Origin of the sequence: Photobacterium sp. WH77 (genome assembly GCF_022014395.1) — a bacterium.
Taxonomy (GTDB): Bacteria; Pseudomonadota; Gammaproteobacteria; order Enterobacterales; family Vibrionaceae; genus Photobacterium; species Photobacterium arenosum.
Genome location: NZ_JAKLTE010000024.1, coordinates 1 through 57,671, shown reverse-complemented (window position 1 = coordinate 57,671; position 57,671 = coordinate 1). Strand labels below are relative to the sequence as shown.

The 57,671-nt window shown below is 53.0% G+C and carries 54 protein-coding genes and 1 riboswitch (1 of these 55 running past the window's edge); of the genes, 38 read left to right on the top strand and 16 right to left on the bottom strand.

Translation table 11 applies throughout. The features are described 5' to 3' along the window. The 3 genes from fadB to acuI all read left to right on the top strand — a co-directional run. On the top strand, nucleotides 1-472 hold the end of the coding sequence (gene fadB / locus L6J37_RS18875; protein ID WP_192017666.1) for a fatty acid oxidation complex subunit alpha FadB. 1,691 nt of this gene lie to the left of the window's left edge; the window shows 472 of its 2,163 coding nt (coding positions 1,692-2,163); its start codon lies beyond the left edge, outside the window; it ends in the stop codon at nucleotides 470-472. 17 nt (nucleotides 473-489) lie between these two features. Further along, complete coding sequence (gene fadA / locus L6J37_RS18870; RefSeq protein WP_192017665.1) at nucleotides 490-1,659, top strand: acetyl-CoA C-acyltransferase FadA; 1,170 nt, start codon at nucleotides 490-492, stop codon at nucleotides 1,657-1,659. A gap of 149 nt (nucleotides 1,660-1,808) precedes the next feature. Further along, nucleotides 1,809-2,792 carry an acrylyl-CoA reductase (NADPH) gene (gene acuI / locus L6J37_RS18865; protein ID WP_237796201.1) on the top strand — a complete coding sequence of 328 codons (984 nt, stop codon included), beginning with the start codon at nucleotides 1,809-1,811 and terminating at the stop codon, nucleotides 2,790-2,792. 127 nt (nucleotides 2,793-2,919) lie between these two features. On the opposite strand, the gene L6J37_RS18860 is transcribed toward acuI, so the two are convergent. Then, on the bottom strand, nucleotides 2,920-3,102 hold the full coding sequence (locus tag L6J37_RS18860; RefSeq protein ID WP_027251764.1) for a hypothetical protein: 183 nt from the start codon (nucleotides 3,100-3,102) through the stop codon (nucleotides 2,920-2,922). 136 nt (nucleotides 3,103-3,238) lie between these two features. On the opposite strand from L6J37_RS18860, the gene tusA reads away from it, so the two are divergent. Continuing rightward, nucleotides 3,239-3,487: a sulfurtransferase TusA gene (tusA, locus tag L6J37_RS18855; protein ID WP_192017663.1), complete on the top strand. Its 249-nt coding sequence runs from the start codon at nucleotides 3,239-3,241 to the stop codon at nucleotides 3,485-3,487. Nucleotides 3,488-3,584: 97 nt separating this feature from the next. On the opposite strand, the gene L6J37_RS18850 is transcribed toward tusA, so the two are convergent. Both L6J37_RS18850 and L6J37_RS18845 read right to left on the bottom strand, forming a co-directional pair. Then, nucleotides 3,585-4,142, bottom strand: a complete 558-nt coding sequence (locus L6J37_RS18850; RefSeq protein WP_218386744.1) for a TMEM165/GDT1 family protein — start codon at nucleotides 4,140-4,142, stop codon at nucleotides 3,585-3,587. 42 nt (nucleotides 4,143-4,184) lie between these two features. Then, a riboswitch (yybP-ykoY riboswitch) is annotated at nucleotides 4,185-4,333 on the bottom strand. Between the two features lie 94 nt (nucleotides 4,334-4,427). Next, nucleotides 4,428-5,120 carry an OmpA family protein gene (locus L6J37_RS18845; protein WP_192017661.1) on the bottom strand — a complete coding sequence of 231 codons (693 nt, stop codon included), beginning with the start codon at nucleotides 5,118-5,120 and terminating at the stop codon, nucleotides 4,428-4,430. Between the two features lie 276 nt (nucleotides 5,121-5,396). On the opposite strand from L6J37_RS18845, the gene glyQ reads away from it, so the two are divergent. Then, nucleotides 5,397-6,308: a glycine--tRNA ligase subunit alpha gene (glyQ, locus tag L6J37_RS18840; RefSeq protein ID WP_237796200.1), complete on the top strand. Its 912-nt coding sequence runs from the start codon at nucleotides 5,397-5,399 to the stop codon at nucleotides 6,306-6,308. Between the two features lie 9 nt (nucleotides 6,309-6,317). After that, a complete protein-coding gene (glyS, locus tag L6J37_RS18835; RefSeq protein ID WP_192017660.1) occupies nucleotides 6,318-8,390 on the top strand; it encodes a glycine--tRNA ligase subunit beta in 2,073 nt (690 codons plus the stop codon). A 191-nt stretch (nucleotides 8,391-8,581) separates the two neighbouring features. Here glyS and L6J37_RS18830 read toward each other — a convergent pair whose 3' ends face one another. Then, nucleotides 8,582-9,862 (bottom strand): DUF1835 domain-containing protein, encoded by a 1,281-nt coding sequence (locus L6J37_RS18830; RefSeq protein WP_237796199.1) that lies wholly within the window; start codon nucleotides 9,860-9,862, stop codon nucleotides 8,582-8,584. A 466-nt stretch (nucleotides 9,863-10,328) separates the two neighbouring features. On the opposite strand from L6J37_RS18830, the gene L6J37_RS18825 reads away from it, so the two are divergent. Next, nucleotides 10,329-11,579 carry a valine--pyruvate transaminase gene (locus L6J37_RS18825; RefSeq protein ID WP_237796198.1) on the top strand — a complete coding sequence of 417 codons (1,251 nt, stop codon included), beginning with the start codon at nucleotides 10,329-10,331 and terminating at the stop codon, nucleotides 11,577-11,579. 99 nt (nucleotides 11,580-11,678) lie between these two features. Here the strand turns inward: L6J37_RS18825 and L6J37_RS18820 are convergent, their stop codons facing one another. From L6J37_RS18820 to L6J37_RS18810, 3 genes are all read right to left on the bottom strand, one after another. Then, nucleotides 11,679-12,284 carry a GNAT family N-acetyltransferase gene (locus L6J37_RS18820; protein WP_330872809.1) on the bottom strand — a complete coding sequence of 202 codons (606 nt, stop codon included), beginning with the start codon at nucleotides 12,282-12,284 and terminating at the stop codon, nucleotides 11,679-11,681. Between the two features lie 203 nt (nucleotides 12,285-12,487). Beyond that, nucleotides 12,488-12,961 (bottom strand): small heat shock chaperone IbpA, encoded by a 474-nt coding sequence (gene ibpA / locus L6J37_RS18815; protein WP_192017657.1) that lies wholly within the window; start codon nucleotides 12,959-12,961, stop codon nucleotides 12,488-12,490. Nucleotides 12,962-13,183: 222 nt separating this feature from the next. After that, entirely contained in the window at nucleotides 13,184-14,209 is a 1,026-nt protein-coding gene (locus L6J37_RS18810; protein WP_237796197.1) for an AraC family transcriptional regulator, read from the bottom strand. Nucleotides 14,210-14,443: 234 nt separating this feature from the next. On the opposite strand from L6J37_RS18810, the gene L6J37_RS18805 reads away from it, so the two are divergent. Continuing rightward, nucleotides 14,444-16,102, top strand: coding sequence for an acyl-CoA dehydrogenase family protein (locus L6J37_RS18805; protein WP_237796196.1), 1,659 nt, complete (start codon nucleotides 14,444-14,446; stop codon nucleotides 16,100-16,102). Between the two features lie 76 nt (nucleotides 16,103-16,178). Further along, nucleotides 16,179-17,747, top strand: coding sequence for an AMP-binding protein (locus L6J37_RS18800; RefSeq protein ID WP_237796195.1), 1,569 nt, complete (start codon nucleotides 16,179-16,181; stop codon nucleotides 17,745-17,747). Nucleotides 17,748-17,842: 95 nt separating this feature from the next. Here L6J37_RS18800 and gyrB read toward each other — a convergent pair whose 3' ends face one another. The 4 genes from gyrB to dnaA are packed head-to-tail and all read right to left on the bottom strand — an operon-like array spanning nucleotide 17,843 to nucleotide 23,853. Continuing rightward, nucleotides 17,843-20,254 (bottom strand): DNA topoisomerase (ATP-hydrolyzing) subunit B, encoded by a 2,412-nt coding sequence (gene gyrB, locus L6J37_RS18795; protein WP_192017653.1) that lies wholly within the window; start codon nucleotides 20,252-20,254, stop codon nucleotides 17,843-17,845. A gap of 19 nt (nucleotides 20,255-20,273) precedes the next feature. Then, entirely contained in the window at nucleotides 20,274-21,365 is a 1,092-nt protein-coding gene (gene recF, locus L6J37_RS18790) for a DNA replication/repair protein RecF (RefSeq protein ID WP_237796193.1), read from the bottom strand. Nucleotides 21,366-21,368: 3 nt separating this feature from the next. After that, a complete protein-coding gene (gene dnaN / locus L6J37_RS18785; RefSeq protein ID WP_192017651.1) occupies nucleotides 21,369-22,469 on the bottom strand; it encodes a DNA polymerase III subunit beta in 1,101 nt (366 codons plus the stop codon). 1 nt (nucleotide 22,470) lies between these two features. Then, nucleotides 22,471-23,853 (bottom strand): chromosomal replication initiator protein DnaA, encoded by a 1,383-nt coding sequence (gene dnaA / locus L6J37_RS18780; RefSeq protein ID WP_192017650.1) that lies wholly within the window; start codon nucleotides 23,851-23,853, stop codon nucleotides 22,471-22,473. A gap of 411 nt (nucleotides 23,854-24,264) precedes the next feature. On the opposite strand from dnaA, the gene L6J37_RS18775 reads away from it, so the two are divergent. The 26 genes from L6J37_RS18775 to L6J37_RS18650 all read left to right on the top strand — a co-directional run bounded on the left by L6J37_RS18775 (nucleotide 24,265) and on the right by L6J37_RS18650 (nucleotide 48,327). Beyond that, a complete protein-coding gene (locus tag L6J37_RS18775) occupies nucleotides 24,265-25,020 on the top strand; it encodes an amino acid ABC transporter substrate-binding protein (protein ID WP_192017649.1) in 756 nt (251 codons plus the stop codon). Nucleotides 25,021-25,143: 123 nt separating this feature from the next. Further along, the gene (locus tag L6J37_RS18770) at nucleotides 25,144-25,815 is read left to right on the top strand and encodes an amino acid ABC transporter permease (RefSeq protein WP_218386731.1); all 672 of its coding nucleotides are present in this window, start codon (nucleotides 25,144-25,146) and stop codon (nucleotides 25,813-25,815) included. Beyond that, nucleotides 25,812-26,549, top strand: coding sequence for an amino acid ABC transporter ATP-binding protein (locus tag L6J37_RS18765; protein ID WP_192017647.1), 738 nt, complete (start codon nucleotides 25,812-25,814; stop codon nucleotides 26,547-26,549). The genes L6J37_RS18770 and L6J37_RS18765 overlap by 4 nt, the downstream gene beginning before the upstream one ends. A 235-nt stretch (nucleotides 26,550-26,784) precedes the next feature. Then, on the top strand, nucleotides 26,785-26,919 hold the full coding sequence (gene rpmH, locus L6J37_RS18760; protein ID WP_075762025.1) for a 50S ribosomal protein L34: 135 nt from the start codon (nucleotides 26,785-26,787) through the stop codon (nucleotides 26,917-26,919). A 14-nt stretch (nucleotides 26,920-26,933) separates the two neighbouring features. Further along, nucleotides 26,934-27,290: a ribonuclease P protein component gene (gene rnpA / locus L6J37_RS18755; RefSeq protein WP_027251744.1), complete on the top strand. Its 357-nt coding sequence runs from the start codon at nucleotides 26,934-26,936 to the stop codon at nucleotides 27,288-27,290. After that, nucleotides 27,257-27,514, top strand: a complete 258-nt coding sequence (gene yidD, locus L6J37_RS18750) for a membrane protein insertion efficiency factor YidD (RefSeq protein WP_081669217.1) — start codon at nucleotides 27,257-27,259, stop codon at nucleotides 27,512-27,514. The genes rnpA and yidD overlap by 34 nt, the downstream gene beginning before the upstream one ends. A 2-nt stretch (nucleotides 27,515-27,516) precedes the next feature. Next, complete coding sequence (yidC, locus tag L6J37_RS18745; protein ID WP_192017646.1) at nucleotides 27,517-29,136, top strand: membrane protein insertase YidC; 1,620 nt, start codon at nucleotides 27,517-27,519, stop codon at nucleotides 29,134-29,136. 130 nt (nucleotides 29,137-29,266) lie between these two features. After that, complete coding sequence (gene mnmE, locus L6J37_RS18740) at nucleotides 29,267-30,634, top strand: tRNA uridine-5-carboxymethylaminomethyl(34) synthesis GTPase MnmE (RefSeq protein WP_218386754.1); 1,368 nt, start codon at nucleotides 29,267-29,269, stop codon at nucleotides 30,632-30,634. A gap of 395 nt (nucleotides 30,635-31,029) precedes the next feature. After that, entirely contained in the window at nucleotides 31,030-31,470 is a 441-nt protein-coding gene (mioC, locus tag L6J37_RS18735; protein WP_192017645.1) for an FMN-binding protein MioC, read from the top strand. A 432-nt stretch (nucleotides 31,471-31,902) separates the two neighbouring features. Beyond that, nucleotides 31,903-33,807 carry a tRNA uridine-5-carboxymethylaminomethyl(34) synthesis enzyme MnmG gene (gene mnmG, locus L6J37_RS18730; RefSeq protein ID WP_192017644.1) on the top strand — a complete coding sequence of 635 codons (1,905 nt, stop codon included), beginning with the start codon at nucleotides 31,903-31,905 and terminating at the stop codon, nucleotides 33,805-33,807. Further along, nucleotides 33,804-34,427: a 16S rRNA (guanine(527)-N(7))-methyltransferase RsmG gene (gene rsmG, locus L6J37_RS18725; RefSeq protein ID WP_120513851.1), complete on the top strand. Its 624-nt coding sequence runs from the start codon at nucleotides 33,804-33,806 to the stop codon at nucleotides 34,425-34,427. Before mnmG ends, rsmG begins: the two co-directional genes overlap by 4 nt. 17 nt (nucleotides 34,428-34,444) lie before the next feature. Continuing rightward, the gene (locus L6J37_RS18720) at nucleotides 34,445-35,239 is read left to right on the top strand and encodes a ParA family protein (RefSeq protein WP_027251738.1); all 795 of its coding nucleotides are present in this window, start codon (nucleotides 34,445-34,447) and stop codon (nucleotides 35,237-35,239) included. Between the two features lie 12 nt (nucleotides 35,240-35,251). Next, nucleotides 35,252-36,148 carry a ParB/RepB/Spo0J family partition protein gene (locus L6J37_RS18715; protein WP_192017643.1) on the top strand — a complete coding sequence of 299 codons (897 nt, stop codon included), beginning with the start codon at nucleotides 35,252-35,254 and terminating at the stop codon, nucleotides 36,146-36,148. Nucleotides 36,149-36,325: 177 nt separating this feature from the next. Then, entirely contained in the window at nucleotides 36,326-36,715 is a 390-nt protein-coding gene (locus tag L6J37_RS18710; RefSeq protein WP_027251736.1) for a F0F1 ATP synthase subunit I, read from the top strand. A gap of 8 nt (nucleotides 36,716-36,723) precedes the next feature. After that, nucleotides 36,724-37,530, top strand: coding sequence for a F0F1 ATP synthase subunit A (gene atpB, locus L6J37_RS18705; RefSeq protein ID WP_192017642.1), 807 nt, complete (start codon nucleotides 36,724-36,726; stop codon nucleotides 37,528-37,530). A 65-nt stretch (nucleotides 37,531-37,595) separates the two neighbouring features. Beyond that, nucleotides 37,596-37,853 carry a F0F1 ATP synthase subunit C gene (gene atpE, locus L6J37_RS18700; protein ID WP_005302247.1) on the top strand — a complete coding sequence of 86 codons (258 nt, stop codon included), beginning with the start codon at nucleotides 37,596-37,598 and terminating at the stop codon, nucleotides 37,851-37,853. Between the two features lie 49 nt (nucleotides 37,854-37,902). Next, nucleotides 37,903-38,373, top strand: coding sequence for a F0F1 ATP synthase subunit B (gene atpF, locus L6J37_RS18695; protein WP_192017641.1), 471 nt, complete (start codon nucleotides 37,903-37,905; stop codon nucleotides 38,371-38,373). A 17-nt stretch (nucleotides 38,374-38,390) separates the two neighbouring features. After that, entirely contained in the window at nucleotides 38,391-38,924 is a 534-nt protein-coding gene (gene atpH / locus L6J37_RS18690) for a F0F1 ATP synthase subunit delta (protein WP_192017640.1), read from the top strand. 16 nt (nucleotides 38,925-38,940) lie between these two features. Continuing rightward, on the top strand, nucleotides 38,941-40,482 hold the full coding sequence (gene atpA, locus L6J37_RS18685) for a F0F1 ATP synthase subunit alpha (protein WP_027251732.1): 1,542 nt from the start codon (nucleotides 38,941-38,943) through the stop codon (nucleotides 40,480-40,482). Nucleotides 40,483-40,526: 44 nt separating this feature from the next. After that, a complete protein-coding gene (atpG, locus tag L6J37_RS18680; protein ID WP_192017639.1) occupies nucleotides 40,527-41,393 on the top strand; it encodes a F0F1 ATP synthase subunit gamma in 867 nt (288 codons plus the stop codon). A 32-nt stretch (nucleotides 41,394-41,425) separates the two neighbouring features. Then, entirely contained in the window at nucleotides 41,426-42,832 is a 1,407-nt protein-coding gene (gene atpD, locus L6J37_RS18675) for a F0F1 ATP synthase subunit beta (protein ID WP_218386726.1), read from the top strand. Nucleotides 42,833-42,849: 17 nt separating this feature from the next. Beyond that, nucleotides 42,850-43,272, top strand: coding sequence for a F0F1 ATP synthase subunit epsilon (locus L6J37_RS18670; RefSeq protein ID WP_192017637.1), 423 nt, complete (start codon nucleotides 42,850-42,852; stop codon nucleotides 43,270-43,272). A gap of 224 nt (nucleotides 43,273-43,496) precedes the next feature. Next, nucleotides 43,497-44,858: a bifunctional UDP-N-acetylglucosamine diphosphorylase/glucosamine-1-phosphate N-acetyltransferase GlmU gene (gene glmU, locus L6J37_RS18665; RefSeq protein ID WP_218386724.1), complete on the top strand. Its 1,362-nt coding sequence runs from the start codon at nucleotides 43,497-43,499 to the stop codon at nucleotides 44,856-44,858. Nucleotides 44,859-45,026: 168 nt separating this feature from the next. Then, on the top strand, nucleotides 45,027-45,800 hold the full coding sequence (locus tag L6J37_RS18660; RefSeq protein WP_192017635.1) for a DeoR/GlpR family DNA-binding transcription regulator: 774 nt from the start codon (nucleotides 45,027-45,029) through the stop codon (nucleotides 45,798-45,800). Between the two features lie 27 nt (nucleotides 45,801-45,827). Further along, nucleotides 45,828-47,660, top strand: a complete 1,833-nt coding sequence (glmS, locus tag L6J37_RS18655; protein WP_192017634.1) for a glutamine--fructose-6-phosphate transaminase (isomerizing) — start codon at nucleotides 45,828-45,830, stop codon at nucleotides 47,658-47,660. 286 nt (nucleotides 47,661-47,946) lie between these two features. Then, a complete protein-coding gene (locus tag L6J37_RS18650; protein WP_027251725.1) occupies nucleotides 47,947-48,327 on the top strand; it encodes a helix-turn-helix transcriptional regulator in 381 nt (126 codons plus the stop codon). A 108-nt stretch (nucleotides 48,328-48,435) separates the two neighbouring features. Here the strand turns inward: L6J37_RS18650 and ilvA are convergent, their stop codons facing one another. From ilvA to ilvG, 5 genes are all read right to left on the bottom strand, one after another. Beyond that, a complete protein-coding gene (gene ilvA, locus L6J37_RS18645) occupies nucleotides 48,436-49,989 on the bottom strand; it encodes a threonine ammonia-lyase, biosynthetic (protein ID WP_218386752.1) in 1,554 nt (517 codons plus the stop codon). 5 nt (nucleotides 49,990-49,994) lie between these two features. Then, the gene (gene ilvD / locus L6J37_RS18640) at nucleotides 49,995-51,836 is read right to left on the bottom strand and encodes a dihydroxy-acid dehydratase (RefSeq protein WP_218386720.1); all 1,842 of its coding nucleotides are present in this window, start codon (nucleotides 51,834-51,836) and stop codon (nucleotides 49,995-49,997) included. A gap of 78 nt (nucleotides 51,837-51,914) precedes the next feature. Then, nucleotides 51,915-52,847, bottom strand: a complete 933-nt coding sequence (locus L6J37_RS18635) for a branched-chain amino acid transaminase (RefSeq protein ID WP_120513865.1) — start codon at nucleotides 52,845-52,847, stop codon at nucleotides 51,915-51,917. Nucleotides 52,848-52,862: 15 nt separating this feature from the next. Then, nucleotides 52,863-53,123, bottom strand: a complete 261-nt coding sequence (ilvM, locus tag L6J37_RS18630; RefSeq protein ID WP_027251721.1) for an acetolactate synthase 2 small subunit — start codon at nucleotides 53,121-53,123, stop codon at nucleotides 52,863-52,865. Continuing rightward, the gene (ilvG, locus tag L6J37_RS18625) at nucleotides 53,120-54,769 is read right to left on the bottom strand and encodes an acetolactate synthase 2 catalytic subunit (protein WP_237796202.1); all 1,650 of its coding nucleotides are present in this window, start codon (nucleotides 54,767-54,769) and stop codon (nucleotides 53,120-53,122) included. The genes ilvM and ilvG overlap by 4 nt, the downstream gene beginning before the upstream one ends. Before the next feature lie 413 nt (nucleotides 54,770-55,182). Here ilvG and L6J37_RS18620 point away from each other — a divergent pair, with 413 nt between their 5' ends. The 3 genes from L6J37_RS18620 (at nucleotide 55,183) to L6J37_RS18610 (ending at nucleotide 57,655) form a co-directional block, all read left to right on the top strand. After that, nucleotides 55,183-56,709: a YifB family Mg chelatase-like AAA ATPase gene (locus L6J37_RS18620; RefSeq protein WP_218386717.1), complete on the top strand. Its 1,527-nt coding sequence runs from the start codon at nucleotides 55,183-55,185 to the stop codon at nucleotides 56,707-56,709. 95 nt (nucleotides 56,710-56,804) lie between these two features. Further along, a complete protein-coding gene (locus tag L6J37_RS21450) occupies nucleotides 56,805-57,299 on the top strand; it encodes a DUF2059 domain-containing protein (protein WP_237796190.1) in 495 nt (164 codons plus the stop codon). A gap of 44 nt (nucleotides 57,300-57,343) precedes the next feature. Next, nucleotides 57,344-57,655, top strand: coding sequence for a hypothetical protein (locus L6J37_RS18610; RefSeq protein ID WP_237796188.1), 312 nt, complete (start codon nucleotides 57,344-57,346; stop codon nucleotides 57,653-57,655). Nucleotides 57,656-57,671: the final 16 nt, after the last annotated feature.

The window sequence follows — 57,671 nt, the reverse complement described above, 5'->3', positions numbered from 1 at the left end:
GGGTAAAGACTACAAAGATGCGGTCGACGTGATGTTCGAAAGCCAGCGTCTGGGCCAGAAAAACAGCAAAGGCTTCTATACCTACTCTGTCGATAGAAAAGGCAAGCCGAAGAAAGATCTGGCGCCAGAAGTGGCTGAGCTGCTGGCTCCTGTTGTCAGCCGTGCCGCTGATTTCAGTGATGAAGACATCATCGCCCGTACCATGGTTCCTATGATTAACGAAGTAGTGCGTTGTCTGGAAGAAGGCATTATCGCCACACCGGCAGAAGCGGATATGGCGCTGGTCTACGGCCTGGGCTTCCCTCCATTCCGCGGCGGGGTGTTCCGTTACCTGGATTCAATCGGCCTGGCGAACTATGTCGCAATGGCAGAAAAATTCGCGCATCTGGGTGCTGTTTACGAAGTCCCTGCCGGTCTTCGTGACAAAGCCGCTAAAGGCGAAAGCTATTACAACGCACCAGTAAACGCTTAAGGACGAGGAACACACACATGAATAACGTCGTAATTGTTGATTGCATCCGTACCCCTATGGGGCGTTCAAAAGCTGGTGCTTTCCGTAACAAACGTGCTGAAGATTTGTCAGCACACCTGATGAAAGGTCTGCTGGAGCGTAACCCTCAGGTTGACCCAACGGCCATTGAAGATATCTACTGGGGCTGTGTCCAGCAGACTCTGGAGCAAGGCTTCAACGTTGCCCGTAACGCAGCACTGCTGGCAGGTATCCCGCACACTGTAGGCGCCACCACCATTAACCGCCTGTGCGGTTCTTCTATGGACGCACTGCACAGCGCCACCCGTGCCATCATGGTGGGTGATGCCGAGATCTGCTTGGTCGGCGGTGTGGAACACATGGGTCACGTGCCGATGAACCATGGTGTGGATTTCCACCCTGGTCTGTCAAAATCTGTGGCTCAGGCTGCCGGTATGATGGGCCTGACGGCTGAAATGCTGGGCCGTATGCACGGCATCAGCCGTGAACAACAGGATGCATTTGCTGCACGCTCTCACCAGCGCGCCTATGCCGCTACCGTTGAAGGCCGCTTCAAAAATGAAATTCTGCCCACCGAAGGTCATGACGAGAACGGCATACTGAAAGTATTCGACTTTGATGAAGTGATTCGTCCTGAAACCACAGTTGAAGGTCTGGCAGGTCTGCGTCCTGTTTTCGACCCGGCTAACGGCACAGTGACAGCCGGTACTTCATCTGCCCTGTCTGACGGTGCTTCAGCTATGCTGATCATGAGCGAAAGCAAAGCCAAAGAATTGGGGCTGCGTATTCGTGCCCGTATCAAGTCGATGGCGGTAGCCGGTTGTGATCCATCTATCATGGGTTACGGCCCGGTGCCGGCGTCGAAGAAAGCGCTGAAACGTGCCGGCCTGACTATCGATGATATCGGCATGATCGAGCTGAACGAAGCCTTTGCTGCTCAGTCTCTGCCATGCGCCAAAGACCTGGGTCTGCTGGATGCGATGGATGAAAAAGTGAACCTCAACGGCGGTGCCATTGCACTGGGTCACCCTCTGGGCTGTTCCGGTACACGTATCTCAACCACACTGATCAACCTGATGGAACATCAGAATGTGAAATACGGCCTGGCGACCATGTGTATCGGTCTGGGTCAGGGTATTGCGACCATCTTTGAGCGCGTCGACGACTAATCCGTTATCACAACACCGATTAAGCCCGCACCTGTCGCGGGCTTTTTTATATCGATAATCAGACAAAAAGTTGTTTTATGTTCAGATATGAGACACTCTGACTCATTACAATCACAAACAGACGCTTATTCCCAGCACGGAGAACCGTAATGTTTAAGGCACTGATCCTCAACCAGCAAGATAACACCACCCAAGCTCATGTTGGTGATATTGACAGCAGCCAGCTGCCAGATGGCGATGTCACTGTGGCTGTCGACTATTCCTCGCTCAATTACAAAGATGGCCTAGCTATCACAGGCGCTGGCAAAATTATCCGCCAATTCCCCATGGTGCCGGGTATCGACTTTGCAGGTACTGTCATCACCTCCAGTGATAACCGCTACCAGGCGGGCGATCCTGTGGTACTGACCGGCTGGGGCGTCGGTGAAAACCACTGGGGCGGCATGGCTCAGCAGGCCCGTGTGAAAGCCGACTGGCTGGTTCCCCTCCCGGCAGGTTTAAACCCCGAACAGGCAATGGTTATCGGTACAGCCGGATTAACCGCTATGCTCTGTATTCAGGCGCTGGAAGATGCGGGTATCACGCCTGAGTCTGGCGAGATTCTGGTCACCGGTGCCAGCGGTGGTGTCGGCTCTGTCGCGATAACGCTCCTGGCTAAGCTGGGTTATCGCATCGCCGCTGTCACCGGTCGCGCTTCGCAAAATGGCGATCTGCTCAAACAACTGGGGGCGACTTCCATTCTTGATCGCAGTGAACTGGAAGAAGCGGCCAAACCGCTGGAGAAGCAGCGCTGGGCGGGTGCAGTCGACACTGTGGGCAGCAAAGTCCTGGCCAAAGTACTGACCCAAATGGATTATAACGGTGCGGTTGCGGCCTGCGGATTGGCTGGCGGATTTGATTTACCAACCACAGTGATGCCTTTCATCCTGCGCAATGTACGGCTGTTAGGGGTCGATTCTGTGTATTGCCCATATGAAAAACGCCAGCAGGCATGGCAGCGTCTGAGCGAATTGCTGCCGGATAGTTTTTATCAGCAAGCAGGACAACCCATTTCGCTGGAACAAGTACCGGAATATGCCCAAGCCATTATTAAGGGTCAGGTCACCGGGCGTACACTCGTAAAACTGTCCTGATAAACCATCTCTCATCACCCGGTCTGCCACACGGGCCGGGTGATTTTTTCTGTACCCCGGATAAAAAAAATCCCGCTATAAAAGCGGGGAAGCCCAAGAAAACTGGGGAGTGTAGTAGATGTGAAAGTTAGCTTTCCTCTTCTTCAAGCTCAGGAGAATGAGAGAGCTCGAGCCAGAGTCCGATCGCCGCGGCCACTAAGCCTGCCAGCGAAAAGAGAGTTAAGTCATTTGCATTGCGCAGTACAATAGAGCAGAAAGCGATAAAGCACAGCACACAGTAAATAGTCAGTCTATCCATCTGAGTAATCATCTCCACCTCCCGCGATGACAAATTGGTTAACAAGTTGTTAACTAAGTTACACATAATTGTTACCTTTGCCAACCCCCGGTTGATTGTTTATTATCCGTGAGTATGATCTGGCTCTCATTTACGATATGGCTTCACTATGATCACGAAATTTGAATCCGCCACTCACAATCTGGAAGCACAAGGACTGCGTTGTCCGGAACCTGTCATGATGGTGCGTAAAACTATTCGCAGGATGGCAGATGGCGACACACTATTAGTGCTGGCCGATGACCCATCCACAACCAGAGACATCCCCAGCTTTTGCCGGTTTATGGACCATACGCTGCTGGCGGCGGAAACAGACTCACTGCCATACCGCTTCCTGATCCGCAAAGGCAAGTCATAGCAACAAGCTACAAAAATAAGTAAGGCAGCCTAACGCTGCCTTATGACAATCTCATTAATCGCAGGCATAAGACGCCCGCTCCCTGCTTCGAACCGGATTACAGGCCAAAGGCGGCACCCAGCGCCAGTACAGCAAACAGTACAGCAGTGACTTTGCGGATTAACCCTAATGGCATTTTGTCAGCTGACAGCTTACCGATCAGTACTACAGGCACATTTGCCAGTAGCATACCAATAGTGGTGCCCAGCACGACCAGCATCAGGCCGTCATGGTATTTTGCCCCGAGCATGGTGGTTGCCACCTGGGTTTTATCACCGATTTCCGCCACAAAAAAGGCAATGAAGCTGGCAATAAACGGGCCGCGGTTTGAAATGGTTTCATCGTCATCCAGTTTATCCGGGATCAGAATCCAACCCGCCATCACCACAAAACTCACTACCAGCACCCATTTTAAAATCTCAGGCGATAAGTAATCAGCAACGACCACGCCCAACCAGGCCGCTAAAGCATGGTTGGCCAGAGTCGCCAGGAAAATGGCCAGAATGATAGGAACAGGCTTACGGTACCGACTGGCCAGTAACAATGACAGCAATTGGGTTTTGTCCCCAATCTCAGCCAGGGCGACCGTGGTAATAGAAACAGCTAAAATGCTCACGACATGCTCATTGGGGCGAGGATTATAATTTTAACCAAAGACAAACTGACACGCCCCACCCCGGTTCATGTCGATTTGCCTATGGTCTCGCCAAACTGACCGGAGTAATGGTCAGTCACAATCACCATGAAGATTTTGCTTCAATTATGTTGATGATTGTGCCGTCAGAACGGCAGGCTACTCCCCAAAGGAGCTGGCATGATAGCCAGAATGGCACCCGGAATCAAGTGACGAAAAAGGGAAGCCAATCTTCCCTTCCTTCCTGAACTCATGCTGTTGGTGTGATTAAGACGCGGTCGGGCTTAAGACAATTTCCACCCGGCGGTTCTGAGCACGCCCCTGATCGCTGCCATTGGAAGCTACCGGATGAGCTTCACCCATACCTTTCGCCAGAACACGCTGCGCCGCTACGCCCGTACGAACCAGATAGTTGCTGACTTCACTGGCACGGACCTGAGACAAGCGCAGGTTGTAAGATTCAGACCCTGTACTGTCAGTAAAACCGTAAACATTCAGCTGTGTTTTATCGTACTCCTTCACCACCAAAGCCACGTTTTGCAGTGCATTCATCGCCTGCTGGCTCAGGTTAGACTGGTCGACACCGAAAGTGATCGAGTTTGGCATGTTCAGCACAATCTGATCGCCTTCACGCGTCACACTGATACCGGTTGATTCCAGTTGCTGACGCAGTTTTGCTTCCTGCACATCCATGTAATAGCCGACACCTCCGCCCAGCGCCGCGCCAGAAGCTGCGCCGATCAGCGCCCCTTTACCTCGATCGCTTTTACTCGAAGAGGCCACACCGATAGCCGCGCCAGCAACGGCACCTATCAGAGCACCACTGGTTGATTTTGCTGTCTGATCTTCACGCGTGTAGGGATTAACTGTGGTACAGCCCGTAGCTACCATAGTAGTAACACCGGCCAAAAGGATAGCGCGTACCCACTTACGTGACATTGTTGAATGATGTTGTTGCATGTTCTTTCCCCGATAAATTGTAAGTTTGCCGAACGGAACGCCCGTTTCCGCTAGCATTATCCTGCTGCATTGTAGTCAAGTAGAGACTGCAGATATCAAAAACCTGTCAATTTTTTTACCTTGTTTCTGCTTATAGCGGAAGCCTGATGACAAAAATTTACATTCGATACTGTTATGCGCAAAAAACGTGCGCTGCCCCTACTCCCTCAAGGCGACCCAAGGTATACTGGATTGTTATCTTTTCTACTTATATCAACGGATCTCGCGAAGCTGACAATGCAAAAATACGACATCAAGACCTTTCAGGGCATGATTCTGGCGCTTCAGGATTACTGGGGCCAGCAAGGTTGTACTATCGTGCAGCCGCTGGATATGGAAGTGGGTGCCGGTACCTCGCATCCAATGACCTGCCTGCGTGCACTGGGCCCAGAGCCTATTGCGGCCGCCTATGTGCAGCCATCACGCCGCCCGACCGACGGCCGCTACGGTGAAAACCCTAACCGTCTGCAGCACTATTACCAGTTTCAGGTGATCATCAAACCATCGCCAGACAACATTCAGGAACTTTACCTGGGCTCGCTGGAAGCGCTGGGCGTAGACACGCAGGTGCATGATATCCGCTTCGTGGAAGACAACTGGGAAAACCCGACGCTGGGTGCCTGGGGTCTGGGTTGGGAAGTATGGCTGAATGGTATGGAAGTCACCCAGTTCACCTACTTCCAGCAAGTCGGCGGCCTGGAATGTAAACCAGTAACCGGTGAAATTACTTACGGTATCGAGCGTCTGGCCATGTACATTCAGGATGTCGATTCTGTTTATGACCTGGTATGGACCGACGGACCTTTAGGAAAAGTGACCTACGGTGATATTTTCCACCAGAACGAAGTAGAACAATCGACCTACAACTTTGAATACGCTGATGTCGACTTCCTGTTTACCTTCTTTGATCAATGCGAGAAAGAGTGTAAGTCACTGCTTGAACTGGAACAGCCTCTCCCGCTGCCGGCTTACGAGCGTATTCTGAAAGCTGGCCATGCCTTCAACCTGCTGGATGCCCGTAAAGCGATCTCGGTGACTGAGCGTCAGCGATATATCCTGCGCATCCGTAACCTGACCAAGCAAGTGGCTGAAGCCTACTATGCCTCTCGTGAAGCACTTGGCTTCCCGATGTGTAAAAAAGACAAGTAAGGATCACGCATGGCTGACAAGAATTTTCTGATTGAACTGGGTACGGAAGAGCTGCCACCAAAAGCCTTGCGCACCCTGGCAGAAGCCTTTGCCGAAAACTTTACGGCGGAACTGAACGCGGCTGAATTAGCCTTTGACCATATCAAATGGTACGCCGCACCACGCCGGCTGGCTCTGAAAGTCACCGCACTGGCAGAAGGCCAGGCTGATAAGGTGGTCGAGAAGCGCGGTCCTGCGATCAGCGTTGCTTTCGATGCTGACGGTAACCCGACCAAAGCCGCTCAGGGCTGGGCGCGCGGTAACGGCATTACTGTCGAGCAGGCTGAACGCCTGCAGACAGACAAAGGCGAATGGTTACTGTACAAAGAAGCCGTCAAAGGCAAAGCCGCAACCGAACTGCTGTGCGAACTGGCAGCGGCGGCACTGGCAAAACTGCCTATCCCGAAACCTATGCGCTGGGGCGATAAAGAGACACAATTTATCCGCCCGGTAAAAACTCTGGTCATGCTACTTAATGACGAGCTGATCCCCGGCACGATTCTGGGTGTGGAATCAGCGCGTACCATTCGTGGCCACCGTTTTATGGGTGAAGCAGAGTTCAGCATTGAACATGCAGATCAGTACCCTGCTATCCTGGAAGAGCGCGGTAAAGTGATCGCTGACTACGACACCCGTAAAGCGCATATCATTGCCGGTGCCAAAGAAGCCGCCATTGCCGTTGGCGGCACCGCCGATCTGGAAGACGAGCTGGTAGAAGAAGTCACCTCTCTGGTCGAGTGGCCGGTTGTTCTGACCGCCTCTTTTGAAGAAGAATTCCTGAACGTTCCGGCAGAAGCCCTGGTGTACACCATGAAAGGTGACCAGAAGTACTTCCCTGTCTATGACGCGGCAGGCAAGCTGCTGCCGAAATTTATCTTCGTCACTAACATAGTGTCGAAAGAGCCGCGCCACATTATCGAGGGGAACGAGAAAGTCGTCCGCCCTCGTCTGGCAGATGCTGAATTCTTCTTTAACACCGACCGTAAGCGCCCGCTGGTTGATCGCCTGCACGAGCTGGACAGCGTGCTGTTCCAGAAACAGCTGGGCAGCCTGCGTGACAAAACAGATCGTATTACCGCGATGTCCGGTTACATCGCTCAGCAAATTGGTGCTGATATAGAGCACGCAGAGCGTGCTGGCCTGCTGTCAAAATGCGATCTGATGACATCCATGGTCTTCGAGTTTACCGATACTCAGGGCGTAATGGGCATGCACTATGCGCGGCTTGACGGTGAGCACGAAGATGTTGCAGTGGCGCTCAACGAGCAATACATGCCACGTTTTGCCGGCGACAGCCTGCCGGGCTCCGATGTCGCAGCGGCGGTTGCACTGGCTGACAAAATGGACACCCTGGTAGGTATCTTCGGTATCGGCCAGCACCCTAAAGGTGCCAACGACCCATTCGCGCTGCGCCGAGCTGCTCTGGGTGCCCTGCGCATCATGGTAGAAAAAGGCTATCAGCTGGATCTGGTCGATATGATTGCCAAAGCCAAAGCGCTGTTTGGCCATAAGCTGACGAACCATAACGTAGAAGCCGATGTGATTGATTTCATGCTGGGCCGCTTCCGTGCCTGGTATCAGGATGAAGGCCACACGGTTGATGTGATTCAGGCCGTTTTGGCCCGTCGCCCGACCTCACCGGCTGACTTTGATAAGCGCGTTAAAGCGGTCAGCCATTTCCGCTCTCTGGACGCGGCGGAATCACTGGCTGCGGCCAATAAGCGTGTCGGCAATATCCTGGCGAAATTTGATGGTGAGTTACCTGCGGCAATCGACAGCCAGTTACTGGTTGAAGAAGCCGAAAAAGCTCTGGCGAAAAACGTGGAAGCAGTTACCGCTAAACTGACCCCTGTTTTTGCTGCCGGTGATTATCAGCAAGCCCTTTCAGAGCTGGCTACCCTGCGCGATTCAGTCGATGCCTTCTTCGACAACGTGATGGTAATGGCTGATGACCAAGCCCTGAAAGTGAACCGGCTGACAATGCTCAACCAGCTACGTAATCAGTTCCTAAAAGTGGCAGATATTTCACTGCTCCAGAACTGATAGCCATTAATGAGCGTCACAGGCTCTCTAGTCTGATCACAAAGCCCGCACCAGCGGGCTTTCTTTTACCTGCTTGTCCCGTCTTGTCAGGTCCTACTAGCTGCCAGCCAGAATCAGACACCTGACAGCCGGCTCGCTGCCACAGAGTGTTTCACGTGAAACGCCCAAGCCATACTGTCTGCTTTACCCGGCTAACCTTGAACCAGATGCAATGAAGACAGCGATGCATGATCCCAGGTCCAATGTTGTTCGGGGCTGACTCTAATTCCCCCAACCCAGTAAGCACTACACACGATCTTGCGCTGCTGTGACAGGCATAAGCTTCCCTGCTCAGTCAGACTGACAATCTGCTCCTGCCACGAAGCAGAACCGGGTGATGATTCAAGACAGATTAAAGGCTGACTGACTTGCAGCAACGGCTTGAGCAATACCCAGAACATCAGATCGCCCAAAAAGGGTAACGGCTCAAGCGCTTGATAGCCACGAAACAGATCGGCAACCGTCATCTTGCCCGATGCCGACAACACAGACAGTGCCAACGACTGAGTCAGGCTTAAGCCGGATTGCTGATGCGGCAGCTCCTGCAAATGACGGTGTATCACCTGCGCCATGTTTTCGAACTGGCTCAGCCAGGAGGCATTGAGCAAAGCAAGCAGCGCCGCAGGATCAGGGGAACAGAACCCCTGCCACAGTACTCTTGCTCTCTCCAAGGTAATGGCATCCACAGGCCGTCTGTGCTGCCAGAGCGATCTCAACCCTTCAGCGGGTAACTGGCCCAGCCCGATAAAACGGCTATTACCCGGAAAATGATTCACTTCTATGATCTCAAGCTGACGGCCAGCCACACCCGGCAGTGTCGCAACATGCGTCAGCAGACGTATCAGCATAAGTTGATCGTAATTATCGTGCTCGACCCAGAATACCAGCCGGTGATAATCAGGTTTTGCGAGCTGCGCTAGCTTGTCCGCCGTCTCAGTCAGGATGTCATCCGTCGTGCGCGGATCGCCGATTTCACTCAGTAAAGACTGCCGGATGTATTCAGCGCGTTCCCGTTCGAAATCGGGCGCTGAGCAAAGCGGCCCCATGCAGTAGGGATCAATAAATGGCAAGAAGTCACCATGAAAGCCCGCCAGCTCTAAGCGCTGTGCAATATCATGGCCGCAGCGAATGTGTAATGTGGTGAGATCCCTATCCAGCGCTTCACTACCCTGCGCCATTTGCTGTTTGTGATGCTCAAGCATTTCAGCATGGTGTTTCAAGCGGCTCCAGCTGGGTAGCCCACACTCCCTGGCCATCACGAATTGGATATCTGCCAGTTTAATATTGTCCGGATTGAGCTGTGCCTGTTTCGGATGTAGCTGCTTAACAGATTGCAAGGCATGGTGATCGCCGCGGCGTATGGCTTTCAGGCGATGCTTAGCCTGGGATTTGAGGTAGTTCAGGTTAAACGAAAATGCATTGTCTGAATTCATGATTTCCCCATTCTCTTTAGCTCCTGTGCTCGCCTGACAGAAGAGAAGGCAGAAATACGTTGTCGGCTGTGTTACAAAAGCCAGTGACCCTGGATACTATCCTTTCCGCGAGCAGGAGGCGCAGGCAGCGCCATTCAAGATTACAACACCCGGCCCATTATGCAAGCACCAACCGCGGGATCAACACACCTAAATATTCAGCATCGCACTCATCACTCACGACTCATCACCCTCCCATCTCGCACCATTGAGGGCCGTGTCGCCACCACAACGGTTCACCGGATAGCTTCATCTAAACTTAAAGTGACACGCCTGATTTACAACTGTGTTTCACGTGGAACATATGATGAACACTATGTGGGACTGCAGTGACTAAAGCCACTTTCACTGTATGTATCATTGTTGTATGTTGTCTGGCTCACCCACAAAAAAATCACAACAAGACACACACTGAGGTCGAAGCAAGATGGAGTTTTCTACATTCGGTAACAAGTTTGCCCGCTACTCAGGCATTACCCAATTAATGGATGATTTGAATGATGGCCTGCGTAATCCGGAAGCCATCATGCTAGGTGGCGGTAACCCGGCACAGATACCGGCTATGGTGGAGTACTTTACCCAGCTCAATAACAGTTTGAACCAAAGCGGCGAGCTGACAGCAGCCATGACAAACTATGATGGGCCGCAAGGGAAAAACACCTTTATTAATGCGCTGGCTGCCCTGCTGAGTGAACGTTACGGCTGGGATATCAGCAGCAAAAACATCAGCCTGACCAACGGTAGCCAAAGCGCCTTCTTCAGTTTGTTCAACCTGCTGGCTGGTGAATTTCCCGATGGCCGCCGCAAGAAAATCCTGCTACCGCTTGCGCCAGAATATATCGGCTACGGGGATGCCGGCGTCAGCCCGGATATGTTTATCTCTTATAGGCCGGAGATTAGCTTACTGGATAACGGCCAGTTCAAGTACAACGTCGATTTCAACGCCCTGACCCTAGATGACAGTGTGGGCGCTATCTGCGCGTCGCGGCCAACCAACCCGACCGGCAATGTCCTGACCGACGAAGAAATTCGTCATTTGGATCAGCTCGCTCAGCAGCACAACATCCCGTTAATCATAGATAATGCTTATGGCATGCCGTTCCCTGACATCATTTTTGAAGACGTCACTCCCTTTTGGAACCGCAACACTATCCTGTGCATGAGCCTCTCTAAACTGGGGTTACCCGGCGTGCGTTGCGGCATCGTTATTGCCAGTGAAGAGATCACCACAGCGCTGGCCAACATGAACGGTGTGCTCAGCCTGGCGCCGGGCAGTGTCGGCCCTGCAATTGCCAACAAGATGATTGAGCAAGGCGACTTATTGCGTTTGAGTGAAACTGTCATCAAACCTTACTATCACAAAAAATCGCAGCAGGCGGTGCAATGGCTGCAACAAGCCATTCCAGACCCGCGTTTTCGGATCCACAAACCGGAAGGTGCCATGTTCCTTTGGTTGTGGTTTAAAGAGCTGCCAATCACCACCATGGAACTGTACCGACGCCTGAAAGCACGAGGGGTACTGATAGTGCCCGGTGAATATTTTTTCATTGGTTTGGAACAAGACTGGCAACACGGCCATGAATGTTTGCGCATGAACTATGTGCAGGAAGATGAAAAGATGCAGCGCGGCATTGCTATCATTGCCGAAGAAATCGCAAAAGCCTATCAGCAAGGCTAACAGTGTCACTGAACCCAGCGTTGAAAGACAATTCACAGGGCATTCACTGCCCTGTTTGTTCATCTGAACCCAGACAGAGTCGTCTGCAAGCAGCACAATTTATGTCACAGATACAGGTGGCTCAGAGGGTTGTTTTGTATACGGATGGTAAACCATGGTGACAAACTGAGAATCTTCAGTGATCTTTTCAAACCCGAACCGCCGATATAAACCGCTCACTGGATTGCCTTGTAAATACATTAAGCAACAAGGTCGATGTGCTTTGTCAGACCAGGCAATCACTGCCCGTAGCACCGCACTGCCAATCCCCCGTCCCTGCCATTGCGGTAAAAGAAAGAAACGGCTGAAATAACTTTGAGGGAGATCGCGACTGTCTTGTTCGGTATTCGAATGACATTCGGGCGCAATCATTTCCAGTAACACACTGCCAATCGGAGTTCCGTCCATCAGAATCAACAAGGGTTTACAATCCTGCCACTCAGACAGATGCAGTTGGTACTGTAAGGTTTCATCCCATCCAAAGATCTGAGTGACAGCCTCTCGTTCTGCGGCTTTCTTTAATTTGAAAACAAAACGTTCATGGTGGTCTGCAGCCGTAACGAGGGACAATCCGTCAGGTGTATTCGCTGGCAACAACGGCTGCAGGCAGGCTGCACTGACACGCTGACGTTTCGGGTTTAATTGTGGTTTGGTTTCCTTACCCACACTTTTCTTCCTTCAAAATAGATCACAGCTTGAAGAGGATAATCCTAACCAAAGCGTCAATGAAGTATTGTTTCACGTGAAACCTTCATCATGAGATAGCACCTGTGTTTCACGTGAAACATAGCCTGCTTCTCATCAGGTTGGCTCACATATAAAAAAGGCCAGCCCACAGGCTGACCTTCCATACAGTACTTTCACAAGTCTTATTCAGCGGAATGACTCACCACCGAGTCTTCTTGCCCCAACAGACGTTGTCCGTTAATCGCAATGCGACGCGGTTTCTCTTCTTCTGGGACTTCCCGTTCCAGTTCGATGTGCAGCAAACCGTTTTCCATCGAGGCACCCACCACTTTTACGTGATCCGCTAACTGGAACTTGCGCTCGAAATCGCGCTCAGCAATGCCCTGATACAGATAATGACGCTGTTCCTGGTTGTTGTCGGCATCAGCACGTTTACCCGTCACAATCAGGCGGTTTTGATGCTGACTGATGTCCATCTGGGCTTCAGAAAAACCGGCCACCGCCATGGTAATACGGTAGTGGTTTTCATCCTGCTGCTCTATGTTGTATGGAGGATATCCGCCATTGCTGTTATTGAGGTTTTGCTCCATCTGGTTGAACAGACGGTCGAAACCAATGGCAGAACGGTACAGAGGAGTAAAATCTAAGGTACGCATAATCACTATCCTTCTATGAAGCAATACTATTACGAAAGTCAGTCATGAAGCGGGTTTTCCTCGTGGACAAACCTGTGAAGGCCCAGTGTCTGGCACCTCCTGCTTCACCAATAGATATAAGGGCATCTGAATTGGCTTCAAGGGAGAATTGAAAAAAAATTGTCGGGGCCGGTTCACAACGACAGCTCGCCCCTAGACAAGGACAAGGAAGATGACAAGGTGTCAGGCCAGCAACTGACGACGGTATTCGCCCGGTGCCTGCCCTGTCCAGCGCTTGAACGCGCGGTGAAAATTGGCATCGCTGGCAAAGCCCACCAAATAGCCAATTTCACTTAAGGAGAAATCCTGCCGGCGCATATAGTTAAGCGCCAAGGTTTTGCGGCTGTGTTCCAGTATCTGCGTATAGCTGGTGCCAAGCTCGCTGAGTTTACGCTGCAAATTACGCACACTCATCCCTAACGCAGCAGCCACTTGGGTTTGGCTCGGTGCGCCCAGTGAGAGCCGTTCAAGAATTTTGCACTTCACCTGGTGCACCAGATCGTGGCGATCGATACGAGCCAGAAATTCGTTGAGGATCTTTTCATGGCCTGTCCTTATCGTCGGGTTGCCACTGAGCAATGGCTGCCTGGCGGCACCACTGTCAAACGCCAGCAAATTACGCGCCTGACCAAAGCTGACCGGGCACTGGAAGAATGCGGTCAGGTAGTGCCCTTGATCTGCCGGCGGAGAAAACTGGAACGTGACATAAGCCGGTTTCAAATCGGCATCAACCACATCACGCGCAAAACTGACCACCATCGCCATAAAAGCTTCCAGCTCCTGGCGGCGCATCAGCACAGACTGTTCTTCATTCCTGGCCACCAAAGCGACATCCAGTACCAGAGTATCCGGGTTCTCGATTAATTGAAGATTACTGATGTCACAGACCACACTGTTGTAGGCGACAAGCTGCAACAGCGCCTCCTCCAGCGTATCCGCCGACATCATGGCGTAGCCCAGAATATGAAAAACACCGGGATGAAAATACCGTGCAATCTGAACAGTAAAATCCTGCTCGGGTAAAAAACGATTACAATAATCTATCAGTGCCGACAATTTACGGATTGAGACCCGCACTTCCTGGTTCTGCAGTTCACGGATGTCGAGACCGCACTCGTGCAGGGCCTGCTCCATATCCAGTCCGTAATGTTGCATCGCTTTCGCGATGGGGATCATCCAACTGCTCAGGGTCGAGTAATAGCCTTCCATCAATACTGCCCCGCTCTAATGCGGTTTGCCTCCCAGAAATGTCATCACAGCTGCCGATTGCGCAGATCAACAATAAATTGGCGTGAACAGACATAGCCAAACATGGCTGCTCGTATAAAGTCCATGTTAAGGCGATGTTAATAGCATTGACGGGGAATGTCGAATGCCATGCTCGCCAAACCCATAGCAGATCAACAGGACACTCTGAACCCTTCTAACCAAAGAGAGCCGAATATGGAACCTTTCAACCCAGCCACCAGCCAGGATACTCACACAGTAGTGAACCAGCCAAAACCCTTAGAACACTACAATACATATGACTCTGACAGCATATTGAAATATTGGGTAGCCCGGTTTTCCGGGGACTGGGCAAACAGCCGATTGTCGAGTTTTGGTCATCATATTGGCCATGAATTGCAGGAAGCCGGTTTTCTGGCCAATAAACATTTACCGGAATTTCAGCCCCATAACCGCTTCGGGTACCGGGTTGATCAGGTCGATTACCATCCGGCTTACCACCAGCTCATGGCGCACGCGATCGAAAACGGCCATACCAGCCTGCCGTGGACACAGCCCAAAGCCGGTGCCCACGTTGCCCGGGCGGCACTGGCCTTTATGCACAACCAGGCCGATCCCGGCTCCGGCTGCCCGCTGACCATGACCTTTGCCTGTGTGCCAGCCCTGCAGCACCAGCCTGACGTTGCAGCACTCTGGCTGCCGAAAATCACAGCCACTGTGTATGACGGCACTAACAAGCCCTATTTCGACAAAGCCGGGGTCACCATAGGCATGGCGATGACAGAAAAACAGGGCGGCTCGGATGTCCGGGCGAACAGCACACGGGCAACCCCGGTCGCTGACGCCGGGCCGGGTAAACTCTACAGCCTGGTCGGTCACAAATGGTTCTGCTCCGCACCTATGTGCGATGCATTTCTGGTCCTGGCCAAAACCGGCGAGACACTGTCCTGCTTTCTGGTGCCACGCTGGCGCGAAGACGGCAGTAAAAACCCGATGCAAATTCAACGCTTGAAAAACAAGCTGGGCAATAAATCCAATGCCAGCTCTGAAATCGAGTTTCGCGGCGCGCACGGTTGGCTGCTTGGCGAGGAAGGCCGCGGTATCCGTACCATCATAGACATGGTTGCCCTCACCCGCTTCGACTGCATGATAGGCTCCAGTGCACTGATGGCCCAGGCCGCCAAAGAAGCGATCTGGCATACCTCAGGCCGCAGCGTCTTCGGCCGCAATCTTCATGACCAGCCATTGATGATCAATGTGCTGGCTGATCTGGCACTGGAAGCAGAAGCGGCACTGGCGATCACCATGCGCATTGCTCATGCGCTGGATAACAGCAAGGACAACACACAAGCAGCCCTGATCCGCAGTGCAACGGCCATCGGTAAATACTGGATCTGCAAGCGGGCGATTCAGCATACCGCCGAGGCCATGGAGTGTATTGGCGGCGTGGGCTATGTCGAAGAGAACATTGCCAGCCGGCTGTATCGCGAAGCGCCGGTCAATTCGATCTGGGAAGGCTCAGGCAATGTGCAGTGCCTCGACCTGCTGCGCGTGCTGCAGCGTGAACCCGATACCTTCAGCGCCCTGTTTGCCGAATTTGACCAGGCACAAGGTAAGCACCCGCTGTTCGACCGCAAGCTGGCACAACTGAAAGCCGAATTTGCCAGCACGGAAAACATTGAGCTCCGTGCCCGGCAAATGATGGAGCAGCTGGCGCTGATCTGGCAGGCCGCGACTCTGTTCAGCTATGGCGAACCTCACATTGCCGAGGCCTTCACCCAGGCGCGCTTATCCGATCATTATTTCCAGTTCGGCACTCTGCCGGCAGACATTGATGCCAAATCCATCGTGGAACGGGCACTGGCCAAAATCTGAACCACCCACCCTATAACAATAAGCCTCCGTCAAGACGCGGAGGCACCCCCTGAACGGAACAAGAAGAGAGCACATCATGGATGCATACCAATACCTGAACAGCTTTACCAACCTGGCGGATTTTCTGGAAGACGGTTTTGCCCGCTATACAGATAACCCGGCCTTTAACTGTCTGGGGCAGACCCTGACCTACAGCGATATTGAGCAGCGCTCGCGGCATCTGGCGCAGTGGCTGCAGCACCAGAGCGGGCTGCAGGCCGGTGATCGCATTGCCATTCAGCTGCCTAACATTATTCAGTATCCGATTGCCGCCTATGCCGCGATCCGCGCCGGACTGGTAGTGGTTAATACCAACCCGCTCTACACGCCCAGGGAAATGCAGCACCAGTTCAGTGATGCCGGTGTGAAAGCACTGATTATTCTGGAAGATTTATTACCCAAGTATGAAGCCATCCGCGAGCAGGTTCCGGTGGAAAACGTCCTGGTGACCGCAGCAACAGATCTGCTGACAAACAGTGCCGAGGCAGGTCATCAGTACATTGCCTTTAACACAGCGATCGCCAGCGGCAAAGAACAAGCTGCCCTGCGCCCGAATACGGCCGGCACGGATGACATTGCCGTGCTGCAATACACAGGGGGCACAACCGGGGTGGCTAAAGGGGCTTGCCTGAGCCATGGCAACATTCTGGCCAATGCCGCGCAGATGAGTCACCGCATTCTGCAAAAAGGGACCCCGGGCGAGGAAAGTTTTATCTGTCCGCTGCCGCTCTACCACATCTATGCCTTTACGGTGAACATGATGGGACTATTCTATCTGGGCGCGCAAAACGTGCTGATCCCGAACCCGAGGGACATAGAAGGCTTCATCAACACCCTGCAAACGAATCGCTTCAGCGGTTTTGCCGGTATCAACACCCTGTTTGTCGGCTTATGCCAGCACCCGGAATTCAGAAAACTGGATTTCAGCTCCCTGAAAATTACCTTTTCCGGCGGCGCAGCCCTGACAGGCAAAGCGTTCGAGCTGTGGCAATCCATCACTGGCTGCACCATCACCGAGGGCTGGGGGCTGACAGAAACCTCGCCGGTATCGACACTCAACAACTTCGACTGCGAACAAATCAACAGTGTCGGAGTGCCGCTGATTAACACTGTGGTTGAAGTCTGGGACGAGAATAACCGGCCGCTGCCTCAGGGCGAAGTGGGCGAACTGGTGATCAAAGGCCCGCAGGTTATGCAGGGTTACTGGCAGCGTCCGGATGAAACCGCCAAAGTGCTGGTAGACGGTTTCGTCAAAACCGGCGACCTGGGTTTCATTGCGCCAGATGGTTACATCAAGATAGTCGATAGACTCAAAGACATGATCATAGTGTCCGGCTTTAATGTATACCCAAACGAGATTGAAGAAGTGCTGTGTCGCCATGAACACATTGTCGAAGCGGCTGTGGTGGGTGAAGCGGATGAGAAAACCGGCGAAGCGGTGCACGCGCACATCACCACTTCCGCCCGGTTAGACCAAGCCGACATCATCGCCTTCTGCCGCGAACACCTGACGGGCTACAAGGTGCCCAAACATGTTTCCGTTCATCAGGAATTACCCAAATCCACTGTCGGTAAAATTCTGCGCCGTGAACTGCGCACGGCCTGATTAAGGGGATAACCAGCATAAAAAAACGCCGCTCGGTGATGAGCGGCGTTCTTATATCAGTACACGGTTATTATCAGCAACTGACGGCGGACTGGTTACACGTCCAGGTTCGCATTCAGGGCATTCTCTTCAATGAACTGGCGACGCGGTTCGACGTGATCGCCCATCAGAGTAGTGAACAGCTCATCAGCTGCGACTGCATCATTGATAGTGACCTGCATCATGCGACGCGAATTCGGATCCATGGTGGTTTCCCACAGCTGATCCGGGTTCATCTCACCCAGTCCTTTGTAACGCTGACGGCTCAGACCACGGGTCGAGTCTTTAATCAGCCACTCAAGCGCTGTCTTAAAGCTGTCAACCGGCTGCTTACGCTCTCCGCGCTGGACATAGGCTGTCTCTTCCAGCAGATCGCACAGTGCTTCAGACAAGTCAGCCAGCTTAGCGTACTCTTTCGAGTGCAGCAGATCGTAGCTCAGCGGATACTGGTAGTCGACACCGTGGGTACGCACAACAATCTTAGGCAGCCAGGCGTTATGTTCCGGGTCCTGGAACACTTCATAACCGTAGTGGCTTTCACCGGTTTGCTTGCTGTTCAGGGCGTCAACCACCCCTTTGACCCAGGCTTCCACCTGCGACTGATCCGCCAGTTTGTCTTCACCCAGACGCGGCTGGTAAGTCAGCTCATTGAGCAGCAATGTCGGGTAACGACGGCTCATCCGCTCGATCAGTTTCACCGCGCCATTGTATTGCTTGACCAAGGTTTCCAGTGCCAGACCCGAAATGGCCGGTGCACTGTCGCTGGTGAACAAAGAAGCATTTTCCAGCGCCAGGGCTACCTGGAACTGGTTCATGTCTTCATCATCTTTAATGTACTGCTCTTGTTTGCCTTTCTTCACTTTGTACAGTGGCGGCTGGGCAATGTAGATGTGACCACGTTCAATCAGCTCAGGCATCTGACGGTAGAAGAAAGTCAGCAGCAGCGTACGGATGTGCGAACCATCGACGTCGGCATCTGTCATGATGATAATGCTGTGGTAACGCAGTTTGTCCGGGTTGTACTCGTCGCGGCCGATACCGCAGCCCATGGCCGTGATCAGCGTAGCAACTTCCTGTGACGACAGCATTTTGTCGAAACGGGCTTTTTCTACGTTCAGGATCTTACCTTTCAGCGGCAGAATCGCCTGATTTTTACGGTTTCGGCCTTGCTTGGCGGAACCACCGGCCGAGTCACCCTCCACTATGTAGAGTTCAGACAGTGCCGGGTCTTTTTCCTGGCAATCGGCCAGTTTGCCTGGCAGGCCGGCTAAATCGAGTGCGCCTTTACGGCGGGTCATTTCACGGGCACGACGCGCCGCTTCACGGGCACGGGAGGCGTCAATAATCTTGCCGCAGACAATCTTGGCGTCAGCCGGGTTTTCCAGCAGGTACTCGCTCAGCTTCTCACCCATGGCCGATTCAACAGCAGGTTTCACTTCGCTTGAAACCAGCTTATCTTTGGTCTGGCTGGAGAATTTAGGATCCGGCACTTTCACCGACACCACAGCGGTCAGACCTTCACGGGCATCGTCACCAGAAGTCGCCACTTTGGCTTTCTTGGTGTAGCCCTCGGCATCCATGAAATTGTTCAGGGTACGGGTCAACGCACCACGGAAACCGGCAAGGTGGCTACCACCATCGCGTTGCGGGATGTTGTTGGTGAAGCAGTAAATATTTTCCTGGAAGCTGTCGTTCCACTGCATCGCCACTTCAACAGAAATGCCGTCTTCACGTTCAAACGCAAAGTGGAAGGCTTTCGGGTGGATAGGCGTTTTATTACGGTTAAGGTGCTCAACGAACGCACGGATACCACCTTCATACATAAAGTGGTCTTGCTTGCCGTCACGCTCATCGCTCAACTTGATAGAGACACCTGAGTTCAGGAAAGACAATTCGCGCAGACGCTTTGCCAGAATCTCATAATGGAAAGTGGTATCGGTGAAGATGGTATCACTTGGCCAGAAGCGGATTCGGGTACCGGTACGATCCGAGTCGCCCACCACACCCAGCGGTGCCTGAGGTTCACCCAGGTGATAAATCTGTTGGTGAATATGACCGTGGCGATGAATAGTCAGTTCCAGTTTGTCAGACAGGGCGTTCACGACCGACACACCTACCCCGTGCAGACCGCCGGACACTTTATAGGAGTTATCGTCGAACTTACCGCCGGCGTGCAGGACTGTCATGATAACTTCAGCGGCGGACACCCCTTCTTCCGGGTGCATGTCTGTCGGGATACCACGACCATCATCGCTGACAGAGACCGAGCCATCCTCATGAATCGTGACTACGATATCTTCACAGTGACCAGCAAGAGCTTCGTCGATAGAGTTATCGACGACCTCAAAAACCATGTGGTGCAAACCTGTACCGTCATCCGTATCGCCGATGTACATACCCGGACGCTTACGTACCGCATCAAGACCCTTTAATACCTTGATACTTGATGAATCGTAATTGTTGGACATTGAGTTACTCTCGCTTTAATTATCTTGCGGTTATTTTACCCTGTTCGACATGAAACATCTTGCCCTTTTCGGCCTTCATATCGCCCAGTTGCTCCTCGCTGATGGCACTGATGACCACCTGAGCCTGAGTATCGTGTAATCCCTTTGCCAGCAGGGCGCGTTTGCTGCTGTCGAGCTCTGAGGCAAAGTCGTCAATCAGGTAAAGACACTGCTTGCCTGTTGCCTGACGAAGCTGCTGACCCTGTGCCAATCGCAGCGCACACATCAGTAATTTAAGCTGACCGCGGGACAGGACATCGTCCACAGGCATAGCCGACACCTTGAGCCGCAGATCCGCTTTATTGGGGCCGCTGACGGTATAACCGAGCTGCATATCGCGCTCAAAGTTGGCGGCCAGCAGCTCGCTGTAAGGGGTCGTTTTTTCCCAGCCACGGTAGTAGCCGAGCTGAATATCGTATTCCGGCAGAAAATCACCACAGAAGGCGGTGGCCTGCTCACGCAGGGCATCAATGTAATCACGGCGCCAGCCGTCAATCACTTCCGCCAGTTGGGCCAGTTCCTGATCCCAGTAGCTGAGTTCACGGTAGCTGCGCGCGGTTTTCAGCAGCGCATTACGCTGCCTGGTCAGCCGTTTTACCCGGCTCCAGGCCTGATAAAAACGTGGTTCCACGTGAAACACCCCCCAATCGATAAACGCACGACGGAATTTGGGGCCGCCCACCATCAGCTCAAAGCCTTCCGGGGTGATCAGCTGCAGCGGCAGAATCTGCGCCAGCTGTGCTACTTTCTGGCCAGTCTGGCCGGCTATTTTAACCTGAGTCGTACCATCCCGCTGCTTTCTGATCCCCAGCGGTCGCTCCAGATCACCTTTCAGTGTGCTGTCCGCATGCACCCGGCCATGCAGTACCAGTTCATCCTGACCATGGCGGATAATCCGGCTGGTCAGGTGGCTGCGAAAGGAGCGGCCATGGCCGAGAAAATAGATGGCTTCCAGCAAACTGGTTTTACCGCTGCCATTGGCACCGACCAGAAAATTGAAACCCTCCGAGAAGGTGAGATCACAGGCCTCAAGATTACGAAAATCTTTAACAATGAATCGCGTTAACGCCATAGGTTACAGCCGGATCGGCATAACCACGTACAGCGCATCACTGTCAGCGACATCTTCAATCAGGGTACTGGCTGTCGCGTCCGTCATCGAAATCCGCACCTGATCGCATTTCAGGGTATTGAGCACATCCAGGATGTAGCTGACATTAAAGCCAATCTCCAGCTCGTCGCCCTGGAAGTCGACATCCAGCACTTCTTCCGCTTCTTCCTGTTCAGGGTTGTTGGCAGTGATCCGCATTTCATTGTTGATCAGATTCACGCGCACGCCGCGGAATTTCTCATTCGATAAAATGGCGGCACGGGAAAAGGCCTGGCGCAGTTCCTCACAGCTGGCCTGCAGAAACTTGCTGCTGTTTTGCGGCAACACGCGGCGATAATCCGGAAAACGGCCGTCAACCAGCTTGGAAGTGAAGGTGAAATTGTTGACCACAGCCCGCAGGTTAGACTGGCCAATCTGCAGCACGACCTCGGCATCCGGGCTGTCTAACAGACGCATTAACTCCATCACCCCTTTACGCGGCAGGATAATTTGCTTGCCCGGCATGTCAGTCTCGGTATCGACAGTACAGACCGCCATACGGTGCCCGTCGGTCGCCACCGAGCGCAGCTGTTTGCCATCGGTTTCCATCAGCATACCGTTCAGGTAGTAACGCACATCCTGATTGGCCATGGAAAACTGGGTACTTTCGATCAACTGGCGTAACTGACCCTGCGCCAGATGCAGTTCCACATCGCTTTGCCAGTCTTCAATATTGGGAAAGTCACTGGCCGGTAAAGTCGTCAGTGAGTAACGACTACGGCCAGAGCGCAGCAGCAGCCTGTCACCCTGCAATTCAATCTTAAGTTGCGCACTGTCTGGCAGTCCGCGGCAGATATCGAGAAATTTGCGGGCAGGTACAGTGGTCGCCCCCGGTTCCCAGTCACCGTCCAGTGCCAGACCGGCCACCAGCTCCACTTCCAGATCGGTAGCCGTCAGAGACAGCTTGCCCGCATCTACCTGCAGTAACAGGTTGCCGAGGATAGGCAGCGCCGGACGGCCACCCAGTGCACCGTTTACCTGCTGCAGAGGTTTAATGAGATGTTCTCGTTCAACGGAAAATTTCATATTACGACGACAATGTCCTGATCAGGTTAGAGTAATCTTCTTTAATATCATGGCTTTCTTCACGCAGCTGTTCGATTTTACGACACGCGTGAAGCACAGTGGTATGGTCGCGGCCGCCAAACGCATCACCGATTTCCGGCAGGCTGTGGTTGGTCAGCTCTTTGGCCAGCGCCATCGCCATCTGACGAGGGCGGGCCACCGAACGGGAACGGCGCTTGGAGAGCATATCAGCCATCTTGATTTTATAGTACTCGGCCACTGTCTTTTGAATGTTATCAATAGTGACCAGCTTTTCCTGCAGCGCCAGCAAGTCACGCAGCGCTTCGCGGACAAAATCAATCGTAATCGCCCGGCCGGTAAAGTTGGCGTTGGCAATCACCCGGTTCAGTGCCCCTTCCAGCTCACGCACGTTCGAGCGCAGGCGCTTGGCAATAAAGAAGGCCACTTCATCGGCCAGGCGAATATTGTGGTCTTCAGCCTTTTTCATCAGGATAGCCACCCGGGTTTCCAGTTCAGGCGGCTCAATGGCCACTGTCAGCCCCCAGCCAAAGCGGGATTTCAGGCGATCTTCCACCCCGCTGATTTCACGCGGGTAGCGGTCTGAGGTCAGGATAATCTGTTGGTTCCCTTCCAGCAGGGCATTGAAGGTGTGGAAAAATTCTTCCTGCGAGCGCTCTTTATTGGCAAAGAACTGGATATCATCGATCAGCAGGGCATCGACGCTGCGGTAGTAACGTTTAAATTCTTCAATCGCATTGTTCTGCAGGGCTTTTACCATGTCCTGAACAAAACGTTCAGAATGCATGTAGACCACTTTGGCATTCGGTTTGCGATCTGCAATGGCGTTACCCACAGCATGCAGCAAGTGGGTTTTACCCAGGCCGGTACCACCATAAAGAAACAGCGGGTTGTACGCCGCTCCCGGGTTATCCGCCACCTGGCGACAGGCGGCCAGCCCGAGCTGGTTCGATTTACCTTCCACAAAATTGTTGAAGTTATGTTTCGGGTTAACATTGGAGCGGTAACCCTTTTGCGATTCCGGCTGCACCGGCGACGGTGCGGGTTCCCAAGTTGGTGACGGCGGATCGATCTTATTCCCGCTCACCACAGCAGCGGGCTGAGGCGGCGGCACAGTCACAGGTTTGCTGCCCACTTCAAAACGCAGCATTGGGGTATCGGCACCGCAGAATTCATTTAACAGGCGGTTGATACTATTGAGGTACTTATCCCGTACCCAGTCCAACACAAATCGGTTCGGGGCGAACAAGGTCAAGGTGTTGTCGTTTAACTCGGCCTGTAGCGGACGAACCCACATGCTGAATTCCGTGGCAGGGAGTTCTTCCTGAAGGCGTTGAAGGCACTGCAGCCAAAGCGAAGATGACAAGTTCGACTCCACATTGAATAACGAAAATACGAAAAGGGACGCAATTTTATACCTGCTGGCTTAGGATCTCCAGCAAAGAGATCCCAGATCCAGTGAATAAGATCTAAGTTATTCACACAGATCCCACAACCAAAGGCCAGATCAGCACAGTTTAGCCTAGCCTTACCCACAGTTATTTGCACAATCAACAGGATCTTGAGGATAAAAACAGCAGCTTGCCGGTCAAAACACTATTATTTCAGGTCTTATATAAGCGGTAGCCGCTTTTACCGGCACAAAGTTTTCCGCTTTGCCGGGTAATAGCCCTATAGTTATTACAAATAACTTTTGGTTATTTAAGCATTGTTCTTACTGACAAGTAGGATGATAGGAATCACCCTACAAAAACAACATCATCTCAGGAGCAGACAGATGAAAAACTGGGTTAAAGCTTCATTAACCGCGCTTACACTTGGTCTGAGCGTCAGCCAGGCAGCGATTGCTGCTACTGACGTTAAAGTCGGCATGTCTGGCCGCTACTTCCCGTTCACTTTCGTGAAACAAGATCAGCTGCAGGGCTTTGAAGTCGATCTGTGGAATGAAATCGGTAAACGCAACGATTACAAAGTGGAATATGTCACCGCGAACTTCTCCGGTCTGTTTGGCTTGCTGGAAACCGGCCGTATTGACACCATTTCCAACCAGATCACTATTACCGATGAGCGTAAAGCCAAATACGTATTCAGCGACCCTTATGTGATTGACGGCGCGCAACTGGTGGTCCGTAAAGGTAACGAAAACATCAAGAGCACAGACGATCTGAACGGTAAAACCGTAGGCGTGAATCTGGGCTCTAACTACGAGCAACTGCTGCGTGGCTTGGATAATGCCGACGAGATTACGATCAAAACCTATGACACAGGTATTGAACACGATGTCGCGCTGGGCCGTACTGACGCCTTCGTGATGGACCGTTTGTCTTCTGTTGAACTGATCAATAAAGCAGGCTTGCCGCTGCAGCTGGCGGGAGCGACTTTTGAGCGCATCGAAAATGCATGGCCTTTCCAGAACAACGAAAAAGGCCAGCAACTGCGTGACCAGGTCAACCAAGCGCTGAATGCCATGCGTGAAGACGGTACACTGACCGAAATCTCACAAAAATGGTTCGGTACTGACATTACCCGCTAATTGACAGTAATTAATCCTGCCATTTCAGGTCACCATCCTTATACTAATACGTAATATCAAGACTCACCTTTAGGGTGGGTCTTGTCACTTTCGTTATCAATACTCCACGGAACACGCATCCATATGGGCTTCGATTTTGAATACATGCTGTCACTCATGCCTATTTTGCTCAAATATCTGGGCACAACCATGGGCATGGCGGTATGGGGACTGGTTTTTGCGCTGGTGATCTCCGTTACTCTGGCCTTGGTTCGGGTCTACCGGTTACCCGTACTGGATCAGCTCAGCCAGATTTATATCAGCTTCTTTCGCGGCACACCTTTGCTGGTACAACTGTTTTTGCTCTACTACGGCTTGCCGCAAATCTTTCCTCCGCTGGTCGGCCTGGATGCGTTCAGTGCTGCCGTGATAGGACTCAGCCTGCACTTTGCCGCCTACATGGCGGAAAGCATCCGCGCCGCCATCATAGGTGTCGACCACAGCCAGCGCGAAGCCAGCCTGTCTATCGGTATGACTGAAATGCAGGCCATGCGCCGTATCATACTGCCACAGGCGACCCGGGTCGCCCTGCCGTCACTGATGAACTACTTCATTGACATGATCAAATCCACCTCGCTGGCATTTACCTTAGGGGTCGCCGAGATCATGGCCAAGGCACAGATGGAAGCCTCCTCCAGTTTCAAATTCTTCGAAGCTTTCCTGGCCGTCGCCCTGATTTACTGGGGGATAGTGGTGGTGCTGACCCGGATACAAAACTGGGCAGAAGTAAAACTTAACAGGGCATACGTACGATGATTGAGCTGCATAACCTCAGTAAACGCTTCGGTGACAACACCATTTTCTCAGGGATTGACCTGTCGATCAGTCAGGGCGAAATCGTGGTGATCATCGGCCCGTCCGGTACAGGGAAATCCACCCTGCTGCGCTGTATCAATTTTCTCGAACACGCCAACACTGGCCATATGACCATAGACGGCATCCATGTTGAAGCCCCAGTAGCAACCAAAAAAGACATACTGGCCATTCGGCGCAAAACCGGCTTTGTGTTCCAGAACTATGCCCTGTTTGCCCATATGACGGCACGTCAGAACATCGCCGAAGGTCTGATCACGGTCAAAGGCTGGGATAAGCAGGCCGCCAACGACAAAGCCCAGCAAATTCTCGATGACATAGGGCTGGGTGAAAAAGGTGACAGCTACCCGGCAGCGCTGTCCGGCGGCCAGCAACAACGGGTCGGGATCGGCCGGGCCATGGCGCTGGAAGCCGAGCTGCTGTTGTTTGATGAACCGACCTCCGCGCTGGACCCGGAATGGGTCGGCGAAGTGCTTAACCTGATGAAAATGCTGGCAACACGTAACCAGACCATGCTGGTGGTGACCCATGAGATGCAGTTTGCCCGAGAAGTGGCAGACCGGGTGATCTTTATGGCCGACGGCGAGTTTGTCGAACAGGGATCTCCGCAGGCGATCTTCAGCCATCCGCAGGATCCGCGTCTGAAAAAGTTCCTGCGCCAGGTCGGGATCCAGTAAGGATCCTTGCACTCCGCCAAACAAAACGTATAATTCAGCGCCCGGGTGCATCCTGACAAAAACAGGATAAAAACCGACCCACAGGCAGGGGGTAAAGATTGACTCCGAGCGGGTCAGTGATTACAATTCCGCCTCTTTGTGGACGTAATGGGTTTTTTGAAGCCCTTCCAGGGGTCCTTCGGGCAACCGGTTAACACAAAAACTTAAAACTGATCAGTAATTTTAAGGTAAAACCATGAAACGCACTTTTCAACCTTCAGTTCTAAAGCGCAAGCGTAGCCACGGCTTCCGTGCTCGCATGGCAACTAAGAACGGTCGCGCTGTAATCAATGCACGTCGCGCCAAAGGCCGCAAGCGTCTGTCTAAGTAATCATTGCGATTATTTTGACTAAGTACGCTTTTTCTCGGGAGTTACGTCTGTTAACTCCCGAAGATTATAAACATGTCTTCCAGCAAGCTCACAGTGCTGGCTCTCCTCACTTCACCATTCTGGCCCGCAACAACGACCTGAACCATCCACGGCTCGGTCTGGCAGTCCCTAAAAAACAAATCAAAACCGCGGTAGGCCGCAATCGGTTTAAACGCCTGGCACGGGAACGTTTCCGTCTCAAGCAACATGATCTGCCTGCTAAAGACTTTGTGGTGATTGCTAAAAAAAGTGCCAGTGAAATGAGCAACGCCGATCTGTGTAAGTTGCTTGATAAGCTATGGCATCGCCTGTCTCGCCCCTCGCGTGGCTAGTCGTAGGACTAGTCCGCTTTTACCAACTGGCAATCAGCCCGCTGATCGGGCCACGTTGTCGTTTCACCCCGACCTGCTCCCAGTATGCGATTGAAGCACTAAAAACTCATGGGGCAATAAAAGGTTGTTGGTTCACGGCGAAACGTCTATTAAGATGTCACCCTTTGAACAACGGTGGCTACGACCCCGTTCCGCCAACCCAGGATAACGACAGAGAACATTAACGATGGATTCCCAACGCAATATTCTGTTAATTGCCCTGCTGTTCGTGTCTTTTCTTCTGTTTCAACAGTGGAATACCGACACCAGCACGCAACCTCAGAACCAGACAGCTGCGCAAAGCGCGACGACCCAGGGCGATGTCCCGTCACACAGTGGCGAGAGTCAGACAATCCCAGGGCCTAGCAGTTCCGACAAGCTGATCCACATCCGCACCGATGTGCTGGATCTGACTGTTGATACTCTGGGTGGTGACATAGTTGAAGCCAGACTGCTGGCCTACGACAACGAACTGGACTCCAGCGATCCCTTCGTGCTGCTGAAAAACGAACCGGCGCACCAGTACATTGCCCAGTCAGGTCTGATCGGCGCCAATGGTATCGACTCTACCGCCGGCCGTGCCCAACTAACAGCAGCAGGCACTGACTTTGTACTGGCCGATGGTCAGGACGAACTTAAAGTGCCACTGACCTACAGCAAAGACGGTATCGAGTACACCAAGACCTTCACCCTGACCCGTGACAGTTACGCGGTGGACGTGTCCTACACCATCAACAACCAGTCTGACGCACCTGCCACAGTGCAGATGTACGCCCAGCTGAAGCAAACCCTGCTCGATGACGGCGGCAGCCTGACCATGCCGACTTACCGCGGTGGTGCTTACTCGGCTGACGACGAGAAATACAAAAAGTACAGCTTTGATGACATGGCCGATAAGAACCTGAACCTGAGCATGGAACAGGGTTGGGCAGCCATGATGCAGCATTACTTTGTCTCGGCGTGGATCCCGCGTACCGATGACACCAGTAACCTGTTCTCCCGCACCAGCCAGGGCCAGGGTTACATTGGTGTCCGCCTGCCAAGTGCCACTGTGGCACCGGGTGCCGAGCAGACGCTGACGGCGACCTTGTGGTCTGGTCCTAAACTGCAGGACAAGCTGGAAGCAACGGCACCGAATCTGAATCTGACCGCCGATTACGGCTGGCTATGGTTCATTGCCAGCCCGCTGCACAAACTGCTGTCGATTATCCATGATTTCGTGGCTAACTGGGGTATCGCCATCATCATCCTGACGTTTATCGTCCGTGGTGTGATGTTCCCGCTGACCAAAGCCCAATACACCTCCATGGCCAAAATGCGCATGCTGCAGCCAAAACTGCAGGCGATGCGTGAGCGCTTCGGCGACGACCGCCAGCGCATGAGCCAGGAAATGATGGAGATGTACAAGAAAGAGAAAGTGAACCCGCTGGGTGGCTGTCTGCCGTTAATCCTGCAGATGCCAATCTTCATCGCCCTGTACTGGGCACTGATGGAATCAGTGGAACTGCGTCATGCTCCTTTCTTCGGCTGGATTCATGACCTGTCAGCGCAGGACCCGTACTACGTGCTGCCTATCCTGATGGGTGTCACTATGTTCCTGATCCAGAAGATGAGCCCGACCACAGTGACCGATCCTATGCAGCAGAAGATCATGACCTTCATGCCTGTGCTGTTCACCGGTTTCTTCCTGTTCTTCCCGGCAGGTCTGGTACTCTACTGGCTGGTGTCGAATATCGTCACCCTGATTCAGCAGTACATCATCTTCAAACAACTGGAGAAGAAAGGCCTGCACAGCAAAAAAGCGTAAGCCTGCTTCTGACTATAAAGATGACAAGGCGGCCTGTATGGCCGCCTTTTTGTTGCCCGCTCGCAGAGTTGGCTATCCTGATCAACACTGATTACAATAGCGCCCACGCTCAAAGACGAAAGCTATCATGATGACTCAGACAACCGACACTATCGTCGCTCAGGCCACCCCTCCGGGCCGTGGCGGAGTCGGCATTATTCGCGTATCCGGTCCGCTGGCTGGCCAGGTGGCCGAAGCCGTAACCGGACGCAGCCTCAAGCCACGTTACGCTGAATATCTGCCCTTTCGGGCCGCAGACGGCACAGCACTCGATCAGGGCATCGCCCTGTATTTCCCGAACCCGAATTCATTCACCGGTGAAGATGTGCTGGAATTGCAGGGGCACGGTGGCCCGGTGCTGATGGACATGCTGATCAAACGCATACTGCAGATTGAAGGGGTACGCCCTGCCCGCCCGGGCGAATTTTCCGAGCGGGCCTTCATGAACGACAAGCTGGATCTGGCGCAGGCCGAGGCCATTGCCGATCTGATTGATGCCAGCAGTGAAGAAGCCGCCAAGAGTGCCTTCCAATCGCTGCAGGGCGCTTTTTCCCAGCGCGTCAATGCGCTGGTGGAAGCCCTAATCCATCTGCGCATTTACGTTGAAGCTGCAATTGATTTCCCGGAAGAAGAAATTGATTTTCTCAGTGACGGCAAAGTCAGCGCCGATCTGGATACTGTGATGGCAGAGCTCAATGCGGTGCGCCGCGAAGCCAATCAGGGCGCCATCATGCGCGAGGGGATGAAAGTGGTGATTGCAGGGCGGCCGAATGCCGGTAAATCCAGCCTGCTCAATGCCCTGTCCGGCAAAGACAGCGCCATAGTCACCGACATTGCCGGCACCACCCGTGACGTGCTGCGCGAGCACATCCACATCGACGGTATGCCACTGCACATCATAGATACCGCCGGCCTGCGCGACGCCAGCGACGAAGTCGAACGTATCGGGATTGAACGGGCCTGGGAGGAAATCCGCCAGGCTGACCGCGTGCTGTTTATGGTCGATGCCACCACCACAGACGCGACCGACCCGGCAGAGATCTGGCCCGATTTTATCGAACGCCTGCCGGACTCCATGGGCCTGACCGTGATCCGCAACAAAGCGGAGCTGACCGGTGAACCAACCGGGATCTGCCATGTCAGCCAGCCCACCCTGATCCGCCTGTCAGCCCGGACCGGAGACGGCGTGGAAGCCCTGCGCGAACACCTCAAAGCCTGCATGGGCTTTGCCGGGACCACGGAGGGCGGCTTCATGGCCCGCCGTCGCCATCTGGATGCACTGGAACGAGCCGCCATGCACCTGGACACAGGAAAATCGCAGCTGGAAGGCTACATGGCCGGTGAAATCCTGGCCGAAGAACTGCGTCTGGCTCAGCAGCACCTGAGCGAAATCACCGGGGAATTTACCTCCGATGATCTATTGGGCCGCATTTTTACCTCCTTTTGTATCGGCAAATAAAACCGACGCGCCAACCACACAGCCCTGCCAGACTGGCAGGGCTTTTTTTCACCTTACTGTAATGATCAGCAGGGTGATCCTGCTTGGCAACCATAACAGCTCACCCAGCCCCCGATCCCTGGGTATCGGCAGCGATCAAAAGCCGTTGATAACTGCCGCTTTAAGAACGATCAAGCACAGAGGATCCTTGGGATTAACTGTTGGTAACTGTTCTAATAGACTGAAATTAATAACAATGTTGCATTAATGGTGTTATTACCCATCGCCAACCCCCTTCCCGCCTCTGCCTGGTGCCCAAAAGGCGGACAACAGGCACATTTTTCCAAGGGTTTTCTTATCGCCAACTCAGAGTACAATTCAGCCATTCTGACATTTGTCTATATAAAGAGGCCCCTATGGCGACCATTACCCTAATCACAGGCAGCACTCTCGGCGGCGCGGAATATGTCGCCGATCACTTAGCCGAACTGCTTACTGACGCCGGTCACGACACCGAAACTCTCAACCAGGCCGCCCTGGATGAGCTTAATTCAGAGCATATCTGGCTGCTGATTTGCTCAACCCATGGTGCCGGTGAGTTCCCCGACAATATTCAGCCCTTTGTCAACCAGCTGAAGGATCAGCAGCCCGATCTCGGCGGGCTGAAATATGGTGTGGTGGCCATTGGCGACAGCAGTTACGACACTTTTTGCCAGGCAGGTAAAGAACTGGATCAACTGCTGGCCGATTTGGGCGCCCAGCGTCTTGGTGAACGGCTCGACATCGACGTTTCTCAGGATCCTGTTCCGGAAGACCCGGCCGAAATCTGGCTGGACGGCTGGAAAAAGCTCCTTTAAGCCTTCTCTGACTGGCGATAATTACTCCCAATTACGCCAGTTTTTTATTTTTCTTCTGTGTATAACTATAGATCTAAACGGTGATCAACCCTTTGTTATCCAATGAACAACTTGATCGCCAATAACCCCCTGTGGATAAAGTGCCATTTAGATCCCAGGAAGTCCTTACGAAGATCCCACACACCTAACAAGAAGTGATCCTCCCTAACAGCATGATCATTAGGATCAAAAACGACTTATCCACACGATCGGGCGATCCTAATAGTAGATCCAATAAGAGATCTTCTTAAAAAGATCTTATATATATTTAGGATCTCGGCCTCTGATCATTTGATCACCAAGAGTGATTCTTTCTTGCTTGGAAACGAGGTAGAATATACCCCCTTTGCTTCAAGCAAATTGAATGGCTAATTGATCACCTGAGGTAATTTCATGTTTTACCAGGAAAATTTTGATGTCATCGTAGTTGGTGGCGGTCATGCCGGAACGGAAGCCGCATTGGCAGCAGCACGCATGGGTCAGAAAACCCTGTTGCTGACCCATAATATCGATACCCTGGGTCAAATGTCCTGTAACCCAGCGATTGGCGGGATCGGGAAAGGCCATCTGGTAAAAGAAGTGGATGCTTTGGGTGGTTTAATGGCGCAAGCCATTGATAAAGGTGGAATTCAGTTCCGTACCCTGAATTCATCAAAAGGCCCGGCCGTACGTGCAACCCGTGCTCAGGCAGACCGGGCGCTTTACAAAGCTGCAGTTCGTGAAGCATTGGAAAACCAGCCTAATCTGATGCTGTTCCAGCAGGCGGTTAACGATCTGATCGTCGAGCAGGATCGTGCTGTGGGCGTGGTGACAGAAATGGGTCTGAAATTCCGTGCCCGTAGCGTGGTATTAACCGTAGGCACCTTCCTGGGCGGCAAGATCCACATCGGCCTGGAAAATTACAGCGGCGGCCGCGCCGGCGATCCTCCGTCGATCGCCCTGGCGGATCGTCTCCGTGCCTTGCCTTTCCGTGTCGATCGTCTGAAAACCGGTACACCGCCACGAATCGATGCCCGTACGGTGGATTTCAGCCAGCTGGAAGCTCAGCATGGTGATAATCCGACTCCGGTGTTTTCTTTCCTCGGTAAACACTCGGATCATCCACGCCAGATCCCGTGTTTTATTACCCATACCAATGAAAAGACCCATGATGTGATCCGCAATAATCTGGATCGCAGCCCTATGTATTCTGGGGTGATTGAAGGTATTGGCCCACGTTATTGTCCGTCTATCGAAGACAAGGTGATGCGCTTTGCGGACAAAAACAGCCACCAGATTTTCATTGAGCCGGAAGGCCTGACGACACACGAACTGTATCCGAACGGTATCTCCACCAGCCTACCGTTTGATGTGCAGATGCAAATCGTCCGTTCAATGAAAGGCTTTGAAAATGCCAGTATTATTCGCCCAGGCTACGCCATTGAATACGATTTCTTCGATCCACGTGATTTGAAACCCACGCTGGAAACCAAATTTATCAGCGGTCTGTTCTTTGCCGGCCAGATCAATGGCACCACAGGTTATGAAGAAGCCGCTGCCCAGGGGCTGCTGGCGGGCATGAATGCCGCTTTGCAGTCACAGGATAAAGAAGGTTGGAGCCCGCGCCGCGATCAGGCTTACCTGGGCGTACTGATTGACGATTTGTCGACCATGGGTACCAAAGAACCGTACCGCATGTTTACCTCGCGTGCTGAGTATCGTTTGTTGCTGCGTGAAGACAACGCCGATATTCGTCTGACCGAGCTGGGTCGCCAGTTTGGTCTGGTGGATGACGAGCGCTGGTCACGTTTTAATGAAAAAATGAACACCATCGAGCAGGAGCGTCAGCGCCTGAAAGACATCTGGATCCACCCGGCTTCTGAGCACGCGGCGACGATCAATGAGATTTTGAAAACCCCGCTGACCCGTGAAGCCAGTGGTGAGGATCTGCTGCGCCGTCCGGAAGTGACCTATGAGCAACTGACGGCTCTGGCTCTGTTTGGCCCGGCCAGCACCGATGCCGAGGCCAGCGAGCAGGTTGAGATCCAGGTTAAATACCAGGGCTATATCGACCGCCAAAGAGAAGAGGTGGAAAAATCTCTGCGTCATGAGCAGAGCAAACTGCCGGCTGATCTGGATTACAAGCAAGTGAAAGGCTTGTCAAATGAAGTGATTGCCAAGCTGAACGACGCAAAACCTGCGACTATCGGCATGGCGTCACGTATCTCAGGCGTAACCCCGGCTGCCATTTCGCTGCTGCTGGTGTACCTGAAAAAACACGGCCTGCTGAAAAAAGGCGACTCGGAGGTGGCAGCGTGAAGGAGCGTCTGGCACAGCTGATTGCAAAAACTGAACTCAAGGTCACAGAACAACAACTTGAGCAACTGGTGGGCTATGTTAGCCTGCTGCACAAGTGGAACAAAGCGTATAATCTGACGTCAGTACGGGACCCCAATGAGATGCTGGTTAAGCACATCATGGACAGCCTGGCCGTCAGTCCTTACCTGTCACAGGGAACGCGGTTTATTGATGTCGGTACCGGGCCTGGCTTGCCGGGTATTCCGCTGGCTATCATGCTGCCCGAGAAGCAATTTACCCTGCTCGACAGTCTGGGTAAGCGAATACGTTTTATCCGTCAGGTTATTCATGAACTGAAGATTGACAATGTCACACCGGTGCAAAGCCGGGTCGAGGCCTTTATCCCAGAACAGGGGTTTGATGCTGTACTAAGCCGGGCATTTGCGTCCATGTCTGATATGGTTAACTGGTGCCGTCATCTGCCTGCTGCGGAAGGTCAGTTTATGGCGCTCAAAGGCCAGGTTACTGAAGAGGAACTGACAGAATTACCAAGCTGGTGTTCTGTGAGTGAGGTCAAATCTTTGCATGTCCCCGACTTGGAGGGGGCGCGTCATTTAGTACTCTTGACGGCAAAGGAATGAATTAACGAGGGTGTTTCGTGGGAAAAGTCATAGCTGTTGCCAACCAAAAAGGTGGTGTGGGTAAAACCACAACCTGTGTCAATTTAGCTGCGTCACTGGCCGCCACCCAGCGTAAAGTGCTGGTGATTGATCTCGACCCGCAAGGGAATGCCACCATGGCCAGCGGTGTCGACAAGTATCAGGTTGATGCCACTGCCTATGAGCTTCTGGTCGAAGAAACCCCGTTTTCAGAAGTCGTGATCACCGAAAATGCCGGTGGATACCATCTGGTGGCCGCCAACGGTGATGTGACTGCTGCAGAAATCAAATTGATGGAAGTGTTTGCCCGCGAAGTGCGGTTACGTACTGCGCTGGAACCGGTACGGGATAAGTACGATTTTATTTTTATCGACTGTCCCCCTTCCCTCAACCTGCTGACCATCAATGCGATGACAGCGGCGGATTCTGTTCTGGTGCCAATGCAGTGCGAATATTTCGCTCTGGAAGGTCTGACGGCCCTGATGGACACCATCAGCAAGCTGGCTGCCGTGGTCAATGCCGATCTCAAGATAGAAGGCTTGCTCCGCACCATGTATGATCCGCGCAACAGGCTGGCGAATGAAGTGTCCCAGCAACTGAAGAAGCATTTTGGTGATAAGGTGTACCGCACCGTGATCCCACGTAATGTGCGTCTGGCCGAAGCCCCGAGTCATGGCTGTCCGGCCATGTACTACGATAAGACCTCCAGCGGTGCCAAGGCCTACCTGGCGCTGGCCGGAGAGATGATTCGTCGTGAGGAAACCGCGCGGGAACCTGCTCAGGTAGAGGCGTAAGCAAGCATGACCATGAATAAACGAGGCCTGGGAAAAGGCCTTGATGCACTGCTGGCCACCAGTTCGGTGGCCCGAGAAAGACAACAGGCCACAGAGGCTGTCAGCAAGGAAGAAACGGTACCGGAAGAAGGCGCGCTGCGCGAACTGCCGGTCAGTCAGCTGCAACCGGGTCAGTATCAGCCACGTCAGGATATGTCAGCAGAAGCGCTGGCGGAACTGACTGATTCTATCCGTGCTCAGGGGGTGATCCAGCCTATAGTGGTTCGCCAACTGGCCCCGCAACAGTATGAAATCATTGCCGGCGAACGTCGCTGGCGGGCGTCTCGCCAGGCAGGCCTGTCTAAGGTTCCCTGTCTGGTCAAAGACGTGGATGATCGTGCCACCGTCGCGATTGCCCTGATTGAAAACATCCAGCGTGAAGATCTCAATGCTATTGAGGAAGCTCAGGCGCTGGAGCGATTGCAGAATGAATTCTCCCTCACCCATCAGCAAATTGCCGAAGCGGTCGGCAAGTCCCGCGCTGCTGTGTCTAACCTGCTGCGTTTAAACCAGCTGGAGCCACAGGTTAAGCGGTTGCTGGCCCAGCGGCAGCTGGAAATGGGTCACGCCCGTGCATTGCTGTCACTGGTTGCTGAACAGCAACTGGAAGCGGCTCACACCGTCGTGGCGAAATCTCTGACGGTAAGGGATACCGAGCGTTTGGTGAAAAAACTGCTCACCCCTGCCCCGGAGGTCGCCCCTGTCTCTGTCGATCCCAAGGTTGAAGCGATGGAAAATCGTCTGAGTGAGCAATTTGGCACTCAGGTTGCGATTAATCAAAGCAAAAGCGGTAAAGGTAAAATAATCATAAATTTTGACGAGCCCCAGAAGTTACAGCAACTTTTGGCAATGTTAAGTTCAGAAGTGTGACCGGATTCTTACTATTTTTGCCGTAAAAATGACCACTGCGTGATCGGGATAATGTGTTATAAATTCTAACTGTTTTTTTATTGTGATTAGATTGCATTCAATCTAATGAACCGTATAATTTTCGCAGTTTTCCCAGCACGACGTATGTGTAGTGGAACGGACTCGAGGAATGAATACATGGTTTCGACGCTAGTCAGGCCGGGACGCCAATTGGCGAAGCGGTTGTTGTTACTACAATCTGGCGTCGTTTTGACAACGGCAATCATGGCAGTGTTTGCTGTCAATGTTGACTGGGGAATCTCTGCACTTATCGGTGGCGGCATCTTTGTGATAGCTAACGCCGCTTTTTCTGTGTGCGCTTTTCTCTTCGGCGGGGCCACTAAGGCCCGTCTGGTAATGGCGTCATTTTACGGCGGAGAAGTGCTGAAAATCCTCATTACAGTCATCTTGTTTTCCCTTGTCTACCTGTATGTCGAGGTGGAACTTGTTCCCCTCAAGCTGACCTATTTGCTGGCTCTGGGTATTAATATCTGTGCGCCGGTTTTATTCATTAACAACAACAAATAGGATGAGTTATGGCTGCGCCAGGTGAAGCGCTTACACCTTCCAGTTACATCACTCACCACCTGACAAACTTATCAACCGATAAGCTGGGTCTGGTGGCCGAGGGAAGTTTCTGGGCGGTACACATCGACAGCCTTTTCTTTTCTGTGTTGACAGGTGCGATCTTTCTGGGATTGTTCCGTCTGGCAGCGAAGAAGGCAACCTCAGGGGTGCCGGGTAAGCTACAGTGTTTTGTGGAAATAATGGTGGAATTCGTTGACAACAGCGTTAAAGAAACCTTTCATGGCCGCAACGCGCTGATAGCTCCGCTAGCTCTGACGATTTTCTGCTGGATTTTCTTGATGAACGTCATGGACCTGGTTCCAATCGACTTTCTTCCGTATCCGGCGGAGCATTGGCTAGGTATTCCTTATCTTAAGGTCGTACCGTCTGCTGATGTTAACATCACCATGGCAATGGCGCTGGGTGTCTTTGCATTGATGATCTACTACAGCATCAAGATCAAAGGCCTGGGCGGTTTTGCCAAAGAACTGGCACTGCACCCGTTCAATCACCCGGTTATGATTCCGTTCAACCTGCTACTGGAAGTAGTTTCGCTGCTGGCGAAGCCTATTTCTCTCGGCATGCGTCTGTTCGGTAACATGTTCGCCGGTGAGGTGGTGTTTATTCTTATCGCGGCGCTGATGCCGTGGTGGGCACAATGGCTGGGCTCGGTTCCGTGGGCAATTTTCCACGTCCTGGTCATTACGATTCAATCTTTCGTCTTTATGATGCTGACTATCGTGTACCTGTCTCAGGCTCACGAAGACAATCATTAATACGTAAACAATTTTATTTTTTATTTACTGGCATTTAGGCCGACAACAATAAACTGGAGATAGTGATGGAAACTTTACTAAGCTTTTCTGCAATTGCCGTGGGCATCATTGTAGGTCTTGCTGCCCTGGGTACTGCGATTGGTTTCGCCCTGCTGGGTGGTAAGTTCCTTGAAGGCGCTGCTCGCCAACCTGAAATGGCTCCTATGCTGCAAGTTAAGATGTTCATCATCGCAGGCCTGCTGGATGCGGTTCCAATGATCGGTATCGTTATCGCTTTGCTATTCACATTCGCTAACCCATTCGTTGGACAGCTGGCTGGTTAATCCACGAACGTAACGGACCCATAGCTACCCTGTTTAAGGAGATGCCGTTGTGAATATGAATGCAACATTACTGGGTCAGGCTATCGCGTTTTTCCTGTTTGTGGTCTTCTGCATGAAATATGTATGGCCACCAATTATGGAAGCGATTGAAGAGCGTCAGAAAAAAATTGCTGACGGTTTGGCAGCAGCGGATCGCGCTGCCAAAGATCTCAACCTGGCGCAGTCAAATGCTTCTGATCAACTGAAAGAAGCAAAACGTACTGCAACTGAACTGATTGAGCAAGCTAACAAGCGTAAAGCTCAAATCATCGAAGAGGCCAAAGCGGAAGCGACGGCCGAGCGTGAAAAAATTCTGACTCAAGGTCGTGCTGAAATTGATGCAGAACGTAATCGCGCGCGCGATGACCTAAGAAAACAAGTTGCAACTCTGGCTGTGATTGGTGCTGAGAAAATCATTGGGCGTACTATCGATAAAGACGCTCATGCTGATGTTCTTAACAAAGTCACTGCAGAACTGTAATAGAAGGGGCAAGCACCATGTCGGAAATGACTACTATCGCACGCCCCTACGCTAAAGCAGCCTTTGATTATGCGGTTGAGAAAGGTGAGCTGGCCCAGTGGTCAGAAATGCTCACCTTTGCTTCGGAAGTCGCTAAAAACGATACCATTCTGGATGTACTGGATGGTGGTTTTGCGGCAGACAAACTGACGGAAATCTTTCTGTCAGTTTGCGGCGAGCAACTCAACGACGCCGGCCAGAACCTGATTAAGGTCATGGCCGAAAACGGACGCCTGAAAATTCTTCCTGAAGTCTGTACTCAGTTCCTGTTCTTGAAAGATGAACTGGAAAAAACCATCGAAGCCAGTGTGATCTCTGCGATCACCCTGGACGAAGGTCAAATGAGTGCAATCATCAGTAAGCTGGAACAGCGTCTGGCGCGCAAGGTTAAGCTGAACTGCAGTGTAGACGAGACCCTGATTGCCGGGGTTGTAATTAGAGCCGGAGACTTAGTCATCGATCAGTCAGTACGAGGCAAGCTTGCCCGTCTGAACGATACTTTGCAGTCTTGATTTGGGGAATTGGAGCATGCAACTTAATTCCACGGAAATTAGCGCACTGATCAAGCAACGGATTGAAAATTTCAATGTTGCCAGTGAAGCGCGTAACGAAGGCACCATCGTTTCTGTAAGCGACGGTATCATTCGTATCCACGGCCTTGCAGATGTCATGCAAGGTGAAATGATTGAACTACCAGGCGGCCTGTACGCACTGGCACTGAACCTTGAGCGTGACTCGGTAGGTGCTGTTGTAATGGGTCCATATGCCAGCCTTCAGGAAGGCATGAAAGTGACCGCAACCGGTCGTATCCTGGAAGTGCCTGTCGGCCCTGCCCTGCTGGGTCGTGTTGTCAACACTCTGGGTGAGCCGATTGATGGTAAAGGTCCGATTGAGACCGATACTTTCTCTCCGGTAGAAGTGATCGCACCGGGTGTAATCGACCGTAAATCTGTTGACCAGCCTGTTCAGACTGGTTACAAGGCGGTTGACTCAATGATTCCAATCGGCCGTGGCCAGCGTGAGCTGATCATCGGTGACCGTCAGATTGGTAAAACTGCCCTGGCGATCGATGCCATCATCAACCAGAAAAATTCTGGTATTTACTCTATCTATGTCGCTATCGGCCAGAAAGCGTCCACTATCGCCAACGTGGTACGTAAACTGGAAGAGCACGGTGCACTGAAGAACACTATCGTTGTAGTGGCGTCTGCTTCTGAAGCGGCAGCACTGCAATACCTGGCACCATACTCTGGTTGTGCTATGGGTGAATACTTCCGTGACCGCGGTGAAGATGCACTGATCGTATACGATGACCTGTCTAAGCAGGCTGTTGCTTACCGTCAGATCTCTCTGCTGCTGCGCCGTCCACCAGGCCGTGAAGCCTTCCCTGGTGATGTTTTCTACCTCCACTCCCGTCTGCTGGAGCGTGCTGCTCGTGTTAGCGAAGAGTACGTAGAAAAATTCACTAACGGTGAAGTGAAAGGTAAGACTGGTTCTTTGACTGCTCTGCCAATCATCGAAACTCAGGCGGGTGACGTATCTGCGTTCGTACCGACTAACGTTATTTCGATCACCGATGGTCAGATCTTCCTGCAAACAGAACTGTTCAACTCTGGTATTCGTCCAGCGGTTGACCCAGGTATCTCTGTATCGCGTGTAGGTGGTGCTGCTCAGACCAAGATCATCAAGAAACTGTCTGGTGGTATCCGTACTGCACTGGCTCAGTATCGTGAACTGGCGGCCTTTGCCCAGTTCTCCTCTGATCTGGACGACGCGACTAAGCGTCAGCTGGACCACGGTCAGAAAGTAACTGAACTGATGAAGCAGAAGCAGTACTCGCCAATGTCTGTTTTCGAGCAGGCGCTGGTGATTTTCTCTGCTGAGAAAGGTTACCTGAAAGATGTTGAGCTGACTAAGCTGGCAGATTTCGAAGCTGCGTTACTGTCTTACGCCAAGAGTCAATTTGCTGAGCTGGTAGCTCAAATTGATGAAACGGGTGCGTGGAACAATGAAATTGAAGCCCAGTTCGTGAAACTGGTTGAAGATTTCAAAGCGACCCAGACTTGGTAATTGGTTGGTGATCGCATGCGATCACCAGCTCAAGGAGAGTAACGATGGCCGGCGCAAAAGAGATACGTAACAAGATCGGTAGTGTTAAAAACACTCAGAAGATCACTAAAGCGATGGAGATGGTTGCTGCGTCTAAAATGCGTAAATCGCAAGACGCTATGGAATCATCACGTCCATACGCACAAACAATGCGCAAAGTGATCGGTCATATCGCCCTTGGTAGCCTCGAATATAAGCATCCTTATTTAGAGGAGCGTGAGGCCAAGCGCGTAGGTTACATCATTGTTTCAACTGACCGTGGTCTGTGTGGCGGTTTGAACGTGAATCTGTTCAAACAAGCTATCGCAGGGATGAAGTCATGGTCAGATCAGGGAGCAGAGGTTGAACTGGCGCTGATTGGTGCTAAAGCCACTGCTTTCTTTAACAGCTACGGTGGCCGTGTTGCGGCTCAGGTAACAGGTTTAGGCGATAAGCCTTCTGTTGATGAGCTGATCGGTACCGTAGGTGTGATGCTGAAGAAATATGATGAGGGCCAACTGGACCGTTTGTATCTGGTGTACAACAAGTTTGTCAACACCATGGTTCAAGAGCCAGTGATCGATCAATTGCTGCCTTTGCCTAAGTCAGAAGACGAAGAAATGAAACGTAACCATGCTTGGGACTACATTTATGAGCCTGAGCCTAAACCTCTGCTGGATACCTTGCTGGTTCGCTATGTCGAATCTCAGGTCTATCAGGGTGTGGTCGAAAACCTTGCCTGTGAGCAAGCGGCCCGAATGGTTGCGATGAAAGCGGCAACGGATAACGCAGGTGATCTGATTGACGAACTGCAACTTGTGTACAACAAAGCCCGTCAGGCTGCGATTACACAAGAGCTGTCGGAAATCGTCTCCGGTGCTTCCGCTGTTTAAGGCAAAGAATTAATAAGTTTAGAGGATTAACGATGGCTACAGGTAAGATCGTACAGATCATCGGTGCGGTAGTCGACGTAGAGTTTCCACAGGACTCTGTACCACAGGTATATGATGCCCTACACGTTGATGCCAAAGAAAAAGGTACGCTTGTACTGGAAGTTCAGCAGCAGCTGGGTGGCGGCGTAGTTCGTGGTATCGCCATGGGTAGTTCTGATGGTATGCGTCGTGGTCTGACTGTTGAAAATACAGGCCGACCAATTGAAGTACCGGTAGGTACAGCGACTCTGGGACGTATCATGAACGTTCTGGGTCAACCTATTGACGAATGTGGTGAGATCGGTGAACAAGAGCGTTACGCTATTCACCGTGCAGCACCAAGCTATGAAGAGCAGTCTAACGCGGTTGAACTGCTGGAAACCGGCGTAAAAGTTATCGACCTGGTTTGCCCATTCGCTAAGGGTGGTAAAATCGGCCTGTTCGGTGGTGCTGGTGTAGGTAAGACCGTTAACATGATGGAACTTATCAACAACATCGCCCTGAAACACTCAGGTCTGTCGGTATTTGCCGGTGTAGGTGAGCGTACCCGTGAAGGTAACGACTTCTACTACGAGATGCAGGAAGCCGGGGTTGTAAACCTGGAAAATCCAGCTGAATCAAAAGTAGCAATGGTTTACGGTCAGATGAACGAGCCACCGGGTAACCGTCTGCGCGTTGCTCTGACTGGCCTGACTATGGCTGAAAAGTTCCGTGATGAAGGCCGTGACGTACTGCTGTTCATCGATAACATCTATCGTTATACCCTGGCCGGTACTGAAGTATCAGCACTGCTGGGTCGTATGCCATCTGCAGTAGGTTATCAGCCTACGCTGGCAGAGGAGATGGGTGTACTTCAGGAGCGTATCACGTCGACTAAGACGGGCTCTATCACTTCTGTTCAGGCCGTTTACGTTCCTGCGGATGACTTGACTGACCCATCACCAGCGACTACGTTCGCCCACTTGGATGCGACGGTTGTACTGTCTCGTCAGATCGCTTCTCTGGGTCTGTACCCAGCGATCGACCCACTGGATTCTACATCACGTATGCTGGATCCTCTGGTTGTTGGTCAGGAGCACTATGACATTGCACGTGGTGTACAAAGCACCCTGCAGCGTTATAAAGAACTGAAAGACATCATCGCCATTCTGGGTATGGACGAGCTGTCTGAAGACGACAAGCAAACTGTTGCCCGCGCACGTAAGATTGAGCGTTTCCTTACTCAGCCTTACCACGTAGCACAGGTCTTCACTGGCGACCCTGGTATCTATGTTCCTCTGAAAGATACTCTGCGCAGCTTCAAAGGCCTGCTGGCTGGCGAATACGATGATATTCCAGAGCAGGCATTCATGTACTGCGGCGCGATCGAAGACGCACTGGAAAACGCGAAGAAGCTGTAAGCTGAACAGGAGGCGATATGGCAGCGATAACTTTCCATCTGGACGTAGTAAGCGCAGAAAAGAGTCTTTTCTCTGGTCGTGCTGAAAATATCCAGGTGACCGGTAGCGAAGGTGAACTGGGTATTCACGCAGGCCACACCCCGCTGCTGACCGCTATCACGCCAGGAATGGTTCGGATCGTTAAACAACACGGTGGTGAGGAAGTCATTTACCTCTCCGGTGGTATGCTGGAAGTGCAGCCAGGTGCAGTCACTGTACTGGCTGATACTGCAATCCGTGGTGTTGATCTGGACGCAGCCAAGGCTGAAGAAGCGAAACGTCAGGCTGAGGAGCGTATCCACAGTCAGCATGGCGACATCGACTTCGCCCAAGCGGCCAGTGACCTGGCTAAAGCAATCGCCCAGCTTCGAGTGATCGAGCTGACAAGGCGTAAGCGTTAATCAGGTATCTGTGCAAAAAAGCGGCCTTAGGGTCGCTTTTTTTTTGCCTGCAGGCAGTTGCCCGGCTCCCGGTTGGCAGTGAAATGTCTTGGATGAGTTCACAAAGCCGTGGTTTGTCAGTGTATGCTGTGTCAATAATGATCGACAAAGACTTATATCGGATGCAGCGAGCCGATACAATGCATCCAGATATCCACCACATTGATAAGAAGGGACACTGATTCATGAGCTTCAGCGCTGTGATCCTGGCCGCGGGTAAAGGTACCCGCATGTATTCTGCTCTGCCTAAAGTTTTGCATACTCTGGCAGGTAAGCCGATGGTAAAACACGTAATCGATACCTGTAGCGATTTGGGTGCCGCGAATATTCATCTGGTGTATGGCCATGGCGGCGATCTGATGCAGGCGCGTCTGGCGGAAGAATCCGTGAACTGGGTACTTCAGGCTGAGCAGCTTGGTACCGGTCATGCTGTGAATCAGGCATCGGGTGATTTTGGTGATGATGAGCAGGTACTGATTCTCTATGGCGATGTGCCACTGATCAGTGGTGAGACGCTGGAAAAATTACTGGATGCACAGCCAGAAGGCGGCATAGGTCTGCTGACTGTAGTGCTGGATGATCCAACCGGTTATGGCCGCATCGTGCGCGAAGATGATGCTGTGGTCGCCATCGTAGAGCAAAAAGACGCCACGCAGGCACAACAGCAAATTTGTGAGATCAACACAGGTGTAATGGTCGCCAATGGCGGTGATCTCAAGCGCTGGCTGAGCCAGCTGAAAAACGACAATGCGCAGGGTGAATATTATCTGACTGACGTGATTGCCATGGCCCATGCTGAAGGCCGTCATATCCAGGCGGTCCACCCGGCCTTAGCGGTCGAAGTGGAAGGCGTTAACAACCGCCTGCAACTGGCGCGTCTGGAACGTGCTTACCAGAGCCTTCAGGCTGAGCGTTTGCTGGTACAGGGCGTAATGCTGCGTGACCCGGCTCGTTTTGACTTGCGCGGTACCCTGCAATGTGGCCAGGATGTCGAAATTGATGTCAATGTCATCATCGAAGGCCATGTCACCCTGGGTGATAATGTGGTGATCGGTGCGGGTTCGGTGCTGATTGACTGCGAAATCGATGATAATACTCTGGTGCGCCCTTACAGCATTATTGAAGGGGCGACGGTCGGTGAAGACTGTACTGTGGGGCCGTTTACCCGCCTGCGCCCGGGCGCTGAGCTGGTGGGTGATTCCCATGTCGGTAACTTTGTCGAAATGAAGCAGTCCCGTCTCGGTAAAGGCTCTAAGGCCAGTCACCTGACATACCTGGGCGATGCGCAAATCGGTGATCGGGTCAATATCGGCGCCGGAACCATCACCTGCAATTATGACGGTGCGAATAAGTTCCGGACTGAAATCGAAGACGATGTTTTTGTCGGTTCAGATACGCAGCTGATCGCCCCGGTGAAAATTGGTAAGGGTGCCACTATCGGAGCCGGCGCCACCATTAACCGCGATGTGGGTGACGGTGAGTTAGTGATCACTCGCGCCCCGGCCCGGACAATAAAAGGCTGGAAGCGACCGGAAAAGCAAAAATAACCCGGAACGGCTAACAGACAGGCAGCGCTCAGGCGCTGCTTTTTTTTGCCGTAAACTCAGCTTGCCGCACAGCTTATTGGCTGCCATCTTGGTATTTTCTTGATCTTACTTCTTTTGGTTTGCTATATTTGGTTTCAGTTCGAAACTTAAATAATAAGTAAAACTTACATGTCGAAACGAAACACCCAGCAGAGACGCCATGCCATTGTCGCTCTGGTCAATGAACAGGGCGAAGTCAGTGTCGATGCGCTGGCTCAGCAATTTGCTACTTCCGAAGTGACTATCCGTAAAGATCTTGCTGCGCTGGAAAAAGCCGGTCTGCTGTTGCGCCGCTATGGCGGAGCGATTGCCATGCCCTCAGAGATTGTGGCGGCGGGTCATGAACCGGAAGTTTCGATTCGAAAGCAAGCGATCGCTCAGGCTGCCGCGGCCCGTATCCGCGATCATAACCGTATTATCATAGACAGCGGCAGTACCACGGCCGCACTGATTGGCCTGCTGGGTGACAAGCAGGGCCTGATAGTGATGACCAACTCACTCAATGTCGCTAATGCCCTCAATGAGCTGGAAAACGAGCCGACCCTGCTGATGACGGGGGGCACCTGGGATCCGCATTCCGAAGCGTTTCAGGGCCAGGTCGCCGAGTCTGTGCTGCGTTCCTATGATTTTGACCAGCTGTTTATCGGTGCCGACGGCATTGATATCACTCGCGGTACCACTACTTTCAACGAACTGATCGGCCTGAGCCGGGTGATGGCAGAAGTCTCACGGGAAGTGGTGGTGATGGTCGAATCCAGCAAAATCGGACGCAAAATCCCGAATCTTGAACTGCCGTGGAACAGCATCAGCACCCTGATCACCGATCAAGGTCTGGATCCGGTTGCCAGGGCAGAAATCGAACAGCAAGGGGTGCAGGTGATCTGCGCCGCCGTCAAAGTATAAATCTTAATTTTTTCAGGAGTATTTTCTATGTGTGGAATCGTCGGGGCGGTGGCCCAACGCGATGTGGCTGGCATTCTGATTGAAGGTTTGCGCCGGCTGGAATACCGGGGTTACGACTCTGCCGGTGTGGCTGTGGTGGACAGCGACAATGCCCTGCAGCGAGTTCGCCGTCTGGGTAAGGTGCAGGAGCTGGCTGACGCCGTAGCCACCAACCCGCTGTCCGGCGGCACCGGTATTGCCCATACGCGCTGGGCGACCCACGGTGAACCTTCCGAAACCAATGCTCACCCCCATGTGTCCGGCGAGCACATCGCGATTGTTCATAACGGCATTATTGAGAATCACGAATCGCTGCGTACTGTGCTCACCGAACGCGGCTATACCTTCGTTTCTCAGACAGATACCGAAGTGATTGCTCACTTGGTGGACTGGGAACTGCGCAGCGCCGACAGCCTGCTGCAAGCGGTGCAGAAGACAGTGTCTCAGCTGGAAGGTGCCTACGGCACTGTGGTGATGGACAGCCGTGATCCGAACCGGATTGTGGTGGCCCGCTCCGGCAGCCCGCTGGTGATCGGCTATGGCGTTGATGAGCATTTTGTTGCCTCAGATCAGCTGGCCCTGCTGCCGGTGACCCGCCGTTTTGCGTTCCTGGAAGAAGGAGATGTTGCGGAAGTGACCCGTTTTGAAGTGAACATCTTCGATAAACAGGGTGAGCCGGTTGAGCGCGAGATCAAAGAATCGGAAGTGTCGCACGATGCCGGTGACAAAGGTCAGTACCGTCATTACATGCTGAAAGAAATCTATGAACAGCCGGTAGCGCTGCAACGTACCATGGAAGGCCGGCTGGCGAATGGTAAAGTGCTGGCATCAGCCTTTGGCGATAACGCCGAAGCCCTGCTGCAGAAAGTGAAACATGTTCAGATCATTGCGTGCGGAACCAGTTATCACGCCGGTCTGGTGGCGCGTTACTGGCTGGAGCAATGGGCGGGTGTATCCTGTAATGTCGAGATTGCCTCTGAGTTCCGTTACCGCAAATCACATGTGTATGAGAACAGTCTGCTGGTCACCCTGTCCCAGTCTGGTGAAACTGCCGATACCCTGGCCGCGCTGCGTCTGGCCAAGGAAATGGGTTACATGGCCAGCCTGACCATCTGCAACGTGCCTGGCTCGTCGCTGGTGCGTGAATCCGACCTGGCCTACATGATGAAAGCCGGGGCGGAAATCGGTGTGGCGTCCACCAAAGCCTTTACCGTGCAGCTGGCCGGTTTGCTGATGCTGGTGGCGGCGATTGGCCGCGGTAAAACCATCGATGATGCGCTGGAAGCCAAGCTGGTGGCGGCACTGCAAAGTCTGCCGGCCAAAATTGAGCAGACGCTGGCGATGGCGGACGACATTGAAGCCCTGGCAGAAGATTTCGCCGACAAGCACCACGCCCTGTTCCTGGGCCGCGGTGAGCAGTCGCCGATTGCCATGGAAGGTGCGCTCAAGCTGAAAGAGATCTCTTATATCCATGCTGAAGCCTATGCTGCGGGTGAGCTGAAACACGGCCCGCTGGCCCTGATTGATGCCGACATGCCTGTGATAGTGGTGGCGCCGAACAACGAGCTGCTGGAAAAACTGAAGTCGAATGTCGAAGAAGTGCGTGCCCGTGGCGGCCTGATGTATGTGTTTGCCGATGTGAATGCCCACTTCGCCAGTGACGACACTATGACAGTGCTGAACGTACCGCATTGCGACGAGTTCATTGCCCCTATCCTCTACACCTTGCCGCTGCAGTTACTGTCGTACTATGTGGCGCTGATCAAAGGCACGGATGTTGACCAGCCGCGCAACCTTGCCAAATCGGTGACAGTAGAATAAGACACGGCTGTCTTAGCCCTGAGATAAAGGCGTCAATTGTGGCGCCTTTGTTCGTTTTACCCTTCGCCCCTACTCCCAGCGTCTATGATTTAGTACAGAAGTGACGTTTTTTGTTTGCGAAATCAGATGCTTTGGTTGAATTCTTCCTGTTTTGCGTTGCGCTTTGCAATCCCGAAATGTCGCCTTCTATAACATATTGATATTTTTATAAAAATAATAACACCTGAGTTGGCTGATTTTATGCTGGCCTGTTTGGTCGGAACATATTGCAGTGGTGGAGGTATTGATGACAGATCCTAAAGCGAAGATCGCCTCGCGGATCAAGGAAGCGCGAGAGTGGAAAGGCCTGACTCAGGTACATATGGCTCAGCAACTGGGGGTCGCCCGGCAAACTTATCTGGACCTGGAGACAGGAAAAACCGAGCCTAAAGTGCGTTTGCTGTCGGCGATTTCAGAAATCACTGAGCGGCCGCTGACCTGGTTCGTGTACGGGGATGAAGGATTGGAAATTCTGGAAAGCGAATATAAAGAAGAAATTGACCGCTTGCTCCAGTATTTCAGTCGTCTGCCCCATTCGGCCCGGAATGTGATTTTGCAGCAGAGTATCAATCTGGCCGGTTTCATGGCGGAATACACCCGGGCGCTGACCCAGAAAGATAAATCCTGACGGGAGCGATAAGGGTAGTGAAAAGGATAAAGGTGAAAGAAAACAGCCCCGTTTATACGGGGCTGTGTTTTTCTGGCTGGTTTACTACCAGTTTACTGATCTATTTGCTTACTGGGCGAGGAAGAACTGGTAGGCCGGATTGCCGGTCTCGTCTTTCCACTGGTAACCCAGTTCACGCAGATGGCTGGTGAAGGACAGCAGGTCATGATCTTCGAGTTCAATTCCGCATAGCACACGGCCGTAGTCGGCACCGTGGTTACGGTAGTTGAACAGGCTGATGTTCCAGTGGGTACCTAATGTGGTCAGGAATTTCAGCAATGCCCCCGGATATTCCGGAAACTCAAAGCTGTACAGGCGCTCCTGCAGCGGCTTGGACGGGCGGCCGCCAATCATGTAGCGCACATGCACCTTGGCCATTTCATCATCAGACAGATCCACCACAGGATAGCCGCCTTTTCGCAGATCGGTAATGATGCTTTCCAGCTCTTCCTGCCCCTGCAGCAAACGGACACCGACAAAGACATTGGCCAGCGTGTCGTCGTTGTAGCGATAGTTGAACTCAGTGACTGCCCTGCCGCCCAGCAGGTGACAGAAATCGAGAAACGCGCCCGGCCGTTCCGGCACAGTGACGGCCAGCAGACCCTCGCGCTTTTCACCCAGTTCGCAACGTTCAGACACATAGCGCAAGCCGTGAAAGTTCAGGTTGGCACCCGACAAAATCGAAGCCAGCTGCTGACCTTGCAGCTGATGCTGCTCGCTGTATTTCTTCAGACCGGCCAGCGACAATGCTCCTGACGGCTCGGCGATCGCGCGGGTATCTTCAAAAATGTCTTTTACGGCGGCGCAGATTTCGTCACTGCTGACCGTAATCACATCGTCGAGATACTGCTGGCACAGCCGGAAGGTCTCGTCGCCGATCCGCTTCACCGCCACCCCGTCGGCAAACTGGCCAACCTGATCCAGAGTAACCGGCTCACCGGCATCCAGTGCGGCACGCAGGCAGGCGGAATCCTCGGCTTCAACACCTATTACCTTGATTTCCGGCATCAGTTGTTTGAGCAGTACCGACACCCCGGCGGCCAGACCGCCGCCGCCGACAGGCACGAACACATAGTTGAGATGGCCGTTTTGCTGGACCAGCTCAATGCCGATCGTGCCCTGCCCGGCAATCACCGCCGGGTGGTCGAACGGAGGAATAAAGGTGAATTGGTGCTTTTCAGCCAGTTCAATCGCGTACGTTTTGGCTTCATCAAAGTTGCTGCCATGCAGCACCACTTCGCCGCCGAAGCTTTTGACCGCTTCTACTTTGATATCCGGGGTGGTGCGCGGCATGACAATCACAGCTTTGACGTCCAGCTGGCGGGCTGACAATGCCAGACCCTGTGCATGATTACCCGCTGACGCGGCAATCACACCTGCCTGGCGTTGTGCAGCGGTCAGCTGAGACATCATGTTGTAGGCACCACGAAGTTTGAATGAGTGCACTGGCTGGCGGTCTTCGCGCTTGATCTGGATACGGTTACCCAAACGCTGGGATAACCTTTCCATGTCCTGAAGCGGGGTGACCTGCGCCACCTCGTATACGGGGGCGCGCAGTGTTTCCCTTAAATAGTCAGCGCCGCTGAGAAACTCAGCAGCTCTGGCCTGTGTCACCTCACTCATCATACTTACCCTTCCAGTTTGGATTTATCGCGGACCGCGCCTTTATCGGCACTGGTCGCCAGGTTGGCGTAGGCACGCAGGGCAAAAGAGACGCTGCGCTGACGGTCGACCGGTTTCCAGCCGCGTTGATCGGCGGCGGCACGGCGCTGTGCCAGGGTGGCATCATCCACATTCAGCTCAATACCGCGGTTAGGGATGTCGATAGTGATCAGATCGCCGTTTTCAATCAGGCCTATGGTGCCGCCATTGGCTGCTTCCGGTGACACGTGGCCGATAGACAGGCCGCTGGTACCGCCGGAGAAACGGCCGTCAGTGATCAGGGCGCACTCTTTACCCAGCCCCATTGATTTGAGGTAAGTGGTCGGATACAGCATTTCCTGCATGCCCGGGCCGCCTTTAGGGCCTTCATAACGAATCACCACCACATCACCGGCTTTGACCTTGCCGCCGAGTATGCCTTCAACCGCGGTTTCCTGGCTCTCGAACACCACGGCCGGGCCTTTGAAGGTCAGGCAGCTTTCATCGACGCCTGCGGTTTTCACGATACAGCCGTCGACCGCCATGTTGCCCGACAGCACGGCCAATCCGCCATCCTGACTGAAAGCGTGGGCTTTGTTGCGGATACAGCCGTTCTCGCGATCGTCATCCAAAGTGTCCCAGCGGCAGTCCTGTGAGAAGGCCTGAGTGGTACGGATACCGGCCGGACCGGCGCGGAAGAAGGAAGCGACCTCTTCTGAATCGGTTTGTTTGATGTCGTAGCGGGCCAGGGCTTCTGACAGCGTCATGCCCAGCACGTTGGGAACGTCTGAGTGCAGCAGGCCGGCACGGTCCAGCTCACCGAGAATGCCGTACACGCCCCCGGCACGGTGGACATCTTCCATGTGGTATTTCTGCGTCGACGGCGCCACTTTACACAGGTGAGGCACCCGGCGCGACATGCGGTCGATGTCTTCCATGGTGAAATCGATCTCGCCTTCCTGCGCCGCCGCCAGCAGGTGGAGCACGGTATTGGTGGAGCCGCCCATGGCAATATCCAGCGCCATGGCATTTTCGAAGGCTTTCTTGCTGGCAATGTTGCGCGGCAACACGCTGTCGTCGTCCTGCTCATAATAACGCTTGGTCAGACCGACAATGCGCTGACCGGCGGTGATGAACAGCTCTTTACGATCGGCATGGGTGGCCAGGCATGAGCCGTTACCCGGCTGGCTCAGGCCAAGGGCTTCGGTCAGGCAGTTCATCGAGTTGGCGGTGAACATGCCTGAGCAGGATCCGCAGGTCGGGCAGGCTGAACGCTCGATCTGCTCGCTTTGTTCGTCAGAGACTTTCGGATCGGCGCCCTGGATCATGGCATCGACCAGATCCAGTTTCAGGATCTGATCAGAGAGTTTGGTCTTACCGGCTTCCATCGGGCCGCCTGAGACGAAGATCACCGGAATATTGAGGCGCATGGACGCCATCAGCATGCCCGGGGTGATCTTATCGCAGTTGGAGATACAGACCATGGCGTCGGCACAGTGGGCATTGACCATGTATTCGACCGAGTCGGCAATCAGTTCGCGCGACGGCAGGGAATACAGCATGCCGCCGTGACCCATGGCAATCCCGTCATCAACGGCAATGGTGTTGAATTCTTTGGCAATCCCACCGGCTTTTTCAATTTCAGCGGCAACCAGCTGACCCAGATCTTTCAGGTGAACATGACCTGGTACGAACTGGGTGAAGGAGTTAACGACAGCGATGATAGGTTTGCCAAAATCTTCATCTTTGACGCCGGTGGCACGCCACAGGGCGCGGGCACCCGCCATATTACGGCCGTGGGTGGTGGTGGCTGAACGGTACTTAGGCATAACGTGAAATTCCTTTTTTGGCCGCCGGTGCCGTAAAGCACCAGCGGGGACATTACTTCTCTTGCTTATAAGTGTGGCTTATTTTGCCGGATATACAGGATCCAGCCAGCCCCACTTGTCTTCAGTCTGGCCGTTGAACAGGCCAAAGAAAGCCGCTTGAATCTTTTCGGTGATCGGGCCGCGTTTGCCTTCGCCGACTGTGATCTGATCAACGCTGCGTACCGGGACGATTTCCGCCGCGGTACCTGTCATGAAGACTTCATCGGCCAGATACAGCGCCTCGCGGGCGATGTTTTCTTCGCGGATCTCATAACCCATGTCTTTGGCCAGCGTCACTATGGCATCGCGGGTAATGCCCGGCAGAATGGCGCTGGTGGCCGGTGGGGTAGAAATCACCCCGTTGCGGATCACAAAGATGTTTTCGCCGGCCCCTTCAGAGAGGTAGCCGCGCACATCCAGCGCAATGCCTTCGGCATAACCGTGACGACGGGCTTCACCACCGACTAACAGCGAAGACAGATAGTTACCGCCCGCTTTGGCAGCGGTCGGAATGGTATTCGGCGCGGCGCGGTTCCAGCTCGACACCATGGCGTCGACCCCGTTGGCCAGTGCTTCTTCGCCCAGGTAAGAGCCCCAGGAGAACGCCGCGATGATCAGATCCATTTCCGTGCCGTTCGGCGGACAGACACCCAGACCCACGTTAGGCACATAGCCCAGCGGACGGATATAGGCAGAATTGAGTTTGTTGGCGCGCAGGGTTTCGCGGCAGGCTTCCATCAGCTCATCAACAGTGTATGGGATCGGGAAGCGGTAGATCTTGGCAGAATCTTTCAGTCGGGCCATGTGCTCACGGTGACGGAAGACCACAGGTCCGTTTGGCGTTTCGTAGCAGCGAATGCCTTCGAACACGGAAGTACCGTAGTGCATCGCGTGAGTCAGTACGTGTACTTTCGCGTCTGCCCAAGGCACCATGTCGCCATTAAACCAAATGTAATCTGCTGTGTTTGCCATTGTGTAATCCTTTCGTTATGCGCTGATTTGTTGTTTTTGTTGTTGCTCTAAAATGGTGACGCCGTTGACATCCCACAGTTTGTCCAGCTGGTGATAGAGGGCACTGATGGGACGCTCGCTGTCTACCGTGACTTCAATGTCGACGGACTGACAATCTTCACTATGCGCCATTGAAAACTGTTTTACCATGAATCCGCGGTGGCGTGTGATTCTTAGAACACGTTCCAGTAATTCCGGACGGCTGGTGGCTTGGATAGTCAGGGTGTGCTGGGTCATACAGGTTCCTCCATCATGTCGTGGTTGGCACCACCGGGTGGAACCAGCGGCCAGACGTTATCAGCTTCAGAAATGGCAACGTGCAGCAGGTAGGCTGTCTCGCTCGCCAGCAGGGTATCCAGCGCAGGACCGACCTGATCTTTGCGCGTAATGGTCTGGCCCGGGATGCCGAAGGCACTGGCCAGGGTGACGAAATCCGGGTTATCGGACAGGTTGGTTTCGCTGTAGCGGCCGTCAAAGAACAGCTCCTGCCACTGACGCACCATGCCCAGACGCTGGTTGTCCAGCAGTACAATCTTGACCGGCAGGCCGAGACGGCGGATGGTGCCCAGTTCCTGCACATTCATCATGAAAGAGCCGTCGCCCGAGACCAGGACAGACTGATCGTCCGGACGGGACAGCTTGGCACCGATAGCGGCCGGCAGGCCGAAGCCCATAGTGCCGAGCCCGGCCGAGGTCAGCAGATTCTGCGGTTGTCTGTGACTCATATGCTGGGCCACCCACATCTGGTGCTGGCCGACATCTGTGCTGATGACAGTGTTGTCATCCATTTTGTCTGACAGTTGTTTCAGCAGCAGCGGTGCGAAAATACGCTCGCCCGGATGGTCATAACGCCAGCCGTTGTCTGCCATCAGGCGGGTAACGTGTTGTTGCCAGGGCGCCAGCGCCATCGGACGGGCCAGTTGCGGCAGCACCTCATTGATATCGCAGCGCAAAGCGGCATGGGCCTGACGCAGCTTGCCCAGCTCGGCGGTATCGATATCCAGATGGACCACTTTGGCATGAGGCGCGAAGGTATCCAGTTTGCCGGTCACCCTGTCGTCGAAACGGGCGCCGACCGCAATCAGTAAATCGGCTTCCTGTACCGCCAGGTTGGCGGCTTTGGTGCCGTGCATCCCCAGCATGCCCAGGTGATAGGGGTAGTTTTTCTCAACACAGCCCAGCCCTTTCAGGGTCGACACTGCCGGCATGTGCGTGATGTCGAGAAACTCGCGCACACTGGCGACGGCATCTGCCAGCTGTACACCGCCACCGACATAAAGAATAGGACGCTGGCTGTCGGCAATAAGCTGCTGAGCCAGAGCAAACTGTGCAGGGTCGGTCTCGGGTAACGCAGGTAATTCATGCAGTGGGGCAAGCGGGTGTTCGATGGCGGCGACTTGTACGTCTTTGGCGATATCCACCAGCACAGGGCCAGGGCGGCCGCTCAGTGCCACTTCAAAGGCCTCGCTCAGTACGGCGGGCAGTTCTGCCGGGTCTGTTACCAGAAAACTGTGCTTGGTGCACGACAGTGACATCCCCAGGACATCGACTTCCTGAAACGCGTCAGTGCCTATCATAGGGCTGGCGACCTGACCTGTGATAGCCACTAACGGGATGGAATCCAGCATGGCGTCGGCCAGTCCGGTGATCAGATTGGTGGCCCCCGGCCCTGAGGTGGCCAGGCAAACGCCTATCCCTTTGCTGGCTCTGGCATAACCGATAGCGGCGATGGCCGCACCTTGTTCGTGGCGGCACAGCACATGCTTGACGCCGCCATCGTACAAGGCATCGTAAATTGGCATGATGGCACCGCCCGGATATCCGAAGACTGTGCTCACCCCCTGTTGTTTCAAGGCTTCTACTACTAACTCTGCGCCTGTCATCATGGCTCCCTGTTTCTTGATGACCTCTGCCAGTGCTGCGGTTTATTGGAATAGTGCAGTCTTCTGGCATCAGATATGAAAAAAGCCCCCGGACCTTTCGGTGCGGGGGCTTTTTTAGCGTGTGTTTGCGTATGTGCTATTTTACGCCTGCCAGCCCCCGTCGCGGTGAGATAATCACCACGATGACGTTAATAATGAGGACCAGTAGGTTGACGTTTAATAGCATTGGCTTGTCTGTCCAAAATTCTTGTTTATATGTTGTGCGTCCTTAGTCTTAACACAGACATTCGTCGCATGACAAGAAATTTGTTGTGGTTATTTTCAATCCGCCTTGGATATCTTGCGTACATTATGCTGATAAAACGTGTTTATCCAGTGATATGGCAGTTAATTAATTTATTGAGAGGTTGAAAATGACGTTGGCGATAGTTCACAGCAGGGCTTGTGTCGGGGTGGATGCGCCGGCGGTTACGATAGAGGTTCACCTCAGTAATGGCCTGCCGGCGGTCAATCTGGTGGGGTTACCTGAAACCACAGTGAAGGAGGCCAGAGACAGAGTCAGAAGCGCGATAGTGAATGCTAATTTCGAGTTTCCGTCGCGCCGGATCACTGTCAATCTGGCCCCGGCCGATCTGCCCAAAGAGGGCGGGCGCTTTGACTTGCCCATCGCGCTGGGCATTTTGGCCGCATCCGGCCAGATCCCCGACACTAAGCTGCACGATCATGAATTTTTGGGCGAACTGGCCCTGTCTGGCGAGTTACGTTCCATCAAGGGCGCGCTGCCGGCGGCGCTGGCGGCCAAGCAGAAGAATCGCTGCCTGGTGCTGCCCGATGCCAATGGCGATCAGGCGGCGCTGGTGGGCAGAGAGATACACAAATCAGCGGCCAGCTTACTGGCCGTGTGTGCCTACCTGTGTGGTCAGGAAGCGTTGTCGCTGCATTGTCGCGCGCCCGGTCAGGCAGTGCCGATGGTCAATGGCCGCGACATGCAGGACATCATAGGCCAGCAGCAGGGCAAAAGGGCGCTGGAGATCGCCGCGGCAGGCGGTCACAATTTGCTGTTTGTCGGCCCGCCCGGCACCGGCAAGACCATGCTGGCCTCACGGTTGTGCGATTTGCTGCCGGAGATGGATGTCGAGGAAGCGCTGGAAACGGCCGCTATCACCTCCCTGACCGCGCAGTCACTCCATGCCGGCAACTGGCGCAACCGTCCGTTTCGCGCCCCGCATCATTCCAGCTCGATGGCAGCGCTGGTGGGCGGCGGCTCCATCCCCCGCCCCGGTGAAATTTCGCTGGCCCATAACGGGATTCTGTTTTTAGATGAAATGCCGGAGTTTGAGCGAAAAGTGCTGGATTCTTTACGTGAGCCGCTGGAATCTGGCGAGATCGTGATTTCCCGTGCCACCAGCAAAACCACCTTTCCGGCGCGGTTTCAGCTGATTGGCGCCCTCAATCCCAGCCCGACCGGTTACTACGAAGGCAGCCAGACCCGTACCAATCCGCAGGCGATACTGCGTTATCTGGGGCGTTTGTCCGGCCCGTTGCTGGACAGGTTTGATATGTCGATTGAGATCCCCGCCCTGCCCCGTGGCACCCTGGCACAGGGCGGCGACAGAGGGGAAAACACAGGGGTGATCAAAGAGCGGGTGAAGGAAGCACGGGGCCGGATGCACAGCCGCGGCGGCAAGATCAACGCTCTGCTCGGTACCCGTGAACTGGACCAGCACTGTGCGCTGACCAAAGCCGACGCCGAGTTTCTCGAAACCGCCCTGCACCAGCTCGGCCTGTCAATCCGCGCCTATCACCGCATCATCAAAGTCGCCCGCACCATCGCCGATCTGGCCGGCAAACCCGAGATCGAACGGGTCCATCTGGCCGAAGCCTTAGGCTACCGCGCCATGGACCGGCTGCTGAAGCAGATCACCAGTCAGGTGGTGTGACTATCAGGGAGAGAATTAACGCTGTGTAAAACAGACTAATTATGGTTAAATTTATATGGTTTTGATTTCATATTGGTATTGATTTGATGAAGTACGTGTTTGTATGGGTTGTTCTTTTTTTTCCTTTTTCCACATTGGCGGATGATGCTGCTCATATCAGATCTGCTGAAAAGTTAGTTGATGTGCTGAATATTAATGAATCAATAGATGTAACAGTGGAAGGTCTCAGATCTGTAGCCTTAAGCCAATATGCACAGTTTATTGATGTTGATAATGAAGATGAAGCATCGTTAGCGGTTAGTTATAGTTATATGCATAAGCAAGTTTTATCCGAGTTTTATCATTCAAAAAAAGTAATGAACTTAATTGTTACGCTTTATAAGGAAGCATTTACAAAAGAGGAACTGGATGAGATTTTTGATTTTTATATGTCCTCTACGGGTAAAAAACTAATCCAAGAACTACCTCGGATACAACAAAAGATGCAGCCAGTGATGATTTCTGAAGTGAAACAACTTCAGCCAGTAACGGATGACCTTATGATCGAGTTTAAGAAAGAATTACAAAGAATGAGAGACAGTAACCGTTAATGCTGTGATAAAAACCACTGAGGTTATAAAGGATATTGGCGTGGATGATTTATAGAGAGAAGAGATCGAAACTAAAAGATCACCCATTTTCAATAGCAGAAGGCCGGACAAAACTCCATCGTTTTCTACGTTTTACGCTGATGAATATTGCATTTGCGATTGATGGTGTCCTGCTCGCAATAGTTATCAATGTTATCCCGAGTATGTTCGGTGTTGATATTGATGCTCCAGTAATGAAAATGGAAAATAAATGGTTTGTGGTTGGTTTGATTGCACTAATCGGCGTGGGATTTGTTTTTTTTATGTATTACTCATTAAGAGCCTGTGACTGGCTCTGCAAAAAACTCAGGATCTAGAGAATGCTCACCCGAT

Bases quoted from the DNA above. Each gene is read 5' to 3' on its own strand.
- yidC (WP_192017646.1), top strand. From the start codon at position 27,517: ATGGATTCCCAACGCAATATTCTGTTAATTGCCCTGCTGTTCGTGTCT.
- L6J37_RS18660 (WP_192017635.1), top strand. From the start codon at position 45,027: ATGTCGAAACGAAACACCCAGCAGAGACGCCATGCCATTGTCGCTCTG.
- atpE (WP_005302247.1), top strand. From the start codon at position 37,596: ATGGAAACTTTACTAAGCTTTTCTGCAATTGCCGTGGGCATCATTGTA.
- atpB (WP_192017642.1), top strand. From the start codon at position 36,724: ATGGCTGCGCCAGGTGAAGCGCTTACACCTTCCAGTTACATCACTCAC.
- L6J37_RS18845 (WP_192017661.1), bottom strand. From the start codon at position 5,120: ATGCAACAACATCATTCAACAATGTCACGTAAGTGGGTACGCGCTATC.
- yidD (WP_081669217.1), top strand. From the start codon at position 27,257: ATGGCATCGCCTGTCTCGCCCCTCGCGTGGCTAGTCGTAGGACTAGTC.
- tusA (WP_192017663.1), top strand. From the start codon at position 3,239: ATGATCACGAAATTTGAATCCGCCACTCACAATCTGGAAGCACAAGGA.
- ilvA (WP_218386752.1), bottom strand. From the start codon at position 49,989: ATGAGTGAGGTGACACAGGCCAGAGCTGCTGAGTTTCTCAGCGGCGCT.
- L6J37_RS18830 (WP_237796199.1), bottom strand. From the start codon at position 9,862: ATGAATTCAGACAATGCATTTTCGTTTAACCTGAACTACCTCAAATCC.
- atpA (WP_027251732.1), top strand. From the start codon at position 38,941: ATGCAACTTAATTCCACGGAAATTAGCGCACTGATCAAGCAACGGATT.
- mioC (WP_192017645.1), top strand. From the start codon at position 31,030: ATGGCGACCATTACCCTAATCACAGGCAGCACTCTCGGCGGCGCGGAA.
- ilvD (WP_218386720.1), bottom strand. From the start codon at position 51,836: ATGCCTAAGTACCGTTCAGCCACCACCACCCACGGCCGTAATATGGCG.
- atpH (WP_192017640.1), top strand. From the start codon at position 38,391: ATGTCGGAAATGACTACTATCGCACGCCCCTACGCTAAAGCAGCCTTT.
- L6J37_RS18765 (WP_192017647.1), top strand. From the start codon at position 25,812: ATGATTGAGCTGCATAACCTCAGTAAACGCTTCGGTGACAACACCATT.
- gyrB (WP_192017653.1), bottom strand. From the start codon at position 20,254: ATGTCCAACAATTACGATTCATCAAGTATCAAGGTATTAAAGGGTCTT.
- mnmE (WP_218386754.1), top strand. From the start codon at position 29,267: ATGACTCAGACAACCGACACTATCGTCGCTCAGGCCACCCCTCCGGGC.
- L6J37_RS18710 (WP_027251736.1), top strand. From the start codon at position 36,326: ATGGTTTCGACGCTAGTCAGGCCGGGACGCCAATTGGCGAAGCGGTTG.
- rpmH (WP_075762025.1), top strand. From the start codon at position 26,785: ATGAAACGCACTTTTCAACCTTCAGTTCTAAAGCGCAAGCGTAGCCAC.
- mnmG (WP_192017644.1), top strand. From the start codon at position 31,903: ATGTTTTACCAGGAAAATTTTGATGTCATCGTAGTTGGTGGCGGTCAT.
- recF (WP_237796193.1), bottom strand. From the start codon at position 21,365: ATGGCGTTAACGCGATTCATTGTTAAAGATTTTCGTAATCTTGAGGCC.
- L6J37_RS18800 (WP_237796195.1), top strand. From the start codon at position 16,179: ATGGATGCATACCAATACCTGAACAGCTTTACCAACCTGGCGGATTTT.
- glmU (WP_218386724.1), top strand. From the start codon at position 43,497: ATGAGCTTCAGCGCTGTGATCCTGGCCGCGGGTAAAGGTACCCGCATG.
- L6J37_RS18670 (WP_192017637.1), top strand. From the start codon at position 42,850: ATGGCAGCGATAACTTTCCATCTGGACGTAGTAAGCGCAGAAAAGAGT.
- ibpA (WP_192017657.1), bottom strand. From the start codon at position 12,961: ATGCGTACCTTAGATTTTACTCCTCTGTACCGTTCTGCCATTGGTTTC.
- glyQ (WP_237796200.1), top strand. From the start codon at position 5,397: ATGCAAAAATACGACATCAAGACCTTTCAGGGCATGATTCTGGCGCTT.
- L6J37_RS18715 (WP_192017643.1), top strand. From the start codon at position 35,252: ATGAATAAACGAGGCCTGGGAAAAGGCCTTGATGCACTGCTGGCCACC.
- glyS (WP_192017660.1), top strand. From the start codon at position 6,318: ATGGCTGACAAGAATTTTCTGATTGAACTGGGTACGGAAGAGCTGCCA.
- L6J37_RS18775 (WP_192017649.1), top strand. From the start codon at position 24,265: ATGAAAAACTGGGTTAAAGCTTCATTAACCGCGCTTACACTTGGTCTG.
- L6J37_RS18770 (WP_218386731.1), top strand. From the start codon at position 25,144: ATGGGCTTCGATTTTGAATACATGCTGTCACTCATGCCTATTTTGCTC.
- L6J37_RS18635 (WP_120513865.1), bottom strand. From the start codon at position 52,847: ATGGCAAACACAGCAGATTACATTTGGTTTAATGGCGACATGGTGCCT.
- L6J37_RS18825 (WP_237796198.1), top strand. From the start codon at position 10,329: ATGGAGTTTTCTACATTCGGTAACAAGTTTGCCCGCTACTCAGGCATT.
- atpD (WP_218386726.1), top strand. From the start codon at position 41,426: ATGGCTACAGGTAAGATCGTACAGATCATCGGTGCGGTAGTCGACGTA.
- glmS (WP_192017634.1), top strand. From the start codon at position 45,828: ATGTGTGGAATCGTCGGGGCGGTGGCCCAACGCGATGTGGCTGGCATT.
- dnaN (WP_192017651.1), bottom strand. From the start codon at position 22,469: ATGAAATTTTCCGTTGAACGAGAACATCTCATTAAACCTCTGCAGCAG.
- acuI (WP_237796201.1), top strand. From the start codon at position 1,809: ATGTTTAAGGCACTGATCCTCAACCAGCAAGATAACACCACCCAAGCT.
- atpG (WP_192017639.1), top strand. From the start codon at position 40,527: ATGGCCGGCGCAAAAGAGATACGTAACAAGATCGGTAGTGTTAAAAAC.
- ilvM (WP_027251721.1), bottom strand. From the start codon at position 53,123: ATGACCCAGCACACCCTGACTATCCAAGCCACCAGCCGTCCGGAATTA.
- L6J37_RS18810 (WP_237796197.1), bottom strand. From the start codon at position 14,209: ATGGAAGGCTATTACTCGACCCTGAGCAGTTGGATGATCCCCATCGCG.
- L6J37_RS18860 (WP_027251764.1), bottom strand. From the start codon at position 3,102: ATGATTACTCAGATGGATAGACTGACTATTTACTGTGTGCTGTGCTTT.
- L6J37_RS18650 (WP_027251725.1), top strand. From the start codon at position 47,947: ATGACAGATCCTAAAGCGAAGATCGCCTCGCGGATCAAGGAAGCGCGA.
- L6J37_RS18805 (WP_237796196.1), top strand. From the start codon at position 14,444: ATGGAACCTTTCAACCCAGCCACCAGCCAGGATACTCACACAGTAGTG.
- L6J37_RS18620 (WP_218386717.1), top strand. From the start codon at position 55,183: ATGACGTTGGCGATAGTTCACAGCAGGGCTTGTGTCGGGGTGGATGCG.
- fadA (WP_192017665.1), top strand. From the start codon at position 490: ATGAATAACGTCGTAATTGTTGATTGCATCCGTACCCCTATGGGGCGT.
- ilvG (WP_237796202.1), bottom strand. From the start codon at position 54,769: ATGACAGGCGCAGAGTTAGTAGTAGAAGCCTTGAAACAACAGGGGGTG.
- L6J37_RS18610 (WP_237796188.1), top strand. From the start codon at position 57,344: ATGATTTATAGAGAGAAGAGATCGAAACTAAAAGATCACCCATTTTCA.